The sequence below is a fragment of the Paracoccus pantotrophus genome (genome assembly GCF_008824185.1).
In the GTDB taxonomy this organism is placed as follows: domain Bacteria; phylum Pseudomonadota; class Alphaproteobacteria; order Rhodobacterales; family Rhodobacteraceae; genus Paracoccus; species Paracoccus pantotrophus.
Window position 1 is genome coordinate 1,082,826 of the sequence record NZ_CP044423.1, and the last position, 56,130, is coordinate 1,138,955.

A 56,130-nucleotide genomic window follows, 5' to 3' on the forward strand; every position below is an offset into this window, starting at 1 on the left:
TGGCGCCGGCCCAACTGCCGGTCATGTGGCCGGGGTCGATGTCGCCCGATTGCAGGATCTTCAGCGCCGCCATCAGCTGGCTGCGGAAGAAATCACCGCGATAGCCCTCATAGCCCAGGGTGGCCAGGCTTTCGATCAGCGGCAGGTCGCCGCGCCGCTCGCCATAGGTCGATTCCATGCCCCAGACCGCGGCAACGACCTCCTTGTCCACGCCATAGGTCGCCTCGACCCGCGTGAGCACGCCGCCATATTGCGCCAGCGCCGCCCGGCCGTTGGCCTGACGCTTTTCCGAAACCGCGTTCTCCAGGTATTCCCACAGCGATTTCTTGAACTCCGCCTGGTTCTGCGAGCGGCGCAGCGCCTCGGGGTTATAGGTCACGTCGCGGAAGGCGAATTCCAGCGTGCTGTCGCTGATGCCCTGGCCGCGGGCGCTGGCCTTGAAGCCTTCGACCCAGTTGCGCAGCCCGGCGACCTTTTCGGCCGGCGGGTTCTGGTAGCGGCCCCATTTGATCTCCTGGCTCTGCTGGGGAACCCCCGCGCCGGGGTATTGGCCGGCGCACCCCCCAAGCAGCAGAGCCATGGCCGTGAGCGTCGCCGAAAGTCGCAATGAAAGCCGCATTCCTGTCCCCTTGGTCAAGCCTTTTGCCGCAGCCTAGCGTCCGATGTCCCGCGCCGAAAGCCGGAAAACCGGCGCCGGCAAGAGGCCGCCCTTCCCGAAAGGGCATCGGGCCCCTGCCGGTGGCGGGGCATCATCCGGCCGGCAGCGGGGTCCAGATCACCTCGTCGATGCGCGGTGCGCCGGTGGCCAGCATCACCAGCCGGTCGAACCCCAGCGCGCAGCCCGAGGCCGGCGGCATGAAGGCCAGCGCGCGCAGGAAATCCTCGTCCAGCGGATAGCGTTCGTCATGGACCCGCGCCTTTTCCGCCATCTCCAGCTCGAAGCGGCGGCGCTGCTCGGCCGGGTCGGTGAGTTCGCCGAAACCGTTGGCCAGCTCGACGCCGCAGGCGTAAAGCTCGAACCGCTCGGCCTCGCGCGGCTCGTCCGCGGCGCGCCGCGCCAGCGCCGCCTCGGGCGCGGGGTAGCGGTCCAGGATCAGCGGCCGGCCATGGCCCAGATGCGGCTCGACCCGCTCCACCAGCACGCGCGACAGGATATCGGACCAGCCGTCGTCCGCCGCCAGGCGGATCCCCCGCGCCTCGGCCTGGGCGCGCAGGGCCGCGGCATCGGTCTCGGCCCCGTCGCAGGTCGAAAGCAGGTCGATGCCGGCATAGTCGCGGAAGGCCTCGGCCACGCTCATCACCTCGGGCGTGGCATAGGGGTCGCATTCGGCGCCGCGAAAGCGCAGCATCTCGGCGCCCGCGCATTCCGCCGCATGGCGCAGATATTGCGCGCAATCGTCGAAAAGCGCGCGGTAATCCTCGCCCGCCCGATACCATTCCAGCATGCAGAACTCGGGGCTGTGCAGCGGCCCGCGCTCGCGGTTGCGCCAGACATGGCCGAAGGCGAAGATGCGCTCCTCGCCCGCGGCCAGCAGTTTCTTCATGGCAAATTCGGGGCTGGTATGCAGATACATCCGCCGCGGCACGCCGTCATTGCCGATCTGGTCGGTGGCGAAGGCGTGCAGATGCGCCTCGTTGCCCGGGCTGACCGCCAGGGCCAGCGGATCGACCTCGACGAAGCCCTGCGCGCCCAGCCAGTCGCGGATCGCGGCCTGGATGCGGTTTCGCGCCAGCAGCAGCGGCCGGCGCCCGGCATGGCGGTCACGGTCCCACCAGGGGCTTTCATCGGCGGGTTTCATGCGCGCACCTCCTGCATCTGTGTCGTTTTTCCCTTGCGGCTGGCGCAAAGCTGCGAAAAACGCTATGGGATGTCATCCTGCCGGACTTGGTATCCGGCATCCCGGAATTTGAAAAGCAGGCAAGGGAAACCGCCTTGAAAGTCATCGCCTCCAGCCTTCGCAAAGGCAATGTCGTCGAGATCGACGGCAAGCTCCATGTCGTCCTGACGGCGACCAATTTCCACCCCGGCAAGGGCACCCCGACGACCCAGGTCGAGCTGCGCCGCATCTCGGACGGCAACAAGGTCTCGGAACGCTGGAAGACCACCGAACAGGTCGAGCGTGCCCATGTCGACGAGCGCGCCTATAACTTCCTTTACGAGGACGGCGAGGGCTTTCACTTCATGGAGCCGGAAAGCTATGAGCAGGTCGTGGTCTCGCCCGAGGTGGTCGGCGACGACAAGGTGTTCCTGGAGGACGGCATCAGCGTCTTCCTGCAGGTCCATAACGGCGTCGCCATCGCCATCGAGCTGCCGCAGAAGGTGACGGTCGAGGTGGTCGAGACCGAACCGGTGGTCAAGGGCCAGACCGCCTCGTCCAGCTACAAGCCGGCGATGGCGCATAACGGCGTGCGCATCATGGTGCCGCCGCATATCGGCGTGGGCACCAAGGTCGTCATCAACACCGCCGACCTGACCTATGTCGAGCGCGCCAAGAGCTGATCGCTGAAGCTTTCGGGGGCGGGGCGTCCTCGCGCCCTGCCCCTTTGCGTTCCGCCGCATCATCCGCAGGCTCGCGGGATCATGCGGATCAATCGGCAGTCGCGGCCCCGATGGTCCCGCCCACCACGGCGCCGGCGGGACCGGCGATGACCGCCCCGCCCAGACCGCCCGTGGCGGCGCGTTCGGTGGGATTGTCGCCGCAACCGGCCAGAACAAGCAGCATGGCGGAAGCGGCAGTCGCAATCAGGCTACGCATCTTGCTGTCCTCCTTCAGGGCGGCGAAACGCCGCCCCTATCCGAGACAAGACGCGCAACCTCGCCCTATGGTTCCGGTCAGGGAAAGATCGGCGCCAGCATCAGCCCTTCCGTTTCGGGCAGGCCCAGCATCAGGTTGGCGTTCTGCACCGCCTGACCCGAAGAGCCCTTGCACAGGTTGTCCAGCGTCGAGACGACCAGCGCCCGCCCCGAGATCCGGTCGCCGGTCACGCCGATATGGCAGAAGTTCGAACCCTGCACATGCGCCATCGCCGGCAGTTGGCCAAAGGGCAGCACGACGATGAAAGGCTCGTCGGCATAGGCCTCGGCCAGCGCGGCATGCACCGCCTGCGGCTCGCCCTTGAGATAGCAGGACGCCAGGATGCCGCGGTTCACCGGCACCAGATGCGGGGTGAACTGGATGCGCACCTCGCGCCCGGCAATGGCCGAAAACTCCTGGTCGAACTCGCCCAGGTGGCGGTGCTTGCCGCCCTGGGAATAGCCCGCCACATCCTCTGAGCGTTCGGCGAAGAGCATGTTTTCCTTGAGCGAGCGCCCCGCCCCGGACACGCCGTTCTTGAGGTCGCAGATGATGTCGTCGAGGTCGATCAGCTCTGATGCGATCAGTGGCCGCAGCGCGAATTGCACGGTGGCGGCGTTGCAGCCGGTGCCGGCGACCAGCCGCGCGCCCTTGATCTGGTCGCGATAGAACTCGGTCAGGCCATAGACCGCCTGCGGCTGGATCTCGGGCGCGGCATGGTCGAGCCCGTACCATTTCCGGTAATCCGCCGGGTCGCGCAGCCGGAAATCGGCGCCCAGGTCGACGATCTTCACATCGCCCGGCAATTGCCCGACCAGCGGCTGGCTAAGGCCGTGCGGCAGGGCGCAGAACACCAGGTCGATGGCCGAGAAGTCGATCTCCTCCATCCTGACCAGCGCCGGCAGCCTGAGATGTCGCAGATGCGGGAAGACCTCGTCATAGCCCTGCCCCGCCTTGCGGTCGGCGGACAGCGCGGCGATCTGGATCCGGGGATGGGTGGCCAGGATGCGGACGAGTTCGGCACCCGTATAGCCCGAGGCCCCAAGGATGGCAGCTTTCAGCGTCATGTCTCGATCCCGAGGAAACGGCCGCATTCGGCGCGGCGCTGGTTGGTCCGGCCCCGCAAGGGGCCAGATCCGGCACTAGGCCCCGGTCCCCGGCATGTCAAGCCGCGGGCCGGGGCGGATCGGGCGGGCCGGCATCCATGCGGGCGGGCATCCATGCGGGCAGGTCTGGCCGCGGATGGCGCCGCCGCATGGGTATTGGGGGAACGAAGAAGCCGCCGGCCGCGCGGGGGCGGCCATGCCTTGCCGGACGGGGGCCGGCCTTGGGGCGGGGTGAATTCCAACATATTGTATTTGCTTTTGAAATTTCGAGCATCGATTGCTGCCCCGGCCGGCCGGCTTATTTTCCTGCGCAAGAATGCTGCATCTGCATCATTTTATTGCGAGACATGGCGGCGCGAATCCAATATTCGGGCGGCGGCCGCCAAGGCCCTGGATAACGGAGGAAGTGATGAGCGCGACCCCTGATCGCAAGAGCCAGCTTGGCCCCGGTGACATCCGCGCCCGCAAGGGCGGCGAGCCGGTGGTCTGCCTGACCGCCTATACCACCCCCATGGCCCGGCTGGTCGATGCGCATTGCGACATCGCGCTGGTCGGCGACAGCCTGGGCATGGTCCTGCACGGCCTGCCCTCGACCATCGGCGTGACCATGGAGATGATGATCCTGCACGGCAAGGCGGTGGCGCGGGGCTGCTCGCGCGCCTGCCTGGTGGTGGACATGCCCTTCGGCAGCTACGAGGAAGGGTGCGAACAGGCCATGCGCAACGCGGCACGGCTGATGGCCGAGACCGGCTGCCAGGCGGTCAAGCTGGAGGGCGGGCGGCACATGGCCGAGACGGTGGCCTTCCTGGTCGCGCGCGGCATTCCGGTCATGGGCCATGTCGGGCTGACGCCGCAAGCGGTCAATGTGCTGGGCGGCTACAAGGTGCAGGGCCGCGGCCGGGACGAGGCCGACCGCATCGCCCAGGACGCCGCCGCGCTGACCGACGCCGGCGCCTTTGCCGTGGTGCTGGAAAAGCTGCCCGCGGCGCTGGGGGCGCGCATCACGCAGGAGATCGCCGTGCCGACCATCGGCATCGGGGCGGGTCTCGATTGCGACGGGCAGGTGCTGGTGGTGGACGACATGCTGGGCCTGTTCGCGGATTTCCGGCCGAAATTCGTCAAGCGCTATGCCGAACTGGGCCGCGATGCCGATGCCGCCATCGCCGGCTATGCCGCCGAGGTCCGCGCCCGGCGCTTTCCCGGCCCCGAACATGTCTTCGGCGAGGGCAAGCCCGCATGAGCGCGCCCATCGTCCGGCCGCTGGCCGAGCTGCGCGCGCTGGTGCGCGGCTGGAAATCCCGCGGCGAAAGCATCGGCGTGGTGCCGACCATGGGCGCGCTGCACGAAGGGCACCTGAGCCTGGTCCGGGCCGCCAGGGCCAGTTGCGACCGGGTGATCGTGACCCTGTTCGTCAACCCGCGCCAGTTCAACAATGCCGAGGATTTCGCCCGCTATCCCCGCACCGAACATGCCGATGCGGAACTGCTGGCGCCCCTGGGCGTCGATGCGCTGTTCGTGCCCGATGGCGACGAGGTCTATCCGCCCGACCACGCCACGGTGGTCTCGGTCTCGGGCGTGACGGCCCCGCTGGAAGGGGCGCATCGTCCGGGCCATTTCGACGGCGTGGCCACGGTGGTGACGCTGCTGTTCAACATGACCCAGGCCGACCGGGCGTTTTTCGGCGAGAAGGACTGGCAGCAGCTGCAGCTGGTACGCCGGCTGGTGCAGGATCTGAAGCTGCCGGTCGAGATCGTGCCCTGCCCCTGCGTGCGGGCCGGGGACGGGCTGGCGCTGTCCTCGCGCAACCAGCGCCTGACGGCCGAGGGGCGCGCGCGCGCCGCCGCGCTGCCGCAGGCGCTGTTCGAGGCGGCGCGGCGAATCGAAGCCGGCGAACCCGCCGAGGCCGCTCTGGCCGCGGCGCAGGCCGGGCTGGAGGCGGCGGGCGTGGGTCCGGTCGAATATCTGGAACTGCGCGACGGCGAAACCCTGGGCAAGCCGCAGCCGGGCCGGCCGGCGCGGCTGCTGGTCGCGGCCTGGCTCGACGGGGTGCGGCTGATCGACAACCTGGCGGTCACGCTGCCCTGAGCGCATTCATCGGGCCAGGACAGCACCGGGGGCGCCTGCCTCATGAGTATCTGCAAAACGGTGAAAGCGGCGCGCCCTGGGAATGGGGCGCTGCCGCGTCGAGATGCAATTCGGCCCGGAAGCCGGGACGGGCGTTGCGCATCCGCAGTTCCCCCTGCGCGGCATCGACGATCTCGGCGACCACGGCCAGGCCGATACCCTGCCCCTCACCGCTGGGATCGAGGCTGAGGCCGCGCTGGGGGAGCCGTTCCAGATCCGTCTCGGGAATGCCCGGCCCGTCGTCCCGGACAGCGACGAGGATGCGGCCGGCCTTGCGGCGGGCCGAGACGCGAACGGTGCGCATGGCGCATGGCGTTTTCCAGCAACGCGCCGAGCGCCTCTGTCAGTTCGTCGGGGTCGATGCGGGCGGCAAGGCCGGGGGGGCGCCGAAAACTGCCAGTCGATGCCGGCGCCCAGCGGCGTGCGGCGCAGCACGCCGATCAGCCGGGTCGCGATCCGCCCCGGCTCGGCGCTTTGTGCATCGCGGCCGGACCGGAGGCAGGCGCGGGCCAGTTCGCGATCGACATGGCGCCGACCTGGCGTAGCGGACGCGGGCCGACGGTGATCTGCAGCCAGTTGGCCAGCAGCGGCTCGCCGCGCGGGCCGGGAAGCGTGCGCACCGCGGTTTCGCCAGCCGTCTCGACCAGGAAGCCCGCCGCCTTCAGCCCCGTTCCAGATCGGCGCGATCCGGGGCTCATCCTCGACGATCAAGGTGCGCATCAGTCCCCGTCCTCCTCGTCCAGGGCCAGGATCCGCCCCGAGGCCGCGTCGATCTCGACCTCGATCAGGCGGCCGACGGGGGTCGCCAGCTCGACCTCATAGATCATCATGCCGTCCTCGTCGTCCAGGTCCACCTCGATCACCCGTCCGGGCTGGGTTTCGTGCAGCCGTGCCAGCACCTCGGCAAGGGGCAGGATCCGGCCACGCTCGACCGCCTCGCGCGCCTGTTCGAAATCCGGCTTGGCGATGGCCTGGCCGGCCGCCAGAAAGGGCGGCAGCAGCGACAGAAGGAGAATTGCGGCAAGCCGTCTCATGCCGCCCCTGTTCGTCCGGGAACTGACGGGCGGCTGACAAAGCCGGCGCGGGGCCCTGCCGCCGCGCGCGGCGTGCCGAAACGGCAACAGCCCGGCCCGGCGGCCTTCCGCCCAGGCGGGGCGTTCCTGACGACGGCCTGACAGGCCGGATCAGAGGGCAGTCAGCAAGCCTGCGGCATTGCGGCCCCGTTATCCCGCGGACGGGCAACCGCCACCTTACCATGAAAGGGCCAAGAGATGCTGCGCAAGAGCGGGACGAGCTTCGCCGAGACGCTGAACGGCACGCCATCCGGCGACGGGCTGTCGAAGATGGCTGGCCAGGACCGGCTATTCGGCTTTGGCGGCAACGACCGGCCGGAGGGCAGGCGCGGCAACGACGTCCTGACCGGCGGCGCGGCGGCCAATGTCTTCGAGTTCGGGCGCGGCATCACCGCCGATTTCCAGAACGGCATGGACCGGCTGGACTTCGACGAATTCAGCCGTGCGCAGGTGCAGGCCGTCATCAACAGTGCCCGGCAGGCCGGCGACGACCTGGTGCTGCGGCTATCCGCCGATACCATCGTCACCATCCAGGACGTGCAGAAGGCGCAGCTCGACCTGGGCGACTTCGCCTTCTGATCGGAAACAGCGCCACCGGCAGGATGCCGCCGCATGTGCCGGCGGCGGCGCTTTCCCTGCTTGCGGGCTATGCCGGCGGGCATTTTCCCGCCAGTATCGGGGGCGGGCGATCCCGGCTCCCGGACGCGGCGGCCTCTTCCCCCGCCAGCCAAGGCGGGTTTCGCCCCGCAAGCGCATCCCGCAGATCGGCCCGCAAGGAGGAAATGCCATGACCACCGCACCCGACCACGTGCTGACGCTCGAGCGCGTCCTGGATGCGCCCGTCGACCGGCTCTGGCGCTGCTGGACCCAGCCGGACCTGCTGAAGCAATGGTTCTGCCCGAAGCCCTGGCATGTCTCCGAGGCGCGCATCGACCTGCGACCGGGCGGGGCCTTCTTCACCGTCATGAACGGCCCCGACGGCGAGCGGTTCGAGAATATCGGCGTGTTCCTGGAGATCGAGCCGCAGCGCCGGCTGGTCTCGACCGACGCCTTCCGGCCGGGCTGGCTGCCGACCGCGCGGGCCTTCATGGTCTCGCATGTGCATTTCGAACCGCGGGGCCAGCGGACGCATTACCGCGCCCAGGCCATGCACTGGAACGAGGAAACGCTCAGGCAGCACGAGCAGATGGGCTTTCACGAAGGCTGGAACATGGCCGCCGACCAGCTCGAGGCCCTGGCGAAAAGCCTGTAGGGCCCGGCCGGCCGGCCTTTCACTCCGCCGCGTCTCACTCCGCCGCGTCGATCTTCAGCACGCCGCGGCGGATCTGGTCCGCCTCGATCGATTCGAACAGGGCGCGGAAATTGCCCTCGCCGAAACCGTCATCGCCCTTGCGCTGGATGAACTCGAAGAAGATCGGCCCGATCACGGTCCTCGAGAAGATCTGCAGCAGCACCCGCGTCATGCCGCCGCCGACGACGCCCTCGCCGTCGATCAGGATGCCGTGCTTTCTCATGCGCTCGACGGGTTCCTGATGGCCCTTAACCCGGTCGTGCGACATCTCGTAATAGGTGTCGGGCGGGCCGGGCATGAACTTCATCCCCGCCTCGGCGATGCGGTCGGTGGCAGCATAGATGTCCTCGGTGGCGATGGCGATGTGCTGGATGCCCTCGCCCTTGTAGGCGCGCAGGTATTCCTCGATCTGGCTGTGATCGTCGGTCGATTCGTTGATCGGGATGCGGATCTTGCCGTCGGGCGAGGTCAGCGCCCGGCTGACCAGCCCGGTCTGCTTGCCCTTGATGTCGAAGAACCGGATCTCGCGGAAATTGAACGTGTCGTGGTAGAACTTGTACCAGGTGTCCATGTTGCCGCGCACGACGTTATGCGTCAGGTGGTCGAGATAGTAGAAGCCGAACCCCTCGGGGCGCGGGTCGGGCTCGCCCAGCCAGTCGTAATCGGCCGCATAGGCGCTGCCGGCATCGCCGTAGCGGTCGATGAAGTACAGAAGCGAGCCGCCGATGCCGTAGACCGCCGGCGCCTCGATGGATTTTCCGCTGCCGGTATATTCCCTGGCGCCCAGGTCCAGCGCCCGCCGCAAGGCGTGTTGGGCATCGACCACGCGCCAGGCCATGGCCGGGGCGCAGGGGCCGTGTTCGCGCACGAAACCGGCGGCATGGCTGTCCGGGTCGGCATTCAGCAGATAATTGATGTCGCCCTGGCGATAGAGCGTGATGTCCTTGCGCCTGTGCCGCGCCACCGGCGCGAAACCCATCTGGCGAAAGATGCGGTCCAGGGTCTCGGGCTGCGGATGGGCGAATTCGACGAATTCAAACCCGTCCGTCCCGGCGGGATTTTCGGCGCTGATCGTGGCTTTCGGGGCGTCATGCGGGAACGGTCCCATGGCGTCTCCTCCCTAGTGTTCGCGTGTCCTGAAACCATGATCGCGCGAATGCGATGCAAACCGGGCGCAAACTGTGCCATGATCGGGACACAAAGGCACGAAACGCGCATGGATGAGACGATTTATGCCAGAAACACGCATGGACGGATTCGACATCGCCATTCTCGACGCCCTGCAGCGCGACGGGGCGATGACCAATGCCGCGCTGGCCGAACTGGTGAACCTGTCGGCCTCGCAATGTTCGCGCCGGCGGGCGGCGCTGGAGGAGGCGGGCGTGATCGAGGGCTATGCCGCGCGGCTGAACCCGCAGAAACTGGGCTTTGGCCTGCGCGCCATCATCCGGGTGAACCTGCGCAGCCATGGCCAGGGCAAGGAGGACGATTTCGCCCGCTTCGTCGCCGCGCATCCGCAGATCCGCTCGGCCTTTTCGGTCTCGGGCGATGCCGATTACATCCTCGACGTACGGCTGCGTGATCTGGAGGCGTTTTCGGACTTCATCCATCGCCACCTGCTGCCGCAACCGCAGGTGGCCCAGGTGCGTTCCGAAATCGTGCTCAGGACGCTCAAGGACGACCGCAGCCTGGTGCTGCCCTGAGCCATGCGGCAAGGCCCGCTCTTGCCAAGACCGGCCAGGGGGTCGATAAACCGCCCTTCCCTTTCGCCGCAAGAGGCCGCCTTGTCCCAGCGCCCGATCACCACCGTTCCCGCCCTGGTCGAGGCCGGCCTGGCCGATGCCGCGCAGGCCGAGGCACTGGACGCGGTGGCGGCCGAGTTCCGCATCCGCATCTCGCCCGCCATGCGCCAGGCCATGCGGGCGCCCGGCGACGGCGTCGCCGCGCAATTCCTGCCCGATGCGCGCGAATTGCGGATCCGCCCCGAGGAACTGGCCGATCCGATCGGGGACGACGCGCACAGCCCGACGCCCGGCCTGACCCATCGCTATCCCGACCGGGTGATCCTGCATGTCACCAGGACATGCGAGGTCTATTGCCGCTTCTGTTTTCGCCGCGAGGTGGTGGGCGAGGAGGGCACCCTGCCCGAGCCCCAGCTGGCGGCGGCGCTGGACTATATCGCCCGCACCCCGGCGATCCGCGAGGTGATCCTGACCGGCGGCGACCCGATGGTGCTGTCAGCGCGCCGCATCGCGGCACTGATGGCGCGGCTGGAGGCGATCGCCCATGTCGATGTCGTACGCTTCCATACCCGCGTGCCGGTGGTGGCCCCCGGCCGCATCGACGCGGCCATGCTGGCGGCGCTGCGGCCGGCGCGGCTGGCGGTCTGGGTGGTGATCCACACCAATCACGCGCAGGAACTGACCGAGGCCGCCCGCGCCGCGCTGGCGCGGCTGGCCGATGCGGGCATCCCGCTGTTGTCGCAGACCGTGCTGCTTCGGGGAGTGAATGCCGATCCCGAGGTGCTGGCCGAGCTGTTCCGGGCGCTGATCCGCAACCGGGTCAAGCCCTATTACCTGCATCATTGCGACCTGGCGCGCGGCACCGGCCATTTCCGCACCTCCATCGCCGAGGGACAGGCGATCATGGCGGCCCTGCGCGGGCGGCTGTCGGGGACATGCCTGCCGACCTATGTGCTGGACCTGCCGGGCGGGCACGGCAAGGTGCCGCTGGGCCCCGACCACGTCCGGCCGACCGCGCCCGGCCGCTATGCGATCCGCGACTGGCGGGGACGGCTGCACGAATATCGCGATCCGGAAGGCGGCGACGCTTGCGACTGACCGCAGGGGCGGCCCCGGCGCCAGGGAACCCGTCCGGCCCCGCGCATGTTTCCCCTGCGAACAGCCGAAGGACCGGCCCCATGCGCAAATCGCTTCTTTCCCTGATCCTCTGTACCGCGCTGATGCCCGCCGCAGCCGGGGCACAGGATTACGAACCCCCGCTGGCCGACGAGCCGCCGCCGCAGGGCCTGCCTGCACCCGACGAATCCGACACGCTGGAGCGCGGGCTGGAAAACTTCATGCGCAACCTTCTGGAACAGGCCGAGCCGCATCTGGACCGGCTGGGCCGCGACCTGGGCGATACGCTGGGCGCGGTCGCGCCGGTGCTGCAGGACATCGGCAAGCTGATGGACGACGTGCGCAACTACCAGGCACCCGAGCGGCTGGAGAATGGCGACATCCTGATCCGCCGCCGCGCCGACGCGCCGCCGCCCCCGCCGGTGGGCGATGCGCTGCGCGACATGCTGCGCCCCGCGCCCGAGGACGACCCGCGCCTGGCCCCGCCGCCCGAGGCGACGCCGCCACTGCCCGGACGCGACCCCGAAAGCGAGATCGAGCTTTAGGGCGCGAAGCTTTCCACCCAGTCGATCAACCGCGGCAGGCAATGGCCGTGCAGGTCATAGCCCTGCCGGATGGTGTCGCGCGCCGCCGCCCGCAGGCGCGGCGCCTCGGGGTCGCCGGCCAGGCCGCGGATCAGCGCCGCCTCCAGCGCGGGCTGGTCGAAAAACGGCACCAGCCGGCCGTTCTCGCCGTCGCGGATCAGCTCGCGCACCGGCTCGGTATCGGAACCGACGACATAGCAGCCCGCCGCCATCGCCTCGGTCAGCGACCAGCTGAGCACGAAGGGATAGGTCAGGTAGCAATGCACCCGGCTGACCTGCAGCAGCGCCAGATAGTGCGAATAAGGCACCCGGCCCAGGAAATGGATGCGCGCCAGGTCCAGCCGGCCGTCGAGTTCGGCCAGCAGCTTTTCGCGCCAGCTTGGCGTGTCCTTGGGCAGGCCGCCATAGCTGGCCCCATCGGCGCCGACCAGCACCACCTGCGCATTCGGCCGCGTCCGCAGCACCTCGGGCAACGCGCGCATGAAGCGGTGAAAGCCGCGATAGGGCTCGAGCGAGCGCGAGACATAGGTCAGAACCTCGTCCCCCGCCCGCAGCTTGCGGCCGTCGGGCAGCGCAAGCTCGGCCTGCGGATCAGGGCGGACCTTCTGCGTGTCGATGCCGTCGTGGATCACCGTCAGCTTGCCGCGCAATTCCGGCGGAAAGGATTTCGCCTGGTATTGCGTCGGCGACAGCCCGGCATCGGCCTGCACCAGCCCCTGGATCAGATGCGCCGAGCGCGCGACGGTGCCGACCCGCGCCTCGTCGCTGCCGGGGCTGATCTCGGGGTCGAAGCCGACGTCATGGCCGCGGGTGCGATACATCAGCTCGGCATAGACCAGCAACTTCGCCTCGGGCCAGATCTCGCGCAGAAACAGCGTCTCGCCCCAGCCGCTATGGCCGAAGATCAGGTCGGGCGCATAGCCGTGCCGGTCGCGCAAGGCCCGGCAGCCGCGGGCCGCGACCCAGCCGCGCTCGGCCATCTCGCCGTAGGTCCGGCCCAGCATGGGCGGCAGGTCCAGCGCGCCCGGTGTCTTGTAGCGCAGCACGCGGACCGGAGAGGCGCGCTGGTTCTTCTCGTCCGTCAGCGCCATGACGTGATGGCCGCGCGCGGCCAGGGCCGGCGCCAGATGCAGGAACTGGCCGGGGAAATTCTGGTGAATAAAAAGGATTTTCAACTGGTTGCCTTAAGATCTTCACTTGTTACCGCAAGAAATGCCGCCTGGATCAACTGGCGGGTATAATCGCTTTCGGGACGCTCGAAGACCGCGTCGGTCGAGCCTTGCTCGACCACTTCTCCGGCGCGCATGACCATGATCTGATGCGACATGGCGCGCACGACGCGCAGGTCATGGCTGATGAAAAGATAGGCCAGCCCAAGCTTGCGCTGCAAGCGCCGCAAAAGCTCGACGATCTGCACCTGCACGGTCATGTCCAGCGCGCTGGTCGGCTCGTCCAGAACCACCAGCTTGGGGTTCAGGATCATGGCGCGGGCGATGGCGATGCGCTGGCGCTGGCCGCCGCTGAACTCATGCGGATAGCGATGCAGGGTGGCGGGATCCAGCCCGACCTCGCGCATCATCGCCTCGACCATCTCGCGGCGGTTGCGGCCCGGCTCGATGCCATGCACGCCCAGGCCCTCGGCGATGATCTGCTCGACCGTCATGCGCGGCGACAGGCTGCCGAAGGGATCCTGGAACACGATCTGCATGTCGCGGCGCAAGCCGCGCAGCGCCCGGCCCGGCACCCTGGAAATGTCGCGGCCCATGTAGAGGATCGGCCCGTCGCTTTCGATCAGCCGCATGATCGCCAGCGCCAGGGTGGTCTTGCCCGAACCGGATTCGCCGACGATGCCCAGCGTCTCGCCGGCCCGGACCGAGAGGGTGGCGCCGTTCACCGCCTTCACATGGCCGATGGTGCGGCGCAGGAAGCCGCGCTGGATCGGGAACCAGACCTTCAGATCGCGGGTCGAGACCACCTCGGGCGGGTCGCCGGCCAGCGGTTCGGCCCGGCCCTTGGGCTCGGCCGCCAGCAGCATGCGGGTATATTCGTGCTGCGGATGGGCAAAGATCTGCTCGACCGGGCCCTGTTCGACGATCTCGCCGCCCTTCATCACGCAGACCCGGTCGGCGATGCGGCGCACCAGGCCCAGGTCGTGGCTGATGAACAGCATCGACAGCCCCTCGGCGGCCTTCAGTTCCGCCAGCAGCTCCATGATCTGCGCCTGGATGGTCACGTCCAGCGCCGTCGTCGGCTCGTCGGCGATCAGCAGCTCCGGCCCGTTCGCCAGCGCCATGGCAATCATCACCCGCTGGCGCTGGCCGCCCGACAGCTGGTGCGGGTAATCGGCCAGCCGCGTTTCCGGGTCGCGGATGCCGACGCGGGTCAAAAGCTCGATGATCCGCGCCCGCGCCGCCGCGCCGCGCAGGCCCTGGTGCAGCGCCAGGCTTTCGGCCAGCTGCCGCTCCAGCGTGTGCAGCGGGTTCAGCGAGGTCATCGGTTCCTGGAAGATGAAGCTAATGTCATTGCCGCGCACCCGGCGCAATTCCGCCTCGGCGGCACCCAGCAGTTCCCGCCCGTCATAGCGGACCGAGCCCGCGACCTCGGCCGCCTCGCCCAGCAGCCGCACGGTCGACAAAGCCGTGACCGACTTGCCCGAGCCGGATTCGCCGACCAGCGCCACCGTCTCGCCCTTGGCCACGGTGAAGCTGACGCCCTTGACGGCGGGCACCAATTGCCCGTCCTGCCGGAACCCCACCCGCAGGTCGCTGACTTCCAGAACCGGCGTCATCGAAAGGTCTTTCTTGGGTCGAAGGCGTCGCGCACGCCTTCGAAGATGAACACCAGCAGCGACAGCATGATGGCGAAGCTGAAGAAGGCGGTGAAGCCCAGCCAGGGCGCCTGCAAGTTCTGCTTGGCCTGCAGGGCCAACTCCCCCAGCGAGGGGGCCGAGCTGGGCAGGCCGTAGCCCAGATAATCCAGCGCCGCCAGCGACGAGATGGTGCCGGTGACGACGAAGGGCAGCATGGTCAGCGTCGCCACCATGGCATTGGGCAGGATGTGGCGGAACATGATCGTGCGGTCATTGACGCCAAGCGCGCGGGCGGCGCGGACATATTCGAAGTTGCGCGCCCGCAGGAACTCGGCCCGCACCACGCCGACCAGCGCCGGCCAGCCGAACAGGATCGAGACGAAGACCAAGAGCCAGAAACTTCGCCCCAGAATCGCGAACAGGATGATAATCACGTAAAGCGAAGGGGTTGAACCCCATATCTCAAGCAATCTCTGAAAGACCAGATCGGTGCGACCGCCGAAATAGCCCTGCACCGCCCCCGCCGCGATGCCCAGAAGCGAGGCGACCACGGTCACGATCAGCGTGAACAGGATCGACAGGCGAAAGCCGTAGATCACCCGCGCCAGCACATCGCGCGCCGTGTCGTCGGTGCCCAGCCAATGCGCCGCATCGGGCGCGCTGGGGGCGGTGCCGACATTGTTGATGGTGCGATAGTGATAGGGGATCGGCGGCCAGAGCATCCAGCCCCGCTCGACCGCCTCGCCCGCGACCTGGCCGGTCTCGCGCGCCTCCTGCTCGGTCGCCTCGGGGTCGTCCCAGCATTCCTCACGCCCGCCGGTGCGGATCAGGCATTGCACGCCGGGATCGGTATAGATCGCCTCGGTGCCGAAATCGCCGCCGAAGGCGGTCTCGGGATAGAAGCGATAGACGGGGAAATGCAGCTCGCCCCTGTAGCTGACCAGGATCGGCTTGTCGTTGGCGATCAGTTCCGCGAACAGCGAGGCGACGAACAGGATGGTGAAGACCACCAGCGACCAGAAGGCGCGCTTGTTGCGGCGGAAATTGCGCAGCCGGCGGCGGTTCAGCTCGGTCATCGCCATCAGCCGGCCCTCCGCTCGAAATCGATGCGCGGGTCGACCAGCACATACATCAGGTCCGAGAGGATCCCGACCAGCAGGCCCAGCAGGCCGAAGACGTAAAGCGTGCCGAAGATCACCGGGTAGTCGCGCTGCACCGCCGCCTCGAAGCCCAGTCGGCCGAGGCCATCGAGCGAGAAGATGGTCTCGATCAGGATCGAGGAGCCGAAGAACACGCCCAGGAACATCGACGGAAACCCGGCGATCACGATCAGCATGGCGTTGCGGAAGACATGGCCGTAAAGCACCCGGCCCTCGGTCAGGCCCTTGGCGCGGGCGGTCATGACATATTGCTTGTTGATCTCGTCCAGGAAGCTGTTCTTGGTCAAGAGCGTCAGCGTGGCGAAGCTGGAGATGGTGGTGGCCGTCACCGGCAGGGCGATGTGCCACAGATAGTCCTTGACCTTGCCCCAGAGGCTCAGATCAGCCCAGTTGTCCGAGGTCAGGCCGCGCAGCGGAAAGATCTGCCAATAGCTGCCGCCCGCGAACAGCACCATCAAGAGGACCGCGAACAGGAAGGCCGGGATGGCATAGCCGACGATGATCGCGCCCGAGGTCCAGGTGTCGAAGGGCGTGCCGTTCCTGACCGCCTTGCGGATGCCCAGCGGTATCGAGATCAGATAGGCGATCAGGGTCGACCACAGGCCCAGCGTGATCGAGACCGGCATCTTTTCCAGCACCAGGTCGATGACCGAGATCGAGCGGAAGAAGCTGGTGCCGAAATCGAAGCGGACGTAATTGCCCAGCATGATCAGGAAACGCTCGGCCGCACCGATCTTTTCCTTGCTGCAATCGGGGGATTTCAGGTCCGGCTCGCCCTGGTGGCCCGGCATGCAGGCGATGCGGGCAAAGCCCATCTGCACCTCAAGCTGGTCCAGCAATTCGGGCGGGATGCCGCGGGCGCCGGCATATTCGGTGCTCTGCGGCGACTCGCCCGCGCCGCCGGTAATGTTGCGCAGCGCGTCGCCCTCGCCCTGGACGCGGGCGATGATCTGCTCGATCGGGCCGCCGGGAACGAATTGCGTCAGCGTGAAGTTGACCAGCATGATGCCGATCAGCGTGGGTATGATCAGCAGCAAGCGCCGCAGGATATAGGCTGCCATCCGTCCCCTTGCTCCGCCTTGATCCGCGCCGGCCCCGCAGGGTCTAGCGCAGCGCGCCGGATTGTTTCAGCTTTGCCGCCTTATCCGCGTCATACCACCAGAAATCAAGCTCACCCAGCGCATAGGGCGGCAGGGTCTCGGGATGGCCGAAGATGTCGTAATAGGCAACGGTATACTGGGCCTTGAACCATTGCGGCACCCAGAAGCGCAGCGCCCGCAGGCTGCGGTCCAGCGCATGGGCCACGGTGATCATCTCTTCCTCGGTCTTTGCCTCGATGCCCAGCTGGATCAGCCGGTCGATGGCCGGATTGGCCAGGCCCATCGGGTTGAACACGTCGCCGACATTTTCCGAGCCGAAGGTCTGCTCGGTATCGCCGGTCAGGAAATAGCCCTGGGAGACATGATCCGTCACGATGTCGAAATCATGGCTGCGGGTGCGCGCGGTCAACTGGGCGTCGTCCACCCGCAGGTTCACCGCGTCGATGCCGATGGCCCGCAGGTTCTGCACGAAGGGGTTGATCACCCGGTCGAAGGTGGCGCTGTCGTTCAGGAACTCGACCCGCAGCACCTCGCCCTGGGCATTGCGGCGCATGCCGTCCGCGCCCGGCTTCCAGCCCGCCTCGTCCAGCAGCTGCGCCGCGCGGCGCATGTTGCGCCGGTCGAGCTGGGTCTTGCCCGAAACGGGCTGAAGCACCGCGTCGTCGGTCAGCACGCCCGGCGGCAGATCCTTGGCCAGGGGCTCCAGCAGCGCCAGCTCGGCCGGCGTGGGCTTGCCCTCGGCCATCAGCGGGCTGTTTTCCCAGGGCGAGTTCACCCGCGCGTAAAGCCCATAGAACAGCGTCTCGTTCGACCATTCGAAGTTGAACATCAGCCCGATGGCCTCGCGCACGCGGATGTCCTGGAACTTGGGACGGCGCAGGTTGAAGACCCAGCCCTGGCCGTTGGCGATGCTGCCGTCGGGCAGCGCCTCCTTTTTCACCGCGCCGGATTGCACGGCAGGGAAATCATAGCGCGTCGCCCAGTGGATCGAGCTTGCCTCGTTGCGGAAGGTATAGACGCCGGCCTTGAAGGCCTCGAAGGCGCTGTCGTAATCGCCGAAATACTCGACGCGGATGCGGTCGAAATTGTGCCGGCCGATGTTGATCGGCAGATCCTTGCCCCAATAGTCGGGATTGCGCCGCAGGGTGATCGAGCGGCCGGCATCGGCCCGGTCGAACATGTAAGGCCCCGAGCCGACGAAGGGGATGTTGCTCGACTGTTCGATGTCGCGCTTGTTCTTGCGGAAATCCTCGCGCGAGAAGACGATCTGGCCGCCGACCGACTGGATCACGTCCCGGCGCGGATAATCCGGCCGGAAGATGAACTTGATGGTGCGGTCGTCGATCACCTCGGCCTTGGCGACGATCTTGGAAATGATCGTGCGATACGAGGACAGGCCCTTGTCGCGCAGCAGTTCAAAGGAAAACAGCACGTCATGCGCGGTCAGCGGCGTGCCGTCCGAGAATTTCGCCTCGGGGCGCAGGTGGAAGATCACCCAGTCGCGGCTTTCGGGATATTCGATGGTCTCGCAGAGCAGGCAATAGGCGGTGCCGATCTCGTCGGCGACGCCTTCCATCAGCGGCTCCAGCATGGCGTTGGACAGCATGGCCGCGCGGCCGCGGTGGGTATAGGGGTTGTAGCTGTCGAAGCCGCCGCTGAACCATTCCGAAATCTCGCCGCCCTTGGGCGCATCGGGGTTCACATAGCGCAGATGCGGGAAATCGGCTGGCAGTTCGGGTTCGCCGAAGACCGCGATGCCATGCGACACGATGGTCCGGGGCTCCTGCGGCTCCTGCGCCAAGACCAGGCCGGGCAGAAGCGCCGTGAAGGCAAGCATCGGGGCATGTCGCAGGAAACGCATCGTCATCGGGTCTTGTCGATCCTTGTTCTGGTTCTGGCCTTGTTCTGGTTCTGGCCTTGCTCGAGGGCGGCGGCGCGCCCGCGGCAAGGCTAGCAGCCCTCGGGCCCGGTTCAACATGCAAATGCGTGATCCGCCGCGCGGGGCCGGGCCGCGGCAACGAAAAAGGGCGCCCCCAAGGGACGCCCCATGCCTGCCGCGCGGGCCGCGCCGCTTACTGCTGGCCCTGCAGATAGGCGATCAGGTTGGCGCGATCCTCGATCTTGGGCAGGCCGGCGAAGGACATCTTGGTGCCCTTGATCACGGTCTTGGGATTGGCGAGGAACTCTTGCAGCGCCTCGGGCGTCCAGTCGCCGCCATGCGCCTTCATCGGGTCGGAATAGTTGAAGCCATCGACGCCGGCGACCGCGCGGCCGACGACGCCGTTCAGATGCGGGCCGACGCCATCGTTGCCGTCCAGCTTGTGACAGGCCTTGCACTTGCCGAACACCTTCTCGCCCGCGGCCGCATCGGCCGAAGCCAGGACGGTGGCGAAATCCGGGCCTTCATCGGCCGCGGCGTCGTCGGCCCCGCCGGCATCCTCGACCGGGATGGTGTATGCCTGGGCGTGTTCCTCGCCCTCGGCGCCATGGCCCGAGACGCCGACGTGAAAGATGCCCGATGCCGCCCAGCTCATCAACAGCAGGAACAGAAGCGAGCCGATTAGCGCACCGGCTGCCTTGGTGACGGTCATGGTATCGAACATGTCTGCGGATCCCCTGGGCTGTCCGTGGATTTGGCCGTATCTACCCGCTTTTGTTCCACCGGTTCAAGGTGTAGTTGTCGCTGGCAAAGCACAAAACGGACCAGGAGGCCAGCCCGGCACGAGGGCAAGGCCCAGGCCGCCACCCCGAGCCAAGGTGTGATCCATGACCGACGCCCCCACCCAGAACGTGATCGCATTCCAGGGCGAACCCGGCGCCTACAGCCACCAGGCCTGCCGCTTCTATCGCCCGCAGATGGAGGCGCTGCCCTGCCGCACCTTCGAGGACACGATCGAGGCGGTGCGGGCCGGCAAGGCCGAGCTGGCGATGCTGCCGGTCGAGAACTCGACCTATGGCCGGGTGGCGGACATCCACCACCTGCTGCCCGAAACCGGGCTGCACATCATCGACGAGGGCTTCGTGCGGGTGCGCATCAGCCTGCTGGCGGTGCCCGGCACCAAGCTGTCGCAGATCAGCGAGGCAATGAGCCACCCGGTGCTGCTGGGTCAATGCCGCGGCTTCTTGCGCCGCCACGCCATCCGCAGCATCGTCGGCGCCGACACGGCCGGCTCGGCGCTGGAGGTCGCGCGCCGGGCCGAGCCGTCGCTGGCCGCGCTGGCCGCGCCGCTGGCGGGCGAGATCTACGGGCTCGAGGAACTCGCCTCGGGCATCGAGGACCGGCAGAACAACACCACCCGCTTCCTGGTCATGGCGCGCCAGCCCGATTTCAGCCGCCGCACCAATGCCCAGGGCGGCACGACGATGATGACCAGCTTCGTCTTCCGGGTGCGCAACATCCCGGCGGCGCTCTACAAGGCGCTTGGCGGCTTTGCCACCAACGGCGTCAACATGACCAAGCTGGAAAGCTACATGGTGGACGGCGTCTTCACCGCGACGCAGTTCTATGCCGACATCGAGGGCCATCCCGAGGATCCGCACGTCGCCCGCGCGCTGGAGGAACTGGACTATTTCACTTCCAGCCTGAACATCCTGGGCGTCTATCCGGCCGATCCGCTGCGCGCCGCGCAGTCGCAGGCGGCCGCGTGATAGGCAGGCCGGCCGTTAGGCAGCCTGCGCGCCCGAGGCCAGGTCGGCGATGAACTCGCCGATCCGCCGGCCGAATTTGCGGTCCAGCTGCGCCTTGCCCAGCTTGGCAGTCTGCAACATCAGCCGCGCCTTCATGCTGCGCGGACGCGCCTCGGTCTCGAAGATCATCCGCGACTTCGTCCGGGTCAGCGCCACCACGGACATGCGGATGACCAGGTCGAACTGGTCGGATGTGCCGTTGAGGACCAGCAACTCGGGCGCGTCCAGCCGCGCCACCTCGGCCGTGACTTCGCGATGGCGGCCGCGCCAGTCGAAGCCGATCAGCCAGCGCATTCCCACCCCAGGGGCGGCCAGGTCGTCGAGCCGGCGCACCGTCGCCCCGCGCCGCACCAGCATCCGCTCGATGGCGTGAAAATTGCTGGCTGCACGGAACAGGGCCTCCGCGGCCAGGTCGACATCCCGTCGGGTCGAAAACTTCATTGCTGATCCAGTCAAATCAAAGAAACCAGGCACCGCCCCGGTCATCCCATGTTGTGCCGGGGCATGCAAGTCGCCGCCCGCAAGGGCCAACAGGCCGCAGGCATGAAATACAATCCAAGGTTGCAATATGTATCAATAGACTGCATTCATGCGTCATGACTTGCATATGCTCCGTTCCCAAATCGCATTCTGGCGTCAAGTCCATTGCAGTTCGCGTCTTGGCGACGACCGATCTGCACATGCATATGCTGGGTTACGACTATTTCGCCGACCGCCCCTCGGGGCGGCTGGGGCTGTCGCGGGCAGCAGCCCTGATCGCCCGAGCACGCCAGACGGCACGCAATTGCCTGCTGTTCGACAATGGCGACGGGCTGCAAGGCAGCCCGATGGGCGACTACCTGGCCGAGATGGACGACATCGGCGCCCGCCAGCCGCATCCGGCCATCGCGGCGATGAACGCGCTCGGCTATGACGCGGCGACCATCGGCAACCACGATTTCAGCTTCGGCCTGGGCTTTCTGCGCCGCACGCTGGAGGGCGCCGAGTTTCCCGTCGTCTCGACCAACCTGCGCCCGCACCATCCCCTGCCGGTGCAGGCCCATGCCCTGCTGACGCGGCAGTTCCACGACGACCAGGGCCGGACGCATGCGCTGCGCATCGGCGTGCTGGGCTTTCTGCCGCCGCAGACCGTGGAATGGGAACGCGGGCTGAAGGCCGAGATCGAGGTTCAGGACATCCTGCTGGCCGCCCGCACCGGCATCGCGGCCCTGCGCGAACAGGGCGCGGAACTGATCGTGGCGCTGGCGCATAGCGGCATCGGCGCGCTCGCCCCGGCGCCGATGATGGAGAACGCGGCCACCGCGCTGGCCGCCCTGCCCGGCATCGACGTGGTGATCGCCGGCCATACGCATCGGGTGTTCCCCTCGGCCGACCACCCGCAGGGGCCGGGGATCGACGCCCGCCGCGGCACGCTGGCCGGCAAGCCCGCGGTCATGCCCGGTTTCTGGGGCTCGCATCTGGGGGTGATCGACCTGCGGCTGGAGCCGCTGGCCCAGGGCTGGCGCATCGCCGATTTCACCTGCCGCGCCGAGCCGGTCGGCGCCGACGAGGATCACCCCGCCGTCACCGGCCCGGCCCTGTCCGCCCATCGCCAGACCCTGCGGCATTTCCGCCGCCGGATCGGCCGCACCGAGCGGCCGCTGAGCAGCTATTTCTCGCTGATCGGCGAGGATCCCGGCCTGCGGCTGGTGGCCATGGCGCAACGCTGGCACGTGCGGCGCGCCCTGCGCGGCACGCGCTGGCAGGATCTGCCGATCCTGTCGGCGGTCGCACCGTTCCGCGCCGGCGGCCGCGGCGGGCCGCAGCATTACACCGACGTCCCGGCCGGGCGGCTGACGCTGCGCAACATCGCCGATCTCTATCTGTTTCCGAACCGGATCTGCGCCATCCGCCTGACCGGGGCCGAGCTGTGCGAATGGCTGGAACGCTCCGCCAGCATGTTCCTGCGCATCGAGCCGGGCAAGCCGGACCAGCCGCTGATCGACCCCGAGTTTCCCAGCTACAATTTCGACATCATCGACGGGCTGGGCTGGCAGATCGACCTGAGCCGCCCGCCGCGCTACGCGCCCGACGGAAAGCTGGCCCATCCCGATTCGCACCGCATCTGCGCTCTGACCCACCGCATGCGCCCGGTCGCGCCGGACCAGCCCTTCATCTTGGTGACGAACAGCTACCGGCTGTCGGACAGCGGGCTTTTCGCCCCGGTGGCGGCGGGACGGCCGGTGCTGCTGGACAGCTCCTGCCCCACCCGCGAGGTGCTGCGCCGCTACGTGGCGCAACGCCGGGTGCTGGCCCCCAACCCCCGCGCCGGCTGGAGCTTTCGCCCCCTGCCCGGCACCTCGGTCCTGTTCGAGACCGGGCCTGCGGCGGCGGGGCATCTCGACGGGCTTTCCACCCCGGTCGAGCCGGCCGGAATCGCCCCCGACGGCTTCCTGCGCCTGCGCCTGCACCTGTAGGCGGCCAAGCCGCTTGCATCCCGCCGCGCGCGCGCCTATCTAGGCGGCGAGAGGTTGGCGCGGGCAGGCGCCTCGCCAACCCGGTCAGGTCCGGAAGGAAGCAGCCGTAACGAGTCCCGCTTGGGTCGCTGTCCAGCCTCTCACCCAGATTTCCCGACGATGGCAAGGATCGTGCCCGCATATCCGCGGTCGACCGGCACCGATGCCGGGCTATCGGCGGCCGAAAAGCTGCGCCAGGTCATAGGAATCACGTGCGCCGATATTGGCCGCATCCTTGTCCAGGAATCGCTCGGCGGCCTCGACCCCGGCATCATGCATGCGCTGCAACAGGCCGGGATTCGGCAGCAGCTTGGTCCGGGCGCTCAGCGAGTTCATCAGATCCTCGTCCATGATCGCATGCAGCAGCACGTTCTTCATCGGCCGCCCGGTCAGCCGCTCCTCGGCATGCAGCCGCTTGACGAAATTGATCGCCCGCAGCTCGGCCAGAAGCGCCGCGTTGAAGCTGATCTCATTCACCCGGTCCTGGATCGCGGCCGGGGTCTTGGGGATCGCCTCGCGCAGCATCGGGTTGATGTTGACGATGACGATGTCGCGCGGCAGGTCGCCGCGATACAGCGGGAACAGCGCCGGGTTGCCGGAATAGCCGCCGTCCCAATAGGCCTCGCGCCTTCCGGTCAGCGGATCGTCGATCTCGACGGCGCGGAACAGCTCGGGCAGGCAGGCCGAGGCCAGCACCGTCTCGACCGTCACCTCGGCCCCGCCAAAGACCCGCACCAGCCCGGTGCGCACATTGGTCGCAGTAACGAAAAGCGCCGGCCCCTCCTCGCGCCCCAACCGGGGATGCGGCATCTCGCGCAGGATGGCGGCCAGCGGGTTGGTATAGAACGGCCCCGAATCATAGGGGCTGAACACTCGCGTCAGCGATTCCATCCATGCCACGGGCGAGAAAAGCTCGGTCAGCCGCTGCCAGGCGCGCGGCACCGGGAACATGGAATGCAGCCAGCGCACCACCGAATTGTCGCTGACCTGCCCCACCTGCGACCAGATATGGGCCAGGTTCTGCCGCGCCGCCTCGCGCCCGCGCCGGCCCGGCCCGCAGGACAGGCCCGCCGCCAGGGCCGCCCCGTTCAGCGCCCCGGCCGAGGTGCCGCTGATGCCGCGGATCTCGATGTCCGGCTCGTCCAGCAACCGGTCCAGCACGCCCCAGGCGAATGCGCCATGCGCACCGCCGCCCTGCAGCGCCAGATTGATCCGCTTCACGTCCATGCCGCGCCCCTGTCGATCCAGACCGCCCGCAGGCTAACCCGGCGCCACGCGACACAAAACCCCGCACCCCGCGCCCGGCCTCTGCGCATTTCTTCGTTCCCCAAATACCCATGCGGCCGTGTCAGCGTCGCCCGTGCATGGGTATTTGAGGAACAGAGAAGACGCTCGTACAGCGCCCCGCACCCGCGCGGCGCCTGTTTCACCGTTTCCCCAATACTCATGCGGCCGCGCAACGGGCGCGGCGGATCAGTCCTCGGCCTGCGCCTCGGCCCGGCTCTTGCCCGCCACGTCCAGCGCCAGCGTCGCGGCCATGAAGGCATCCAGGTCGCCGTCCAGCACGCCCTGCGTGTCCGAGGTCTCGTGCCCGGTGCGCAGATCCTTCACCATCTGATAGGGATGCAGCACGTATGAGCGGATCTGGTTGCCCCAGCCGGCATCGCCCTTGGCCTCGTGCTGGGCGTTGATCGCGGCATTGCGCTTGTCCAGTTCCAGCTGATACAGCCGCGCCTTCAGCGCCGCCATGGCGTTGGCGCGGTTCTGGTGCTGCGATTTTTCCGAGCTGGTCACGACGATGCCGGTCGGCAAGTGGGTGATGCGCACCGCCGAATCGGTGGTGTTGACGTGCTGCCCCCCCGCGCCGGACGACCGATAGGTGTCGATCCTGATCTCATTGTCGGGGATGGTGATCTCGATATTGTCATCCACCACCGGATAGACCCAGACCGAGGAAAACGAGGTATGCCGCCGCGCCGCCGAATCATAGGGCGAGATGCGCACCAGCCGATGCACGCCCGATTCCGACTTCAGCCAGCCATAGGCGTTCGGCCCCGAGATCTTGTAGGCGGCGGAACGGATGCCCGCCTCCTCGCCCGGCGTCTCGGACAGAAGCTCGACATTATAGCCCTTCTTCTCGGCCCAGCGGACATACATGCGCGCGAGCATGCTGGCCCAGTCGGCGCTTTCCGTGCCGCCGGCGCCGGCATTGATCTCCAGGAAGGTGTCGTTGCCGTCGGCTTCGCCGTTCAGCAGCGCCTCCAGTTCCTTCTGCGCCGCGAGTTCGGCCAGCGACTTCAGCGCGCCCTCGGCATCGGCGACGATCTCGGCATCGCCCTCGGCCTCGCCCAGTTCGATCAGCTCGGCATTGTCCTTGAGCTCGGTGTCGATGCGGCGATAGGTCTCGACCGCGTCGGACAGCATCTGCCGGTCGCGCATCAATTTCTGGGCGCGGGCCGGGTCGGACCAGATGTCGCCCGCCTCGATCATGGCGTTCAGCTCTTCCAGCCGGTGCGGCGCGGTTTCCCAGTCCATGCGCTGGCCGAGCAGTTTCAGCGATTTGCGGATCGCCTCGATGGTGGCTTGGGTTTCGGCGCGCATGGGCACTCTCTGGGTTCGGATTTCGGTCAGGGCAGGACAAATAGCGCGGGCGGCGGGCGGCGGCAAGCACCCGCCCGGCAAAGCGCCTTCAATACAGCCCGCCCGAGGACAGGGTGCCGAAATCGGCCTTTTTCGGGATCACCTTCTTCTTGCCGGTCGAGGTCGTCACCGCCTGGCCGCCGTCGCGGCCCTGGGTGAACAGCGGCAAGGTGCCCGGATCGGCGCGGCCGAAGCCACCGTCGACCAGCACCAGCCCGGTCAGATCCTGGCCGTCGCGGAAATATTCGGCGATGACGTTGTCGCCCTTGGCATCCGGGCCCAGGATCGCGCCGCTGAAGCGGTCGATATTGACGAAATGCCCGCCCGGCGGAACCTTGAAGGCGGTGCCGCCGAATTCCTTGACCGCCTCCTGCATGAACTCGTTGAAGACCGGCACGCAAAGCGTTCCGCCATAGGCGTTGGCGCCCAGCGTGCGCGGCTGGTCATAGCCCAGGTAGCAGCCGGCAACGATGTTCGAGGTAAAGCCGATGAACCACACGTCCTTGGCATCGTTGGTTGTGCCGGTCTTGCCGGCGACCGGCACCGGCAGGTTCACCCCGCGCCCCGAGCCGCGTTTCACCACGCCCTCAAGCATCGAGGTCAGCTGATAGGCGGTGATCGCGTCCATCACCCGCTCGCGGTTCGAACGGATCTCGGGCGCGGCGCCGGCGGGCAGGGTCGGCTGGCCGCAGGTCACGCAGTCGCGGCGGTCGTGGCGATAGATGGTGCGGCCGCGGCGGTCCTGCACGCGGTCGACCAGCGTGGGTTCCACCCGCTCGCCGCCATTGGCGAACATGGCATAGGCGGCGACCATCTTGAACAGCGTCGTTTCCTGTGCGCCGAGGCTGTTCGCCAGGAAATGGCCGAGATGGTCGTAGACGCCGAATTTCTCGGCATATTTCGCCACCGTATCCATGCCGATGCCCTGGGCGATGCGGATGGTCATCAGGTTGCGGGACTGCTCGATCCCGGTGCGCATCGGTGTCGGGCCGTAGAACTTGCCGCTGGCGTTCTTGGGCGTCCACAGCCCCTGCGGCGTGTTCACGGTGATCGGCTCGTCAACCACGATGGTCGCCGGGTTGAAGCCCGAATCCAGTGCCGCCGCATAGACGAAGGGCTTGAAGCTGGAGCCCGGCTGGCGCTGCGCCTGGGTGGCGCGGTTGAAGACCGAGCTTTGATAGGAAAAGCCGCCCTGCATGGCGATGACCCGGCCGGTGTTCACGTCCATGGCCATGAAGCCGCCCTGCACCTCGGGCACCTGGCGCAGGGTCCAGCGGATGAAGCTGCCGTCGCTGTCGCTGGTCATGCGACGCACCAGCACCACGTCGCCCACATCCAGCAGGTCCGAGGCCACCTGGGCCTTGGGCGCCAGCGTGCCGTCGGCGCGCCGCTTCCTGGCCCATTGCACGTCCTTGGCCGGGATTGTCGCCGTACCTTCCTGGTCCTCGATGCCGATGGTGGCGTCGCTCTCTCCCAGCGCCAGCACCACGGCCGGGAACCAGCCCTCGATGTCGCGCGGCACGGCGGCATCGGAGAGCGCGGCGCGCCATGCCTGCTCGTCGCCCAGCTGCTCGGCCGGGATCGTAAGCCGGGTGCCGCGCCAGACGCCGCGACCGCGGTCGTATTTCTCCAGCGCCTGCTGCAGCGCATGCGCGGCGACCTGTTGCAGCTTGGGATCGACCGTCGCCCGGATCGCCAGCCCGCCGCCGAAGAACTCCTCGGCGCCGAATTGCGCCGAAAGCTGGCGGCGGATCTCGTCGGTGAAATAGTCGCGCGGCGGCAATTGCTGCTGGAAGGCGGGGAAATCGCCGTTCTGCACCGAACGCAGCGACTGCCTGGCCTCGGCCTCGTAGGTGGCCTGGTCGATATAGCCGTTCTGCCACATCTCGCGCAGCACATAGTCGCGCCGCTCGGTCAGCGCCTCTCTGGCGCGGACCGGGTGATAGCGGCCCGGCGCCTTGGGCATGGCGGCCAGCGTCGCCGCCTCATGCGGCGCGAGTTCGGTCAGCGGCTTGTTGAAATAGCTTTGCGCCGCCGCGGCCACGCCGAAGCTGTTCTGGCCCAGGAAGATCTCGTTGAGGTAAAGCTCAAGGATCTGGTCCTTGCTCAGCGTCGATTCCAGCCGGGTGGCCAGGATCAGCTCCTTGATCTTGCGCTCGATGCTGCGGTCGCTGGACAGCAGGAAGTTCTTCATCACCTGCTGGGTGATGGTCGAGGCGCCGCGCAGGTTGCGCCCGCCCGAACTGATCGCATCCAGCGCCGCCTTGCCCATGCCCATCGGGTCGAAGCCGTGATGGCTGTAGAAATGCTTGTCCTCGGCGCTGATGAAGGCCTGCTTCACCAGCGGCGGGATCTCGTCGATGGGCACGAAGATGCGGCGTTCCTCGGCGAACTCGTCGATCAGCCGCCCTTCGGCGGAATAGATCCGGCTGATGGTCTTGGGCGCGTATTGCGCCAATTGTTCATGGCTGGGCAGGTCGCGCGAATACATCCAGAACACCGCCCCGACCGTCAGGGCGATGAAGAAGACCGCGGTCACGAGCCAGGAAAAGATCGCACCGATGAAAGACAGCAGGAAGCGCAGCAATGGGCAAGCCTCTGGGGATAACCTGCGCCTCTATAGACAGCGAGGCCGCGCCCGTCAAAGCAACCTTGCGCTACTTGCGCAGCAGGGCGGCGCGGGCGGCATCGTCCTGCGCCCAAAGCCCGATGGCCTGCGCCAGCGCCTGGGCGGTCTGCGCGCGCCATTCGGGGTCGAACAGGTTGGCGCGGTCGCCCGGATCGGTCAGGAAGCCCAGCTCGACCAGCACCGAGGGGATGTCGGGCGATTTCAGCACCGAAAATGCCGCGCCGCGCACCGGCCGGCGATGCATGGCGATGCCCGCCCGGTTCAGTTCGGAGACTGCGAATTTGGCAAAGGCTTCCGAGCGCGGATGCGTCTCGGTCCGCGCCAGGTCCATCAGCACGTCGGCGACCTGGTCGTCGGTCCCCGACAGGTCCAGCCCGGCCAGCAGGTCGGCCCGGTCGTGGCGCATCGCCAGTTCGCGCGTGGCGCGGTCGTCGGCCTGCGGATTCCAGACATAGATCGACAGCCCCGCCGCCTCGCCCGCCGGCAACGCATCGGCATGCAGCGAGATGAACAGGTCCGCCCGCTCGGCGCGGGCAATGGTCATGCGCTGTTCCAGCGGAATGAAGCTGTCGTCCTTGCGGGTGGCGATGACCTCGAAACCGGCGGCGGTCAGGATCTCGGTCAACTCGCGGGCAAAGCCCAGCATCAGCGCCGCCTCGCTGATCGCGCCGACCTGGGCGCCGGGGTCGTGGCCGCCATGGCCGGGATCCAGCGCCACGCGCAGGGGCCGCGTGCCCGCGCGTCGCGGCGGCAACGAGGCCACGGCCGCCGGCTGCGGCAAGTCCCACAGCGCCGAAAGCGCATTGCCGCGGGTGGCGAAATCCTCGGGCTTGACCGGCTCCATGCGCAGCCTGACCAGCGCCCCCTTGGCACCGCCCTCGGCCGGACCTTGCACCGCCAGCCGCAGGGCATAGGGTCCGGGCAGCTCCATCACCAGCCGCGACCAGCCGGCACGAAAGCGGCCCCAGCGCAGCGCCGGCACCAGTTCGCGGCCAGGCATTGCGTCGGCATCGGCGCCGGAAAAATCGATCTCGCGGAAATCCACCACCAGCCGCGGCGGCCCGTCGAGGAAATAGACCCGGTAGGGCACCGGCCGGCTGATCGTCAGCCGCAGTTCCATCGGCCGCGGCTTGCCGCGGTCGCGCCCCTCGGCCATCAGAGAGGATTGCGCCAGATCGACCGTCGCAGGTGCCGGGCGCGCGCCGTCATCGGCCAGCGCAGGCAGCGCCAGCCAGACCAGCAACAAGGCCCAGAGCCATCTCATCGTGCGGCCATGAAGGCCGCCAGCCGGTCCAGCCCCTCGGCGATCTCGGCCGGCCCCGCGGCATAGCTGAAGCGCAGGGTCCGCGCGCCGCGACGCGGATCGAAATCCAGCCCCGGCGTTACCGCCACGCCCGCTTTTTCAAGGATTTCCGCGGCGAAGCTCAGGCTGTCCGTGGTCAGGTCCGACACGTCGGCATAGATGTAGAAGGCGCCCTCGGGCGGGGCGATGCGGTCGAATCCCATCTTCGGCAGCCGGTCCAGCATCAGCCGGCGGTTCTCGGCATAGACGGCCAGGTTCGCCTCGGCCTCCTCCACGCAATCCAGCGCCGCCAGCGCCGCGACCTGGCTGGCATGCGGCGGGCAGATGAACATGTTCTGCGCGATGCGCTCGACGGTGCGGATCATGCTGTCCGGCACCACCATCCAGCCGACGCGCCAGCCGGTCATGCTGAAATATTTCGAGAAGCTGTTGATGACGAATACCTCGTCCGTGACCTCCAGCGCGGAATGGAAGCCGGCGCCGTAATCGAGCCCGTGATAGATCTCGTCCGAGATCACGCTCATGCCCAGTTCCGCCGCCCGCGCGGTCAGCGCCGCCAGTTCCTCGCGCCGCAGCACCGTACCGGATGGGTTGCCCGGCGAGGCCAGGATCAGCCCCTGCGCATCCGCCGGCAGGTCGTCGGGACGCGGCTGATAGCGGTCCTCGGCCCGGGTCTGGATGCCCACCGGCTCCAGCGACATGGCGCGCAGGATCTGGCGATAGCTGGGATAGCCCGGCTCGCCCAAGGCCACCCGCTCACCCGCATCGAAAAGCGCCGAGAAGGCCAGGATGAAGGCGCCCGAGGAGCCCGGCGTCACCACCACACGGGCCGGGTCGAGGTCGAGCCCGTACCAGCGCCGGTAAAGCCCGGCGATGCCCCGGCGCAGTTCCGGCAGCCCGAGCGCCACCGTATAGCCCAGCGGCCGGTCCAGCGCCGCCGCCAGCGCCCGGCGCGCCCCCTCGGGCGCGGGGGTCGAGGGCTGGCCGACCTCCATGTGGATGATGCGGCGGCCTCCGGCCTCGGCCTTGCGGGCGGCCTCCATCACATCCATGACGATGAAGGGATCCACCTGCCCGCGACGGGATTGTCTCATGTCAGCCTGCCTCGTGGTTTTTGCCGGGTATCGGGCCTGCGGACGGCCCGGTCAAGCCCGCGTGATGCCCCGGCCGGCCGCTTGCAACACCGCGCGCAAGCGGTCAAGTTGCCGGGAACCGGAGAGGATTGTTCCATGAAAGCCCTTGTGACCGCCGCGCTGATCAGCGCCACCGCCCTGCCCGCCCTGGCCTTCGACCCGGCCAATATGACCGAGGCCGAGAAGGCCGCCTTCGGCGAGGCGGTGCGCGACTACCTGATGGCCAATCCGGACGTGCTGATCGAATCGATCAACGTGCTGGAGGAACGCCGCCTTGCCGACGAGGCCAGGAACGACGAACTGCTGGTCGAGAACAATCGCACGGCGATCTTCGACGACGGCCACAGCTGGGTCGGCGGCAATCCCGAGGGCGACGTGACCCTGGTCGAGTTCGTCGATTACCGCTGCGGCGTCTGCAAGCGGGTCAGCCCGGACGTGGAAAAGCTGATCTCGGCCGATGGCAACATCCGCTGGATCGTCAAGGAATTCCCGATCCTGACCCAGGAAAGCGACATGGCCGCGCGCTTTGCCGTCGCGGTGCAGCAGGAGGCGGGGCCCGATGCCTACAAGCAGGCGCATGACGCGCTGATGGAATCGCGCGGGCCGGTGAACCTGGAAAGCCTGACCAAGCTGGCCGGAGACCTGGAGCTGGACAGCCAGGCGGTGCTGAACCGGATGAACACCGAGGAGGTCTCGGCCGTGCTGCGCAAGAACCACCAGCTGGCCGAGCAGATGCGGATCATGGGCACCCCCACCTTCATCATCGGCGGCGAGATGCTGCGCGGCATGCCCACCGAGGGGCTGGAGGGCGCGATTGCCCGCGCACGCGCGGCCAAGGCCGAGGGCTGAGGCTGCGCCGCCTGGGCGGGTTGCGCGGGCGGAATGGGTATTTGAGGAACGAAGAAGCACGGGGCGGCTCGCGAGGGCCGCCCTTTCGCCTATTCGGCGGCGGCTTGCGCGGCCTCGAGTTCGGCGGCGCGTTTCTCGACCAGTTCGACGATATGGTCGACCATCTGCTCGTTGGTCATCTTGTGGTCCTGCTTGCCGGCCAGATAGACCATGCCGGAACCCGCGCCGCCGCCGGTGAAGCCGATATCGGTCATCAGCGCCTCGCCCGGCCCGTTCACCACGCAGCCGATGATCGACAGGCTCATCGGCGTCTTGATATGTTCGAGGCGCTTTTCCAGGGTCTCGACCGTCCTGATCACGTCGAAGCCCTGGCGCGCGCAGCTGGGGCAGGAGATGATCTGCACGCCACGGGTGCGCAGGCCCAGGGATTTCAGGATCTCGAACCCGACCTTGACCTCCTCGACCGGATCGGCCGAGAGGCTGACCCGGATGGTGTCGCCGATGCCCATCCACAGAAGGTTGCCCAGGCCGATGGCGGATTTCACCGTGCCCGACACCAGCCCGCCCGCCTCGGTGATGCCCAGGTGGATCGGCGCGTCGGTCGCCTCGGCCAGCTGCTGATAGGCGGCGGCGGCGAGGAAGACATCGCTGGCCTTCACGCTGATCTTGAATTCGTGGAAATCGTTGTCCTGCAGGATCCTGATGTGGTCGAGGCCGGATTCCACCATCGCATCCGGGCAGGGCTCGCCGTATTTTTCCAGCAGGTGCCGTTCCAGGCTGCCGGCATTCACGCCGATGCGGATCGAGCAGCCATGGTCGCGGGCGGCCTTGATCACCTCGCGCACGCGGGCAGCGTCGCCGATATTGCCGGGATTGATGCGCAGGCAGGCGGCGCCGGCCTCGGCGGCCTCGATGGCGCGGCGGTAGTGGAAATGGATATCGGCCACGATCGGCACCGGGCTTTCGCGGCAGATCTCGCGCAGGGCGCGGGTCGAGGCTTCGTCGGGGGTCGAGACGCGGACGATGTCGGCGCCGACGTCGGCGGCGCGGATGATCTGGTCCAGCGTCGCGCGCACGTCCGAGGTGTCGGTATTGGTCATGGTCTGCACGCTGATCGGCGCGTCGCCCCCGACCGGCACGTTGCCGACCATGATCCGGCGCGACTTGCGCCGGTCGATATTGCGCCAGGGGCGGATCGGATTATGCGACATGGCTGGTGCCTTTTCCTGCGCCAGGGGCGGCTTCACCCGTCAGAAATAGGCCGATCCGGCCAGACGGGCAAGCCATCCGGTCCCGGTCAGGCGCGCGATGCCGCATCCGTGACCCCGGATTCATGCTCCGGCGGCCATGACCCGGCGCCCGGTCAATCCTGCGCGGGGGCCTGTTCCGGCGGCTCGGCCGATGCCAGGGCGACCATTTCGGCCAGCTGCGGATCCTTGCTGAGATCGGCAAAGGCATATTGCGCCGTCAGCGCCGTCGGCGAAAGCTCGACATTCTTGACCACCTTGGCGCCGGGTGCGGCCGGGCCGTAGGTGCGGCCGTTGACCGCGAAATAGACCGCGCCGGAATTACCGGCGCGCAGCACCGGCGGCGCCTCGAGCTTGGGCAGGGCGAAACGCTCGCCCGCGTCCATGGTCTTTTCCAGCAGCACCGTGCCGTCGGCCGAGGTGACGCGCACCCAGGCGGGACGGGCGGCAAGGATCTCGATCTCGGGCGCATCGGGGGCAACGGTGCGCACAGCCGCCTGTTCGGGCGGCATCTGCGGGCCATAGACCCGGTCGTGGACCGCGGCGCTGCGGGTCGCAGGCACGGCGCCTTCCGGCTTGGGCGTGGAGGTGTCCAGCCGCGGGTCGATGGCGGCGATGGGCCCGTCGCGGGCGACCAGCACGGGCAGTTCCAGCGCCTGCGGCCGGTAGGTACGGTCCAGCCCCTCGGGGCGCGGCAGGTTGACCTGGGCCGATTCGACGGTTTCGGGCTCGGCCGCCTCCTGCACCGGGTCCAGCGCGGCGATCACGCCGGGCGCCTGCTCGCCGGGGGTCAGGTTGACCTTCTGCACCTCTTGCAGCACGGCCCAGCCGCCATAGCCCAACCCGCAGGCCAGCACGACCATGACCAGCAGCGAGCCGATGGCCCGCGGCTCGATCGAGCTCCAGATGCTTTCCTGCCGGGGCAGGAAGATCGGATGCGGATTGGCCAGCGCCTCGGCCGGGTCCGAGGGGCGGCGCTGCGGCTTCGGCCCGGCGGCGGCGGGGGCCATGCCATGCGTGGGCTGGAAACCCGATTCCTGGCAGAAGCGGCGGAAGGTCCAATCGGCATCCATGCCGAGATAGCGGGCATAAGAACGCACGTAGCCGGCGATGAAGCTCGGCGTGTCGAAGGCGGAAATGTCGCAATTCTCGATGGCGGCGACATAGGAGGCGCGAATGCGCAATTCGCGCTGGACATCCAGCAGCGACTTGCCCAGCGTGGCCCGTTCGCCCCGCATCAGATCTCCGAGACGAATGTCAGGATCGTCGAAACCGGGCGGCAAGGCCGCCGGCTCCTCATGGCCATTGGACGGGGGGTTCCCCCTTAGCCCGATCATTGCGCCTGCCCCATACTTTGCTGCTCGTCCCCGCGAATCGGAAGACTCTCAGAACTTGATTAAAGCAAGGTTATCACGGGCGCGAGAGGTCTTCACCCCGAAACCGTCTCAGGCAGCCGAAGTTGAACGGTTCAGTTTGCACTGCGACCAGAGGCTGTCCATGGCCTTCACCAGGTGGTCGATCTGCTTGGGGTCATGCACCGGCGAGGGCGTGAAGCGCAGCCGTTCCGTGCCGCGCGGCACGGTCGGGAAGTTGATCGGCTGCACATAGATGCCGAAATCGGCCAGCAGCATGTCGGACAGCGCCTTGCAATGCACCGGGTTGCCGACATGCACCGGCACGATATGGCTGCCATGGTCCATGATCGGCATGCCCAGCCCGCGCAGCCGCATCTTCAGGATGCGGGCGTTCAGCTGCTGCTGGTCGCGCAGCAACTGCCCCTCGGCCGTCTTGAGGAAGGCGATCGAGGCCGCGGCGCCCGCCGCCACCGCCGGCGGCAGCGAAGTGGTGAAGATGAAGCCCGGCGCATAGGAGCGGATCGCGTCCACCATCTTGGCCGAGGCGGCAATATAACCGCCGAAGACGCCGAAAGCCTTTCCCAGCGTGCCGTTGAAGATGTCAATGCGATGGCTCAGCCCGTCGCGCTCGGCCACGCCGCCGCCGCGGGGGCCATACATGCCGACGGCATGGACCTCGTCCAGATAGGTCAGGGCGTTGAACTCGTCCGCGAGGTCGCAGATCGCGGCGATGGGGCCGAAATCGCCATCCATGGAATAGATCGACTCGAAGGCGATCAGCTTGGGCGCCTCGGGATCGTCGGCCTCCAGCAGCTCGCGCAGATGCGCCACGTCGTTGTGGCGGAAGATGCGCTTGGCGCCATCGAAACGCTTGATCCCCTCGATCATCGAGGCGTGGTTCAGCTCGTCCGAATAGATGATGAGGCCGGGAAACAGCTTGCGCAGGGTCGAGAGCGTCGCGTCATTGGCGGTATAGGCGCTGGAAAAGACCAGCGCGGCCTCTTTCCCGTGCAGATCGGCCAGTTCCCCTTCCAGGCGCTTGTGATAGACGGTGGTGCCCGAGATGTTGCGCGTGCCGCCGGAACCCGCCCCCGTGGCATCCAGCGCCTCGTGCATCGCCGCCAGCACCACCGGATGCTGGCCCATGCCCAGGTAGTCGTTCCCGCACCATACGGTGATCTGGGTCTCGGTCCCGTCGGGACGGGTCCAGACCGCCTGCGGATAGGCCCCCTTGCGGCGCTCGATGTCGATGAAGGTGCGATAACGACCCTCTTCGTGCAGCTTGCCGATGGCCTGATCGAGGGCGGCTGAATAGTCCATCACGGATCCCTTGCCTTGCTTGAACTTGCTCGCTTGGGGGATCATGCTGCGATCCCGCGGGTCATACCTTGATACGCATCAAGCCAGAGAAAATACAGCGTAAAAATGTCGCACCCATACCAAGATGACAGGCATTTTCTCTGATAAAATCAATCAGGAAAGGCGAAGGATGACGGACAATTCCAGAATCGGCGAAGTACTTTCAACGCTGGACGCGGGGCTGCCCCAGGCGCTCGACCGGCTGATGGAATTTCTTCGCATTCCCTCGGTCTCGACCGACCCGGCCTATGCGGCCGAGGTGCGGCGGGCGGCGGAGTGGCTTTGCGCCGAACTGACCTCGCTGGGCTTCCAGGCCGCGTTGCGCGACACGCCCGGCCATCCGATGGTGGTCGCGCATTCGCCCAAGGGCACGCGGCGGCCCTTGCTGTTCTATGGCCATTACGACGTGCAGCCGGTCGATCCGCTGGAACTGTGGCACCATCCCCCCTTCGAGCCCCGCATCGAGCATACGCCCCAGGGCAGGGTGATCCGCGGCCGCGGCGCCTCGGACGACAAGGGCCAGCTGATGACCTTCATCGAGGCGTTCCGGGCCTGGAAGGCCGTGCATGGCAGCCTGCCCTCGGACCTGGTGCTGCTGTTCGAGGGCGAGGAGGAATCCGGCTCGCCCAGCCTGCGCCCCTTCCTGCGCGAGAATGCCGGGGAATTGCGCGCCGGCATCGCCATGATCTGCGACACCGGGCTTTATGCCGACGGCCGCCCGGCCATCACCACCCAGCTGCGCGGGCTTTGCGGCGAGGAGATCGTGATCCGCGCCGCGGACCGCGACCTGCATTCCGGCAGCTTCGGCGGGCTGGCGGCGAACCCGGTCCAGATCCTTGTCAACGCGCTTGCGACGGTCAAGGACGCCAGCGGCCGCGTCACCCTGCCCGGCTTCTACGAGGGCGTCGAGGAACTGTCCCCGGAACTGCGCGCCGACTGGGACGCGCTCGGCTTCGACCCGGCCGAGTTCCTGGCGCGCGTCGGGCTGAAGCATCCGGTCGGCGAGACGGGCCGCACCGGGCTGGAGATGGTCTGGAACCGCCCCACCTTCGAGATCAACGGCATCACCGGCGGCTATACCAGCGAGGGTTTCAAGACCGTCCTGCCGGCCGAGGCCCGCGCCAAGGTCAGCTTCCGCCTGACCGGCACCCAGGATCCCGACCGCATCCGCGAGACCTTCCGCGCCCATGTCCGCGCCCATGTGCCCGAGGATTGCACCGTCGAGTTCCATGGCCATGGAGCAAGCCCGGCCAGCCGCATGGACATCTCGGACCCGGCCTTCGCCGCGGCCAAGGCGGCGCTGAGCCAGGAATGGGGCCGCGAGGCCGCCTATATCGGCGCCGGCGGCTCGATCCCCATCGCCGGGGATTTCAAGGAGATCCTGGGCATGGACTCCATGCTGATCGGCTTTGCCCGCGACGACGACCGCATCCATTCCCCGAACGAGAAATACGACCTCGACAGCTTTGCCAGGGGCGCGCGCAGCTGGGCGCGCATCCTGGCCGCCCTGGGCTGAGAGGAGACCGGGGACGGCGGCCCGGCCGGGTCGCCTCCCTCGGCGCGGCGGCAGCGGCGAAAAAGGGGCCGAGACCGGATCCTTGGCTTGCGCCCGTGACCCAGATCAATTCATGGGGGCAAGCGCCGTGATAGGGCGCGGGCAGCATTGAAAGGACAGGCATCCAACATGACCACGGCTGCATTCGTTTCGACGGTTCTGGCGCTGCTGCTGGCGCCGGGGCCGACGAATACGTTGATGGGAATCGCGGGGGCGCAGCGTGGCCTGGCCCGCGTCGCGCGCCTGCTGCCGGCAGAGCTGGCAGGCTACCTGACCGCCATCCTGCCGCTGGCCTTCCTGGGCGCGGGGCTGCTTGAACAGATGCCGGCCCTGGCGGTCGGGCTGAAACTGGCGGCGGCCGGCTGGATCATGGTTCTGGCGACGGCCCTGTGGCGGGCGCCGGGCAGCGATGGAGAAAGCCGGGACATCGGCGCCCGGCGGATCTATGTGACCACCGTCCTGAACCCCAAGGCGCTGATCCTTGGCCTTGTCCTGCTGCCCGCGCCGCAGGATCCGGCTTTCGCGACGCGGCTGGGGATGTTCTGCCTGATGGTGATCGGCGCGGCCCTGGCCTGGGGCTGCGCCGGGATCCTGGCGCAGGCGGGAAACGGCGGCCGGGAACGGCTGCAGGGCGTCCAGCGCGTCGCCTCGGTCTGGCTTGCATTCGTCTCGATTTCGCTGGTGTTCGGCCTCATCCGCGTCTGATGCCCGGCGGTGCTGTCCCGCGGGGCTCCGCCTCGGCTCCGGGGCGGCAGGCAGCCTCGGCGCGGACCCGCATCCCGGCATGAAAAGGGGCGCCCCCGCGGGCGCCCCGATCATCCCGGCGGGCCGTCCTTCAGGCGGCGCGGGCGGTCAGCACGGTCTCGACCTTCTTCTGGGCGCCGGCCTCGTCCATGCCGGAAACGGCGGCGACCTCGCGGGTCAGGCGGTCCAGCGCGGCCTCGTAAAGCTGGCGCTCGGAATAGGACTGTTCGCGCTGGTCGTCGGTGCGATGCAGGTCGCGCACCACCTCGGCGATCGACATCAGATCGCCCGAATTGATCTTCTGCTCATATTCCTGGGCGCGGCGCGACCACATCGCCCGCTTGACGCGGGCCTTGCCCTTCAGCGTGTCCAGCGCCCGCTCGACCAGGTCCGGGGTCGAGAGGCCGCGCATGCCGATCTCGGTCGCGCGGGCGGTGGGCACGCGCAGGGTCATTTTGTCCTTCTCGAACGAGATCACGAACATCTCGAGGCGCAGCCCCGCCACCTCCTGCTCTTCGATCGACACGATGCGGCCCACGCCATGCGTGGGATAGACGACAAAGTCATCGGGGCGAAATTCGGTCTTCTTGGCTTTCGACATTGGGCATCCTTCGCAGTTGCGCCGCCGCGCGACACAAAAACCCCCAAGGAGGGACGATCCCCCCCTTACGGGCCAACATTGTTGTTCTTGCACTTCTGACCGGGCAGTCGATCAGGACAGGCAGCAACGCCGGCCAGGCCACAAAAGCAGCCCGACCGGCGCGAGATGGCTGCACCATAGCACAAAAATCGCGCCGGTTCAAAGGTTCCCTGAAAGGCGGCACCGGCCCCGTTTGGCGAAAGAAAATCGTTTAAACTCAACACCAGGAAAACGCCTCACCGAACAGAGCCGATGCATGGTCAGGGCGAATCGACGCCCTCGCCACGGACACGATCTAGCGGCCGCGCCCCCGGCCCGCCAGCGATGCGGCAGTCAAATCCCACATATGAGACGGGACATGATGCGCGGCAGGCACAGTCGTTAGCATTTCAAACAAGATCGGGGACCACCAGCGGAACCGGAGGTCTCAATCCCCTTCACCGGGCGCTTCCGAGAAATATTTCTCCAGCTTGCCGGGCATGCCGTCCATCTCCTGATAGCCGGGCATCGGATCCTTCTTGCGCGTGATCACCGGCCAGGATTCGGCATATTTGCGGTTGAACTCGACCCATGTCTCCATGTCGGGCTCGGTATCGGGGCGAATCGCGTCAGCCGGGCATTCCGGTTCGCAGACGCCGCAGTCGATGCATTCGTCGGGATGGATGACCAGCGTGTTCTCGCCTTCATAAAAACAGTCCACGGGGCACACCTCGACGCAGTCGGTGTATTTGCACATGATGCAGTTTTCAGTGACGACATAGGTCATGGCGAGATATTCCTGTTTCCTGATCGGCTAGTTACGCCCGCCGCCGCCATCAATCAAGGCCACCGCCGGCGAAAAGACGAGGATATGGCCGAGCCCCGTCCGGGATGGGATGGCGTTCTGTCGCAGGGGCGCGGACCGGAACCCGGTTCTTTGCCCCGCCTTGCCTAGAGTTCCTCGTAAAGCGTCGCCGCCTCGCTGGCCGGGCCGCGCCGCGCGCCCAGAAGCAGGATCCGCAGCACCCGCACCCGGCCATGGGCCGAAACGGTGACGGTATCGCCGCCCCGCACCGCCTGCGCCGGCTTGCTGCAAGGCTGGCCGTTCAGCCGGATGCCCCCGGCGCCGATCGCATCGGCGGCCAGGGTGCGGGTCTTGAACAGCCGCGCGTGATGCAGCCAGCGGTCGAGCCTGATGCTTTCGCCGCCTTCCCCGATCACGTCTTGTTCTTGAGCGCGGCGAGAACGGCGAAGGGGCTGTCCGGGTCGGCCTGTTTCTCGGCCCGCGGCGGGCGGGCCTCGAAGCTCTTGGGACCGTCATGGCGCGGCTTGCCCTTGGGTTTGCCCTTCGGCCCGCGTTCGGGTCGGTCGCCGCGTTCACCACGCGGCTTGCCTTCGAAGGGCTTGCCCTCGCGCCGGTTCTCCTGTCCGGCCTCGCGCTCGCGGCGCGGGCCACGTTCGCCTTGCGGACGCCCCTGGCCCTGACCCTGGCGCTCGCCGCGCTCGGGCCGGCGATGGCCGCCGCGGGGGCGCGGCGCCCAGGTGAAGGTATAGAACACCTCGGTCTCGGGCGCCGGTTCGCCGGCTTCGTCCCCTGCCCCGGCCGGATCCCCGGCTTCGGCCTGAGCCTCCGCCTCGGCGGCCTTGCGAGCGGCCTGCTCGGCCTCCCATTTGGCGCGGGTTTCGGCGGCAAGCACGCTTTCTTCCTCGGTCAGCGGATGCTCGTGATCGGCCTCCTCCGGCGCCGGCGCCGCGGCAGGAGCCGTTTCGACGCGGACCTTGGGTCTCTCGCCCTTTTCGGCGCGATAACCCAGGCCCTGCATCAGCCCGGCGAATTGTTCCAGCGTCATGCCGGTGATCGACAGCATGTCCGGCGTCGCCTCGAAGCCGCCACGGCTGTCCTGGCCGCGCAGCATGTCCGCCAGCCGTTCCAGCATGTCGATGCGGATCGCGCGTTCACCCGCCGGGTGATAGCCCGAGAGCGTGTAATAGCCCTTGGGCACGTCGGGCAGGTTCGGGATCGTCACCAGGCCGGGGGGCGGGCTTTCGGGAAATTCCGACAGGCCCTGGTCCAGCCCCCAAAGCACCAGCCGCAGCCGGGTCGGCGCCGGCTTCAGCAGCGCCGGCTGGAAGATGGTGAACTGGCCGAAGCGCACGCCATGCTTGCGCAAGAGGCCGCGCGCATCCTGGTCCAGTTCCTTGACCTCGGCGGCGACGCCCTCGCGCGGCAGCACGCCCAGCGCCTCGACCAGGCGGAAGGCGAAGCCGCGGGCCAGCCCGGCCAGCGTCTCGTCGTTTTTCAGCGCCAAGAGCGGCTCGAACAGGGTGGCGATCTTGCGGTCGATGAAATGCTGCAGCCGGCGGCGCACCTTCTCGGCGATCTCGGGGCCCGCCTCCTCATCGACGAAGGCCTCGACGCCGGGCTTCAGCGCCTCGGCGCCCTTGACCAGCTTGCCCACCGCCGAGGCGCCCCACATCAGGCCGCCCTGTTCGGTGAAGTCCAACTCGGTATCCGGCGCGTTGTAGAAGCGGTCGGCGCGCAGATGGAACTCGGGGCGCAGCGCCTCATAGGCGGCGCGTTGCAGCATCCGCGCCTCGTCCCCGGTTGCGCTCGGATCGGCGTGGAAGCGGAAGCCTTCCAGACGGCCGGCGAACTCGCCCTCGACCGTCACTTCGCCCTTGTCATTCACCTCGGCCAAAAGGCTCTCCTTCTGCTTGAGCCGGCGCAGCAGCACGGACGTGCGCCGGTCCACGAATCTTTGCGTCAGAGCCGCGTGCAACGCGTCCGACAACCGATCTTCTACCGCGCGCGTCTCGGCACGCCAATGACTTTCGTCCGACACCCAGCCGGATCGTTGGGCAACATAGGTCCAGGTGCGTATATATGCCAATCGTTTCGACAATGTGTCGATGTCGCCCTGAATCCGGTCAATGCGGCGGATCTGCCCCTCCAGCCAGTCGCCGGGCAGCTTGCCTTCGCGCAGAAAGCCGAAGATCCGCGCCAGCAGCGTCGAATGCTCGGCCGCCGAGATCGAGCGGAAATCCGGGATCCGGCAGACGTCCCAGAGCAGCCGCACCTCGCGCGGATGCGTCACCTGGTCGCGGATCTCGGGCATCGCCGACAGCGCCTTGAGCGCGCGGATGTCGTCCGCCTCGCGCCCGCGCGCCAGCCATTCCGATTGCGGCTGCGTCTCCAGTCCTTGCAGCAGCCGCTCGACCGTGCCGAATTCCAGCGCGGCATTGCGCCACATCAGCCGGCTGATCGGCTGGAAGCGGTGGTTCTCGATCGCCTCGACCAGCCCCTCGTCCAGGGGGCTCGCATCGCCGGTGACGCCGAATGTGCCCGGCTCGGTATGCCGCCCGGCGCGGCCGGCGATCTGGCCCAGCTCGTGCGGAAACAGCGGCCGATAGCGGCGGCCGTCGAATTTCTCGGTGGCGGAAAAGGCGATGTGGCGGATGTCGAGGTTCAGCCCCATGCCGATGGCGTCGGTGGCGACCAGGTAATCGACCTCGCCCTGCTGATACATGGCGACCTGGGCATTGCGGGTGCGCGGGCTCAGCGCCCCCATGACCACGGCGCAGCCGCCCTTCTGGCGACGGATCAGCTCGGCCGTGGCATAGACCTCCTCGACCGAGAAGCAGACGATGGCCGAACGCGGCGGCATGCGGCTGATCTTCTTCGAACCGGCCCAGGAAAGCGTCGAGAATCGCTCGCGCCGCATGAACTGCGCCTGCGGCACCAAGGCGGCGATGGCCGGGCGCATGGTGTCGCTGCCCAGCAGCAGGGTTTCATGCAGGCCGCGCATGTTCAGCAGCCGGTCGGTGAAGACATGGCCGCGTTCCGGGTCGGCGCAAAGCTGGATTTCGTCGATGGCGACGAAATCGGCCCCGACCTCGGGCATGGCCTCGGTGGTGGCGACCCAGTATTGCACGCGCTCGGGCACGATCCGCTCCTCGCCCGTGACCAGCGCCACGACCGAGGGGCCGCGCGCCTTGACGATGCGGTCATAGACCTCGCGCGCCAGCAGCCGCAGCGGCAGGCCGATGACCCCGGTGCGATGCGCCAGCATCCGGTCGATGGCGTAATGCGTCTTGCCGGTATTGGTCGGGCCAAGGACGGCCGTGACCCGCGATCTGTCATTCATCAGGCGTCGGTGCCCTGCAGTTTGCGTTCGAGGCGCTGGACGGCATCCTGCGCCTCCTGTTGATGGGGATGGATCTTCAGGCTCCGGCGAAAGGCCACCAGCGCGTCCCGGTCGTCGCCCAGTTCCTCGAGGATGGTGCCGAGCTGGGTCAGGGCGCCGAAATGGCGCGGCTCCAGCCGCAGCACCTGCCCCAGGTCGGCGATGGGCGGGCCGAAATCGCCGTCCAGATAGAAGGCGACCGAGCGCAGATACCAGCCGGCCGCGAAATCCGGCGCATGATCGGTCAGCGCGGTCAGGTGGCCGATGGCGGTGACGGTATCGCCCGCGTCCAGCGCCGCCTCGCCCCGCTTGTAGAGCAGGTCCATCGCCGCCGAGCCGGAACGCGACCAGATGCGCAGGATGTCGGTCTCGGCCCGCGCCCAGGTCTCGCCGCCCGGCTGGGCCAGCTCGGCGAACAGCAGGTCCAGGTCTTCGCGCTCGCGCAGCCGCGCCTCGGCGGTCGGCTCGGAGGCGGCGGCGGGTTCGGAAAGCGGGCTTTCGGGCAGCGCATCGCTTTCGGCTTGCGGCGGATCCTCTGGCAGCGGCAGATCCTGCACCGGCATCGCATCGGGCGCGGCGGCGCCGTCCTGCCGCGCATGGCCGGCCCCGGCCCCCGCCAGCCCCAGGAAAAGTGCTGCCGCGACGGCATGATGGAAATGGGGGACTGGCAAAAGCATATTCCCCATGTAACTTTCCCCATCGTCTAATTCCAGACACGAGAACAGGAGATCGAGAATGAGCAAAGTGGTCGAGGCAGCCGTGGCCGCTCTGGACGAAAAGGCCAAGGGCTTCGACGGCACCGCCAAATTCGTCATCGAGGGCGAGGGATCGGTCTATATCGACGCCGACGGCGCCCGCGCCGCCGATGACGAGGCCGAGGTGACGCTGACCGCCAGCCGCGAGACCTTCGAGGGCCTGCTGTCGGGCGACGTGAACCCGACCACCGCCTTCATGACCGGCAAGCTGCGGGTCGACGGCTCGATGGGCACGGCGATGAAGCTGGGCGCGCTGCTGTCCTGAGCGATGAGGCCGGCGCCCTTCAACACCTTGCCCGGCGATCCGCTGCCCACGGCCCGCGCCTTCTGGCTGCGGGCCGAGGACGGGGTGCGCCTGCGGGCGGCGCATTGGCCGGCGGGCGGCGCCTCGGGAACGGTGCTGCTGTTTCCGGGCCGCACCGAATACCTGGAGAAATATGCCGAGGTCGCGGCCGAGCTGAACGCCGCCGGGCTGGACGTGCTGGCGCTGGACTGGCGCGGACAGGGCATGTCCGACCGGTTGCAGGACAATGCCCGGCCCGGCCATATCGGCGATTTCGCCGATTACCAGCGCGACGTGGTCGAACTGGTGGTCGCGGCGCAGGAACTGGACCTGCCGCGGCCCTGGCACCTGCTGGCGCATTCCATGGGCGGCACCATCGGCCTTGCCGCGCTTGGTGCGGGCCTGCCGGTGCAAAGCGTGGTGTTCTCGGCGCCGATGTGGGGCATCAACCTGCGCCGCGTGCCCGAGGCGCTGGCGCTGGCGCTGGCCGGCACGCTGAGCCGGCTTGGCCGCGGCGGCCATCCCGCGCCGCGCACCGGGGGCGAGGACAGCTTCGTGCTGCTGGATCCGTTCCACGACAACCTGCTGACCCATGACGGCCGGCGCTGGGGCCGGCTGGTGGCCGAGGCCGCGGCCTGGCCCGACATCTCGGTCGGCGGCGCCAGCAACGACTGGCTGCGCGCGGCGCTGCTGGAATGCCGGCGCCTGGCCGCGCTGCCCCCGCCCGCGCTGCCGGCGCTGATCGTGCTGGGGGATTGCGAGCGGGTCGTCTCGGCCCAGGCCATCCGCAGCCGCGCCGCCGCCTGGCCCGGCGCCCGGCTGCTGGAACTGGCCGATTGCCGGCACGAGCCGATGATGGAGCGCGACCCGGTCCGCAGCCGCTTCCTGGACGCCGCCATCGCCCATTTCGGCGCCGCCACCACGCCCTGAATCGCGCCTTGAATCGGGCCGACGCCCCTGCCCCGGCACATCGCATGGCTTGCAGCCAGACGGTTCAGAGGTCACATGTTGAGCACACGAAAGGAGCGATCATGACGATTTCTGCCCGCAGCCCCCTGGACCGCGTCCTGCCGCGAGACGAGAATGCCTTGCCTGTCCCGGCCCAAACCCCCGATCTGGGCGCGTTGCCGGAATGGGAACTGGGCGATCTCTATCCCGCACCCGATTCGCCGGAACTGGCCCGCGACATCGAGGCGGTCGAGCGGGCCTGCTGCATCTTCGCCCGCGACTACGACGGCAAGCTGGCCTCGCTCGACGCCGGCAAGATGCTGGAATGCATCGAACGCTACCAGGAGATCGACATCCTGGCCGGGCGGGTCATGTCCTATGCCGGGCTGCGCTATTACCAGAACACCACCGATTCGGCCCGCGCCAAGCAGATGGGCGACCTTCAGGACCGCATCACCGCGGCAACGACCAAGCTCGTATTCTTCAGCCTGGAGTTCAACCGCATCCCCGACGCGCGCTACGAGGAAATCTTCGCAGCCCCGAACGGTCCCGCCCGCTACAAGCCGGTCTTCGACCGCATGCGCGCCATGCGCCCCTACCAGCTCTCGAACGAGCTGGAACGCTTCCTGCACGACAATTCCGTGGTCGGCGCCGCCGCCTGGAACCGGCTCTTCGACGAGACCACGGCCGGCCTGACCTTCGACGTCGCGGGCGAGGAACTGGGGCTGGAGGCCACGCTGAACCTGCTGACCGACCACGACCGCGCCCGGCGCGAGGCCGGTGCCCGCGCCCTGGCCGAGGTCTTCGGCCGGAACGTCAAGCTCTTCTCCCGCATCCACAACACACTGGCCAAGGAAAAGGCCATCGAGGACAAGTGGCGCAAGATGCCGACGCCGCAGACCGCGCGCCACCTGTCGAACCATGTCGAGCCCGAAGTGGTCGAGGCGCTGCGCGACGCCGTCACCGCCGCCTATCCGCGCCTGTCGCATCGCTACTACCGGCTCAAGGCCCGCTGGCTCGGCCTCGACAAGCTGCAGGTCTGGGACCGCAACGCGCCGCTGCCCAGCGAAAGCCCGCGCCTGATCCCCTGGGCCGAGGCGCAGGCGACGGTGCTGGACGCCTATGCCGGCTTCTCGCCGAGGCTGGCGGAACTGGCGCAGCCCTTCTTCGACAAGGGCTGGATCGACGCGGCGGTGAAGCCCGGCAAGGCGCCGGGCGCCTTCGCCCATCCGACCGTGACGACGGTGCATCCCTATGTGCTGCTGAACTACCTGGGCAAGCCGCGCGACGTGATGACGCTGGCGCATGAACTGGGCCATGGCGTGCACCAGCGGCTGGCAGCGGCGCAGGGCGAATTGCTGGCCGCGACGCCGCTGACCCTGGCCGAAACGGCCAGCGTCTTCGGCGAGATGCTGACCTTCCGCGCGCTCTTGGCAAAAACTGCCGACAAGGCGCAGCGCAAGGCGTTGCTGGCCGGCAAGGTCGAGGACATGATCAACACGGTGGTGCGCCAGATCGCCTTCTACGATTTCGAATGCAAGCTGCACGCCGCCCGCGCCAAGGGCGAGTTGACCCCCGAGGACATCAACGCGCTCTGGATGTCGGTGCAGGCGGAATCGCTGGGCGACGCCTTCGAATTCATGCCGGGCTACGAGACCTTCTGGACCTATGTGCCGCATTTCGTGCATTCGCCCTTCTACGTCTATGCCTATGCCTTCGGCGACGGGCTGGTGAATGCGCTTTATGCCGCCTATGAGGACGGGCTGCCCGATTTCCAGGCAAAATATTTCGACATGCTGGCGGCCGGCGGTTCGCGCCACCACAAGGAGCTTCTGGCGCCCTTCGGCCTTGATGCGTCCGATCCCGCCTTCTGGGACAAGGGCCTGTCGATGATCGAGGGCTTCATCGAGGAGCTCGAGGCCATGGAGGACTGAACCCTCGCGGCGCCGGGGGCGCTTCGCCCCCCGGACCCCCAGAGGATATTTGGACAAGAAAGAACAGCAGGGCTTCTTCCGCCGTTCTTCCTTGTCAAAATATCCCGGGGGAATCCCGGAGGGATGGGGGCAGAGCCCCCGCTTCCTCCCGGCCTTGGCCAGGGCAGTTTTCCGTCGCCTGCGGCATGGGCCTGTCCTATGCTGCCGGGAAACCGGAAAGGGGGCGGCATGATCCGCATGATCCGACGCATCATCCTTTGGCTTTCGGTGCTCGCGGTTCTGGCCGCCGCCGTGGTGGCGATCTGGGGACCGGGATTCGTCGAGCGGCGGCTGAACCCCGTGACCATGCCGGCCGAAGGCTGGCCGGTCTCGCCCCAGGCCGAGGCATTGCATCAGAGACTGGTGATCGGGGACTGGCATTCGGACGCGCTGCTTTGGGACCGCGACCTGCTCAGGCATGCCGAGCGCGGCCATACCGACATCCCCCGGCTGGTGCAGGGCAATGTCGCGGTGCAGGTCTTTACCACCGTCACCAAGAGCCCGCGCGGCCAGAACTATGGCCGCAACTCGGCCGAGGCGCCGGACAATATCACCCCGCTCTTCATCGGCCAGCTGCGCCCCCTGCCCAGCTGGTTCAGCCTCAAGGAGCGCGCGCTGGTCCAGGCCGCCGCCCTGCGCCACGCCGCCCAACGCGCGCCGGACCAGCTCATGCTGATCCGCTCGGCCGAGGATTTGCAGACCCTGCTGGAAGCACGGCAGAACGGCGCGCAGACGGTGGGCGCCATCCTGGGCGCAGAAGGGGCACATCCGCTGGAGGGACAGATCGGCAATCTCCAGGTGCTTTACGGTGCCGGCTTCCGCCTGCTGGGCCTGACGCATTTCTTCGACAACGAGTTGGGCGGCAGCCTGCATGGCGAAGGCGGCAGCGGCGCCGGGCTCAGCCCCTTCGGCCGGCAAGTGGTCGAGGAGATGATGGCCAAGCGCATGATCATCGACCTGGCCCATGCCAGCCCGCAGATGGTGCGCGACGTGCTGGCCATCCCCGGCACCCGGCCGATCCTGTCCCATACCGGCATCCACGGCCATTGCCCCAGCCCGCGCAACCTCGATGACGCGCTGCTGAGGGCCATCGCCGACAAGGGCGGGCTGATCGGCATCGGTTATTGGGCCGACGTGGTCTGCGGCAAGACCCCGGCCGACATCGCCGGCAGCATCCAGGCCGCCATCGCGCTTGTGGGGGAGGACCATGTCTCGCTCGGCTCGGATTACGACGGCTCGGTCGATGCGCCCTTCGACGCCGCCCATCTGGCTGCGCTGACCCAGGCGCTGCTGGATGCGGGCCTGAGCGACCAGCAGATTGCCAAGGTGATGGGCGGCAACATGATGCGCTATCTTGCCCAGATGCTCTGAACCCGCCTAAGCTGCCCGCGCATCAAGGAGAGGCCCATGCTGACCGTCTACGGCGTCACCCGCTCGCGCGCATCGCGCATCATCTGGCTGTGTCACGAACTGGGCCTGCCCTTCAAGCAGGTGCCGGTGATCCAGGCCTATCGCCTGCCCGACCCCGACGCACCGGACGCGCCGCTGAACACGCATTCGCCGGATTTCCTGAAGCTTTCGCCCGCCGGCGCCATCCCGGTGATCCAGGACGGCGACCTGGTGCTGTCGGAATCGCTGGCCTGCACGCTGCACCTGGCGCGCAAATACGGCCAGCCCTTCGGCCCCGCCGATGCCCTCGAGGATGCGCTGATGCTGCAATGGAGCTTCTACGCCGCCACCGCCATCGAGCAGGACGCGCTGGCCATCCTGTTCAACCACGGCAAGGGCCAGGCCCAGCCCGGCGCGGCCCAGGCCACGGTCGCCCATGCCGCCGAGCGGTTGGTCCGGCCCTTGCGCGTGCTGGAGGATCACATCGCCCGGCATGGCCACCTGGTCGGCGGCCGCTTCACCGTGGCCGACCTGAACCTGGCCGAGATCCTGCGCTATGCCCAGGGCTATGGGCCGCTGATGGAGCAATTCCCGGCCGTCGCGGCCTGGCTTGACGATTGCCAGGCCCGTCCCGCCTTTCGCAAGATGTGGCAAGAGCGGCTGGCAGAACCCGAATAAGCGATCGCAGGCCGGCATCCGCGCCGCGCCCTGGATAGGGCAAAATCATCCAGGCCGGCAGGCTGGGGGGGGCGGTCCCGCCTGTCCGAGCGCAGGATGTGTCCCGGCCGCCCTTTCGGCAACTCCCGACAGCGGGGGCAGCCTCTCGCGCCCGGTGACCGGGTGCGAAAGGCATCGGCAGGCCCGCGCCGCCCGGCGCGGATCGCGCGATTCGATACGACATCGGACACATGGCTTTTCCGGCCCGCGGCAGGATCGCCGGAGCCGGACCGAACCCGGCGGCCGGACCGCGCTGGGAACACTGCAACCGGCCACGCTGCCGGCTTCCTTGCGCCGCTTGCGCAAGGCCCTGGCCAGGATCGCGGAAATTCATTCCAAGCCTTGCCGATTGACGGATTGCCGACGGCCGGCGCAAATCGCCGGCCCGCCCGCAGGCGTTCATCCCGGAACCGGATCCATCACCTGCATTGCCCGTCGGTTGTCGGGATGCAGCGAGGAGCCCAGGATGTGTTCGGCCGAATGGATCACATGGCTGGCATGGCCGACGATCAGCGGGTCGGGCGCCGTCGCGATGGCCGGATCCTTGTCGGGATAGTCCAGCGTCGACAGGAAATGCCGCATGCAGTTCAGCCGCGCGCGTTTCTTGTCGTTCGACTTGACGATGGTCCAGGGCGCATCGGCGGTGTCGGTATAGAAGAACATCGCCTCCTTCGCCTCGGTGTAGTCCTCCCATTTGTCGAGGCTGGCCAGGTCGATGGGCGAGAGCTTCCAGCGTTTCAGCGGATCGGTCTCGCGCGCCTGGAAGCGCGCCCGCTGCTCGTCGCGGGTGACCGAGAACCAGTATTTGTAAAGCCGGATGCCCGAACGAACCAGCATGCGCTCGAATTCGGGGGCCTGGCGCATGAACTCCAGGTATTCCACTGGCGAGCAGAAGCCCATGACCCGTTCGACCCCGGCGCGGTTGTACCAGCTGCGGTCATAGAACACCATCTCGCCCGCGGTCGGCAGGTGTTGGATGTAGCGCTGAAAGAACCATTGCCCGCGCTCGATCTCCGAGGGCTTGTTCAGCGCCACCACCCGCGCGAAACGCGGGTTCAGATGCTCCATGAACCGCTTGATCGTGCCGCCCTTGCCGGCGGCATCGCGGCCCTCGAACAGGATGACGAATTTCTGCCCCGTCTCCTGCGCCCAGATCTGCACCTTCAGCAGTTCGGCCTGCAACCGGGCCTTTTCCCGCTCATAGGCGACGCGCCCCATCCGGCGCGGATAGGGATAGCGCCCGCTTTCGAAGGCCAACCGGATCGCATCCGGGTCGAGGCTGGGAAAGCTTTTCGGCCCCGTGGCCTCGGACGGAGGCGAAGGGGTGAAAGGCGGGGGGGGGCGGTGGCTCTGCCATTGCCGCGCCGGACCCCGCGAAACCGTTAACAGGCGGCGTGGCCGGGGACTCACTAGAAACCGGATGACCTTCCATTCGCCCCGACCACGCTGCAACTCGATAACAGCGTCGGATATGCCACCCTCGGCGAGCAGGCGATTTGACCTCGAACAAGAAAACCGCGCTTTTTCATGAAACCGTCGCAAATGCATCGTCGCATTGCTCCATCCCTTGCGGTCGGCGGCGGCTGATCCACTTTCCCTTGCCCCCGGCCCGTCGGGCATGAGATAACCCCGCCCCAGAAGAACAAGACGAGCAGGTGCGATGGCCGACGATCTCTTCCCCGCCGCGGATAAGGCTTCCGACAGCTATTCGGCATCCTCGATCGAGGTGCTCGAGGGGCTGGAGCCGGTGCGCAAGCGACCCGGCATGTATATCGGCGGCACCGACGAGCGCGCGCTGCATCACCTGGTGGCCGAGATCCTCGACAACTCGATGGACGAGGCAGTCGCCGGCCATGCCAGCCGCATCGAGGTCGAGCTCTTGGCCGATTTCAGCGTGGTGATCCGCGACAACGGCCGCGGCATTCCCATCGACCCGCATCCGAAATTCCCCGGCAAATCGGCGCTGGAAGTGATCCTGTGCACGCTGCATGCCGGCGGCAAGTTCTCGGGCGACGCCTATCAGACCTCGGGCGGCTTGCACGGCGTCGGTGCCTCGGTGGTCAACGCGCTTTCCGACAGCATGGTGGTGCAGGTCGCCCGCAACCGCGAGCTTTACGAGCAGCGTTTCTCGCGCGGCCTGCCGCTGGGCCCGGTCGAGAAGGTCGGCGCCGCCCCGAACCGGCGCGGCACCACCGTCACCTTCCACGCCGACGAGCAGATCTTCGGCCATCACCGCTTCAAGCCGGCGCGGCTGCTACGCATGGTCAAGTCCAAGGCCTATCTGTTCTCGGGCGTCGAGATCCGCTGGAAATCCGAGATCGACGACGGCGAGACGCCGCTGGAAGCCACCTTCCACTTTCCCGGCGGGCTGGCCGATTACCTGGGCGAGGTGCTGGGCAAGGCCTCGACCTATGCTGACCGCCCCTTTGCCGGCAGCGTCGATTTCAAGGAAAAGTTCAACACGCCCGGCAAGGTCGATTGGGCGATCAACTGGACGCCGTCGCGCGACGGCTTCATCCAGTCCTATTGCAATACCGTGCCCACGCCCGAGGGCGGCACGCATGAGGCCGGCTTCTGGTCGGCGATCCTGCGCGGCATCCGCGCCTATGGCGAGCGGGTCAGCAACAAGAAGGCGGCGCAGATCACCCGCGACGACCTGCTGGCCGGCGGCTGCGCGCTGGTCTCCTGCTTCATCCGCGAGCCGGAATTCGTCGGCCAGACCAAGGACCGCCTGGCCACCACCGAGGCGCAGCGGCTGGTCGAGGGCGCGGTGCGCGACCATTTCGACAACTGGCTGGCGGCGGATACGAAATCGGCCGGCGCCATCCTGGACTTCCTGGTGCTGCGCGCCGAGGAGCGGCTGCGGCGCCGGCAGGAAAAGGAAACCGCCCGGAAGTCGGCCACCAAGAAGCTGCGCCTGCCCGGCAAGCTGGTCGATTGCTCGGCCACCAATCGCGAGGGCACCGAGCTTTTCATCGTCGAGGGCGATTCGGCGGGCGGCAGTGCCAAGATGGCGCGCGAGCGCACCACCCAGGCGCTTTTGCCCCTGCGCGGCAAGATCCTGAACGTGCTGGGTGCGGCCTCGTCCAAGCTGGGCTCGAACCAGGAGATCGCCGATCTCTGCCAGGCGCTGGGCGTCGGCATGGGCTCGCGCTTCAACATCGACGACCTGCGCTATGACAAGATCATCATCATGACCGATGCCGATGTCGACGGCGCCCATATCGCGTCGCTGCTGATGACCTTCTTCTTCACGCAGATGCGGCCGCTGATCGACAAGGGGCATCTCTACCTGGCCTGCCCGCCGCTTTACCGGCTGACGCAGGGCGCCCATCGCGTCTATGTCGCCGACGATGCCGAGAAGGAGGCGATGCTGGCCAAGGGCCTGGGCGGCAAGGGCAAGATCGACGTGCAACGCTTCAAGGGCCTGGGCGAGATGGACGCCAAGGACTTGAAGGACACCACGATGAACCCCAGGACGCGCAAGCTGATCCGCGTCTCGATCGACGAGGAAGAGGGCGGCGAAACCGGCGACCTGGTCGAGCGGCTGATGGGCAAGAAGCCCGAGCTGCGCTTCCAGTTCATCCAGGAGAATGCCCAGTTCGCCGATACCGAGGAACTGGACGTGTGATCCTGGCCGCACCGCTGGCGATCTATGTCCTGGCGGCGCTGGCCGAGATCGCCGGCTGCTTCGCCTTCTGGGCCTGGCTGCGGCTTGGCAAATCGCCCCTCTGGCTGATTCCGGGGATGGTCTCGCTGGCAGTTTTCGCCTGGCTCCTGACGCGGGTGGATGCGGATTTCGCCGGCCGCGCCTATGCGGCCTATGGCGGGATCTATGTCACGGCCTCGCTGGGCTGGCTTTGGCTGACCGAAGGCCAGGTGCCGACGCGCTGGGATCTGCTCGGCGGCGGGCTTTGCGTGCTGGGGGCGATGGTGATCCTGACCGGGTCGCGCGCGTAGAGGATCGTTACGAGCGGCAAGGCTGGGATCGCTTTGTCGCCATGCGGACATTCCTGCCGTTGCACGGGAAGATGCCGTTACGGCCTTGAGAGAAGCATACGGATGCCCGCAACCCCGAAGATCGCGGCAAGCACTCCCTCGATCCACCGGCGCGAGTGTTGATAGGCGCACCCCATGATGCGGGTTGAGAACGCGATAGCATAGCCGACATTGACTGCAATAGCCATGATTGCGCAGCCCCCCATCATGATCAGGATGGTGTGAGAGGGAGCATCAGGACGCACCCCCAAGGACATGATCGCTATCCATCCCAGGACAGCCTTTGGGTTGGAGAGGTGAAGCAACACACCCTTACGATAGAGCGCCCAATTGCCTGCACATGGGACGGAAGCCACTTGACTGGCATGACTTGCCAACGCTGATCGTGCGGATTTCCACGCCAAATAAAGCAGATATAGGCCACCAGCGACCTTAATCGTAAACATGGCACCAGCGTAGGCGGTAAGCGCCGTTGAGATGCCACTCGCCGCAAGAATTGCCCAGAAAATGCTGCCCGTCACCACCCCGAGAGCCAGTGCAACCGCGCGCAAACGGCCTTGCTGCATAGCGACCCCCATGATTGACATGGTGCTCGGTCCGGGGCTGGCAATCGCGATCAGGTAGACAGCGAAGACAGGTAGAAGGTTAGAGATTTGCTCGGTCAACATAGAACACCTGTCGCTAGCTGCAGCTCTACCGAACACCGTAACCGTTTTTTCGCCGTAATAAGAGCTTCCCGCATCGTCTAGGCGAACGCCTGGTTAGGGCTCAAAACCGCATCCCCAGCGAAAAGCTTACCCCCTCGCTGCCAATGCCGAAGCTCGCAGCGCCGAACGAAACCCCCAGCAGCGCGCCGCTGAACACCTGCGCCGGTGTGTGTTCGCCGGCATGGACCCGGCTCCAGCCCGTCAGCCCGGCGGCGCCATAGGCGGCACCGCCGGCCAATGGCCTGTCCTCGAAGCATTTTCCGGCCAGGTCCGAGGCGCCGAAGAAGGCCGCCGCCGTATGGCCCGAAGGGAAGCCCTTGCTCTCGCCCGAAGGGCGGCGCGAGATCGGGGCGCCGTCGAAGAATTCCTTCATTCCCCAGACCAGCGCCGCCTGCAAAACGCCGCGCACCGCGAAATCCTCCAGCCGGTCCTGGTCGGCAGCGCAGACCGCCGCCGCCAGCGGCAGGCCGTATTTCATCGCCGTGCCGAATTGCTCGAACGGGTCGGCATCAGCCTGGGCGGGCAGCAGGCAGAGCAGCCCGAGCAGGGCTGCGCTACGCCTGCGCACGCGGCGCGCGGACTTAGTCGCAAGCCCAGCCTCCGCCGGGCCTGGAGCCGTGGTCACCATGCTGCGGCCAGGCACCGCGCATCCCCCGGCCATGCACCGCCGGCCGGCATCTGCGCTCATGCCGCACCGCCCTCGTCCAGCCGGATCACCCGGTCCATCCGTGCCGCCAGATCCATGTTATGGGTGGCGATCAACGCCGCGAGCCCGGTCTCGCGCACCAGCGCCATCAGCACGTCGAAGACCTTGTCCGAAGTCGCCGGGTCCAGGTTCCCCGTCGGCTCGTCCGCCAGCAACAGCGAGGGCTGGTTGGCCAGCGCCCGGCAGAAGGCGACGCGCTGCTGCTCGCCTCCCGACAGCTGCGCCGGGCGGTGGTCGGCGCGGTGCGACAGCCCCACGCGGCCCAGCAGGTCCAGCGCCCGCGCATGCGCTGCCGTCGGCGAAATACCATTGGCGAGCTGCGGCAGCACGATGTTCTCCGCCGCCGAGAACTCGGGCAGCAGGTGGTGGAACTGATAGACGAAGCCCAGCTCCTCGCGCCGCGCCTCGGTCCGGGCCCGGTCGCTTTGCCCGGCCATGTCGCGGCCGTTCAGCAGCACCCGGCCCGAATCGGCCGTGTCCAGAAGGCCGGCGATATGCAGCAGCGTCGATTTCCCGGCGCCCGAGGGCGCGACCAGCGCCACGACCTCGCCCCGCGCGATCCGCAGCGACAGCCCGTCCAGCACCGGCACCGGCGCGGGGCCGCCGATTCCGTAAGTCTTGGAAATCCCTTCCAGAACCAGGATGTCACTCATAGCGCAGCGCCTCCACCGGGTTCATGCGCGCGGCGCGGCGCGCAGGAAAGATGGTCACGACGAAGGACAGCGCCAGCGACAGCGCCGCGGCGCGGAAGATGTCCCAGGCCCGCAGGTCCGCCGTCAGGTGATAGATGCCGCGCACCTCGGGCTGCCAGGCATTGCCGCCGGTCAGCGCGTTCAGCGCCGCCATGATGTGATCGACATTGAGCGAAAGGGCCACCCCCAGAGCCACGCCGGCAATGGTGCCGATCACCCCGGTAAAGGCCCCGCAGAGGAAAAAGACCCGCAGGACCGAGCCCTCGGTCAGGCCCATGGTGCGCAGGATGCCGATGTCGCGGCCCTTGTTCTTGACCAGCATGATCAGCCCCGAGGTGATGTTCATCGAGGCGATCAGCACCAAGATCGACAGGATGATAAACATCACGTCATCCTCCATGTCGAGCGCGGCCAGGAACGACCCCGAAGCGTCGCGCCATGTCCAGACCTGCGCCCGCTCGCCCGCAGCCTGCAAGAGCGGCATGGTCCAGTCGTCGATGCGCTCGGCATCGGCGACATAGACCCCGATCTCGTCGGCCTGCCCCTCGCGGTTGAAGAAGGCCTGCGCCTCGGCCATGGGCATGTAGATGCGGGCCTTGTCCACGTCGTAGCGCCCGGCCGAGAAGATATAGACCACCTCGAAGGATTCGACCCTGGGGGTGGTGCCGAAGGGGGTCTTGGCGCCCTCGGGGGCGACCAGTTGCAGCCGGTCGCCGACGCCCAGGCCCAGGTCGCGCGCCATGCCGATGCCGATGGCGATGCCGCGGTCGAAATCGTCAAGATTCCCCAGCGCGCTCTGGGGATCGGCGATGCCCGACATGCCCCGGAGCGCATCCAACGTGATGCCGTAGACATCGCCCAGCGAGGCCGCATCGCCCTGCCGCGCCATGACCTGCGCGCGGACCGCCGGAACAGCGCGGGTCACGCCGGGGATCTGCATGATCCTGGCGGCGAGCGCATCGTAATCCTCGACCCGGCCGGGGGTGACATAGGTCTCCTCGGTCAGCTCGTTATAGATCTGGGTGGGGGCGTAATAGACCGTGCTATGGGCATTGGCGCCCAGGATGGTGTCGACGAACTCGGCCCGGAAGCCCGCGCGCACCGCCAGGGTGGCGATCAGCGCCATCACCCCCAGGGTGATGCCGATCAGGCTGATCCAGGTCATCACGCTGACCCCGCCTTCGGCCCGGCGCGCGCGCAGGTAGCGCCAGGCGATCATGAACTCGTAACGCGAAAACGGGGCGGGGCTGGCCATCGCTCAC

General features: G+C 67.6%; 53 protein-coding genes and 1 other RNA gene (1 of these 54 cut by a window edge). 21 read left to right on the forward strand and 33 right to left on the reverse strand.

Annotated elements, in window-relative coordinates; all coding sequences use genetic code 11:
- Both ESD82_RS05225 and epmA read right to left on the reverse strand, forming a co-directional pair.
- Positions 1–619, reverse strand: partial view of a lytic murein transglycosylase gene (locus ESD82_RS05225; protein ID WP_147428825.1) — the start only. Its footprint begins 656 nt before the window's first position; only the first 619 of its 1,275 coding nucleotides appear in the window; it begins with the start codon at positions 617–619; the stop codon falls past the left edge of the window.
- A gap of 130 nt (positions 620–749) precedes the next feature.
- Entirely contained in the window at positions 750–1,799 is a 1,050-nt protein-coding gene (gene epmA / locus ESD82_RS05230; protein WP_147428824.1) for an EF-P lysine aminoacylase EpmA, read from the reverse strand.
- Positions 1,800–1,933: 134 nt separating this feature from the next.
- Between epmA and efp the strand changes: the two genes are divergently transcribed.
- A complete protein-coding gene (efp, locus tag ESD82_RS05235) occupies positions 1,934–2,500 on the forward strand; it encodes an elongation factor P (protein ID WP_024845844.1) in 567 nt (188 codons plus the stop codon).
- 88 nt (positions 2,501–2,588) lie between these two features.
- On the opposite strand, the gene ESD82_RS21725 is transcribed toward efp, so the two are convergent.
- Together ESD82_RS21725 and argC are read right to left on the reverse strand one after the other, a co-directional pair.
- Complete coding sequence (locus ESD82_RS21725) at positions 2,589–2,756, reverse strand: hypothetical protein (protein ID WP_167521697.1); 168 nt, start codon at positions 2,754–2,756, stop codon at positions 2,589–2,591.
- Positions 2,757–2,833: 77 nt separating this feature from the next.
- Entirely contained in the window at positions 2,834–3,862 is a 1,029-nt protein-coding gene (argC, locus tag ESD82_RS05240) for an N-acetyl-gamma-glutamyl-phosphate reductase (RefSeq protein ID WP_024845843.1), read from the reverse strand.
- Positions 3,863–4,310: 448 nt separating this feature from the next.
- On the opposite strand from argC, the gene panB reads away from it, so the two are divergent.
- Both panB and panC read left to right on the forward strand, forming a co-directional pair.
- Positions 4,311–5,141, forward strand: coding sequence for a 3-methyl-2-oxobutanoate hydroxymethyltransferase (gene panB, locus ESD82_RS05245; protein WP_147428823.1), 831 nt, complete (start codon positions 4,311–4,313; stop codon positions 5,139–5,141).
- A complete protein-coding gene (panC, locus tag ESD82_RS05250; RefSeq protein ID WP_024845841.1) occupies positions 5,138–5,986 on the forward strand; it encodes a pantoate--beta-alanine ligase in 849 nt (282 codons plus the stop codon). Before panB ends, panC begins: the two co-directional genes overlap by 4 nt.
- 40 nt (positions 5,987–6,026) lie before the next feature.
- Here panC and ESD82_RS22090 read toward each other — a convergent pair whose 3' ends face one another.
- The 3 genes from ESD82_RS22090 to ESD82_RS05260 form a co-directional block, all read right to left on the reverse strand.
- The gene (locus ESD82_RS22090; protein WP_244314459.1) at positions 6,027–6,329 is read right to left on the reverse strand and encodes an ATP-binding protein; all 303 of its coding nucleotides are present in this window, start codon (positions 6,327–6,329) and stop codon (positions 6,027–6,029) included.
- 136 nt (positions 6,330–6,465) lie between these two features.
- The gene (locus ESD82_RS22095) at positions 6,466–6,723 is read right to left on the reverse strand and encodes a hypothetical protein (protein WP_244314460.1); all 258 of its coding nucleotides are present in this window, start codon (positions 6,721–6,723) and stop codon (positions 6,466–6,468) included.
- A 21-nt stretch (positions 6,724–6,744) separates the two neighbouring features.
- Positions 6,745–7,059 (reverse strand): PepSY domain-containing protein, encoded by a 315-nt coding sequence (locus ESD82_RS05260; RefSeq protein ID WP_147428822.1) that lies wholly within the window; start codon positions 7,057–7,059, stop codon positions 6,745–6,747.
- A 237-nt stretch (positions 7,060–7,296) separates the two neighbouring features.
- Here ESD82_RS05260 and ESD82_RS05265 point away from each other — a divergent pair, with 237 nt between their 5' ends.
- Positions 7,297–7,677 (forward strand): calcium-binding protein, encoded by a 381-nt coding sequence (locus ESD82_RS05265; protein WP_167521698.1) that lies wholly within the window; start codon positions 7,297–7,299, stop codon positions 7,675–7,677.
- A gap of 208 nt (positions 7,678–7,885) precedes the next feature.
- A complete protein-coding gene (locus ESD82_RS05270; RefSeq protein WP_024845836.1) occupies positions 7,886–8,350 on the forward strand; it encodes an SRPBCC family protein in 465 nt (154 codons plus the stop codon).
- Positions 8,351–8,384: 34 nt separating this feature from the next.
- On the opposite strand, the gene hppD is transcribed toward ESD82_RS05270, so the two are convergent.
- Positions 8,385–9,497, reverse strand: coding sequence for a 4-hydroxyphenylpyruvate dioxygenase (gene hppD / locus ESD82_RS05275; RefSeq protein ID WP_147428821.1), 1,113 nt, complete (start codon positions 9,495–9,497; stop codon positions 8,385–8,387).
- 139 nt (positions 9,498–9,636) lie between these two features.
- Between hppD and ESD82_RS05280 the strand changes: the two genes are divergently transcribed.
- From ESD82_RS05280 to ESD82_RS05290, 3 genes are all read left to right on the forward strand, one after another.
- Positions 9,637–10,092: an Lrp/AsnC family transcriptional regulator gene (locus ESD82_RS05280; RefSeq protein ID WP_231486861.1), complete on the forward strand. Its 456-nt coding sequence runs from the start codon at positions 9,637–9,639 to the stop codon at positions 10,090–10,092.
- Between the two features lie 81 nt (positions 10,093–10,173).
- Entirely contained in the window at positions 10,174–11,229 is a 1,056-nt protein-coding gene (locus tag ESD82_RS05285) for a lysine-2,3-aminomutase-like protein (RefSeq protein ID WP_147428820.1), read from the forward strand.
- A gap of 80 nt (positions 11,230–11,309) precedes the next feature.
- Complete coding sequence (locus ESD82_RS05290; RefSeq protein ID WP_024845209.1) at positions 11,310–11,792, forward strand: hypothetical protein; 483 nt, start codon at positions 11,310–11,312, stop codon at positions 11,790–11,792.
- On the opposite strand, the gene ESD82_RS05295 is transcribed toward ESD82_RS05290, so the two are convergent.
- The 6 genes from ESD82_RS05295 to ESD82_RS05320 form a co-directional block, all read right to left on the reverse strand.
- Positions 11,789–13,006 (reverse strand): glycosyltransferase, encoded by a 1,218-nt coding sequence (locus ESD82_RS05295; RefSeq protein WP_147428819.1) that lies wholly within the window; start codon positions 13,004–13,006, stop codon positions 11,789–11,791. The two genes, ESD82_RS05290 and ESD82_RS05295, sit on opposite strands and share 4 nt — an antisense overlap.
- Positions 13,003–14,619: an ABC transporter ATP-binding protein gene (locus ESD82_RS05300; protein WP_147428818.1), complete on the reverse strand. Its 1,617-nt coding sequence runs from the start codon at positions 14,617–14,619 to the stop codon at positions 13,003–13,005. The genes ESD82_RS05295 and ESD82_RS05300 overlap by 4 nt, the downstream gene beginning before the upstream one ends.
- The gene (locus ESD82_RS05305) at positions 14,616–15,722 is read right to left on the reverse strand and encodes an ABC transporter permease (protein WP_024845206.1); all 1,107 of its coding nucleotides are present in this window, start codon (positions 15,720–15,722) and stop codon (positions 14,616–14,618) included. Before ESD82_RS05305 ends, ESD82_RS05300 begins: the two co-directional genes overlap by 4 nt.
- Positions 15,722–16,861 carry a microcin C ABC transporter permease YejB gene (locus ESD82_RS05310; protein WP_024845205.1) on the reverse strand — a complete coding sequence of 380 codons (1,140 nt, stop codon included), beginning with the start codon at positions 16,859–16,861 and terminating at the stop codon, positions 15,722–15,724. Before ESD82_RS05310 ends, ESD82_RS05305 begins: the two co-directional genes overlap by 1 nt.
- Before the next feature lie 43 nt (positions 16,862–16,904).
- Positions 16,905–18,767 (reverse strand): extracellular solute-binding protein, encoded by a 1,863-nt coding sequence (locus ESD82_RS05315; RefSeq protein ID WP_147428817.1) that lies wholly within the window; start codon positions 18,765–18,767, stop codon positions 16,905–16,907.
- Between the two features lie 205 nt (positions 18,768–18,972).
- Positions 18,973–19,503: a c-type cytochrome gene (locus tag ESD82_RS05320; protein ID WP_024845203.1), complete on the reverse strand. Its 531-nt coding sequence runs from the start codon at positions 19,501–19,503 to the stop codon at positions 18,973–18,975.
- Between the two features lie 163 nt (positions 19,504–19,666).
- On the opposite strand from ESD82_RS05320, the gene ESD82_RS05325 reads away from it, so the two are divergent.
- Positions 19,667–20,548, forward strand: a complete 882-nt coding sequence (locus tag ESD82_RS05325; RefSeq protein WP_147428816.1) for a prephenate dehydratase — start codon at positions 19,667–19,669, stop codon at positions 20,546–20,548.
- A 15-nt stretch (positions 20,549–20,563) separates the two neighbouring features.
- Here ESD82_RS05325 and ESD82_RS05330 read toward each other — a convergent pair whose 3' ends face one another.
- Positions 20,564–21,028 (reverse strand): hypothetical protein, encoded by a 465-nt coding sequence (locus ESD82_RS05330; protein ID WP_147428815.1) that lies wholly within the window; start codon positions 21,026–21,028, stop codon positions 20,564–20,566.
- A 239-nt stretch (positions 21,029–21,267) separates the two neighbouring features.
- On the opposite strand from ESD82_RS05330, the gene ESD82_RS05335 reads away from it, so the two are divergent.
- Both ESD82_RS05335 and ffs read left to right on the forward strand, forming a co-directional pair.
- Positions 21,268–23,043: a bifunctional 2',3'-cyclic-nucleotide 2'-phosphodiesterase/3'-nucleotidase gene (locus tag ESD82_RS05335; protein ID WP_244314461.1), complete on the forward strand. Its 1,776-nt coding sequence runs from the start codon at positions 21,268–21,270 to the stop codon at positions 23,041–23,043.
- 48 nt (positions 23,044–23,091) lie between these two features.
- An RNA gene (gene ffs / locus ESD82_RS05340) (signal recognition particle sRNA small type) lies at positions 23,092–23,188 on the forward strand.
- A 65-nt stretch (positions 23,189–23,253) separates the two neighbouring features.
- On the opposite strand, the gene ESD82_RS05345 is transcribed toward ffs, so the two are convergent.
- From ESD82_RS05345 to ESD82_RS05365, 5 genes are all read right to left on the reverse strand, one after another.
- A complete protein-coding gene (locus ESD82_RS05345; protein WP_024845199.1) occupies positions 23,254–24,309 on the reverse strand; it encodes a patatin-like phospholipase family protein in 1,056 nt (351 codons plus the stop codon).
- Positions 24,310–24,555: 246 nt separating this feature from the next.
- Positions 24,556–25,683 carry a peptide chain release factor 2 gene (gene prfB, locus ESD82_RS05350; protein ID WP_024845198.1) on the reverse strand — a complete coding sequence of 376 codons (1,128 nt, stop codon included), beginning with the start codon at positions 25,681–25,683 and terminating at the stop codon, positions 24,556–24,558.
- An 88-nt stretch (positions 25,684–25,771) separates the two neighbouring features.
- Positions 25,772–28,309 carry a penicillin-binding protein 1A gene (locus ESD82_RS05355; RefSeq protein ID WP_147428813.1) on the reverse strand — a complete coding sequence of 846 codons (2,538 nt, stop codon included), beginning with the start codon at positions 28,307–28,309 and terminating at the stop codon, positions 25,772–25,774.
- A gap of 70 nt (positions 28,310–28,379) precedes the next feature.
- Entirely contained in the window at positions 28,380–29,615 is a 1,236-nt protein-coding gene (locus tag ESD82_RS05360) for an N-acetylmuramoyl-L-alanine amidase (protein ID WP_147428812.1), read from the reverse strand.
- The gene (locus ESD82_RS05365; RefSeq protein ID WP_024845195.1) at positions 29,612–30,748 is read right to left on the reverse strand and encodes a pyridoxal phosphate-dependent aminotransferase; all 1,137 of its coding nucleotides are present in this window, start codon (positions 30,746–30,748) and stop codon (positions 29,612–29,614) included. The genes ESD82_RS05360 and ESD82_RS05365 overlap by 4 nt, the downstream gene beginning before the upstream one ends.
- A gap of 135 nt (positions 30,749–30,883) precedes the next feature.
- Here ESD82_RS05365 and ESD82_RS05370 point away from each other — a divergent pair, with 135 nt between their 5' ends.
- Entirely contained in the window at positions 30,884–31,636 is a 753-nt protein-coding gene (locus tag ESD82_RS05370; RefSeq protein ID WP_074990313.1) for a DsbA family protein, read from the forward strand.
- A gap of 89 nt (positions 31,637–31,725) precedes the next feature.
- Here ESD82_RS05370 and ispG read toward each other — a convergent pair whose 3' ends face one another.
- From ispG to hemA, 3 genes are all read right to left on the reverse strand, one after another.
- Positions 31,726–32,847 (reverse strand): flavodoxin-dependent (E)-4-hydroxy-3-methylbut-2-enyl-diphosphate synthase, encoded by a 1,122-nt coding sequence (gene ispG, locus ESD82_RS05375; RefSeq protein WP_024845193.1) that lies wholly within the window; start codon positions 32,845–32,847, stop codon positions 31,726–31,728.
- 152 nt (positions 32,848–32,999) lie between these two features.
- Positions 33,000–34,220 (reverse strand): helix-turn-helix domain-containing protein, encoded by a 1,221-nt coding sequence (locus tag ESD82_RS05380; protein ID WP_024845192.1) that lies wholly within the window; start codon positions 34,218–34,220, stop codon positions 33,000–33,002.
- Between the two features lie 108 nt (positions 34,221–34,328).
- Positions 34,329–35,558 (reverse strand): 5-aminolevulinate synthase, encoded by a 1,230-nt coding sequence (hemA, locus tag ESD82_RS05385; RefSeq protein ID WP_024845191.1) that lies wholly within the window; start codon positions 35,556–35,558, stop codon positions 34,329–34,331.
- A 169-nt stretch (positions 35,559–35,727) separates the two neighbouring features.
- Between hemA and ESD82_RS05390 the strand changes: the two genes are divergently transcribed.
- Positions 35,728–37,113 carry a M20/M25/M40 family metallo-hydrolase gene (locus tag ESD82_RS05390; RefSeq protein WP_147428811.1) on the forward strand — a complete coding sequence of 462 codons (1,386 nt, stop codon included), beginning with the start codon at positions 35,728–35,730 and terminating at the stop codon, positions 37,111–37,113.
- 168 nt (positions 37,114–37,281) lie between these two features.
- A complete protein-coding gene (locus tag ESD82_RS05395) occupies positions 37,282–37,857 on the forward strand; it encodes a LysE family translocator (RefSeq protein WP_147428810.1) in 576 nt (191 codons plus the stop codon).
- A gap of 130 nt (positions 37,858–37,987) precedes the next feature.
- Here ESD82_RS05395 and ESD82_RS05400 read toward each other — a convergent pair whose 3' ends face one another.
- The 5 genes from ESD82_RS05400 to ESD82_RS05420 form a co-directional block, all read right to left on the reverse strand.
- Positions 37,988–38,497, reverse strand: a complete 510-nt coding sequence (locus ESD82_RS05400) for a CarD family transcriptional regulator (protein ID WP_024845188.1) — start codon at positions 38,495–38,497, stop codon at positions 37,988–37,990.
- Positions 38,498–38,963: 466 nt separating this feature from the next.
- Positions 38,964–39,302 (reverse strand): ferredoxin FdxA, encoded by a 339-nt coding sequence (gene fdxA, locus ESD82_RS05405; RefSeq protein ID WP_024845187.1) that lies wholly within the window; start codon positions 39,300–39,302, stop codon positions 38,964–38,966.
- 164 nt (positions 39,303–39,466) lie between these two features.
- A complete protein-coding gene (locus tag ESD82_RS05410; protein WP_024845186.1) occupies positions 39,467–39,736 on the reverse strand; it encodes an RNA-binding S4 domain-containing protein in 270 nt (89 codons plus the stop codon).
- Positions 39,733–42,660, reverse strand: coding sequence for a helicase-related protein (locus tag ESD82_RS05415; protein ID WP_028709881.1), 2,928 nt, complete (start codon positions 42,658–42,660; stop codon positions 39,733–39,735). Before ESD82_RS05415 ends, ESD82_RS05410 begins: the two co-directional genes overlap by 4 nt.
- Positions 42,660–43,385, reverse strand: coding sequence for an outer membrane protein assembly factor BamD (locus ESD82_RS05420; protein WP_244314462.1), 726 nt, complete (start codon positions 43,383–43,385; stop codon positions 42,660–42,662). Before ESD82_RS05420 ends, ESD82_RS05415 begins: the two co-directional genes overlap by 1 nt.
- A 49-nt stretch (positions 43,386–43,434) precedes the next feature.
- On the opposite strand from ESD82_RS05420, the gene ESD82_RS05425 reads away from it, so the two are divergent.
- The 5 genes from ESD82_RS05425 to ESD82_RS05445 all read left to right on the forward strand — a co-directional run bounded on the left by ESD82_RS05425 (position 43,435) and on the right by ESD82_RS05445 (position 48,725).
- Positions 43,435–43,719, forward strand: coding sequence for an SCP2 sterol-binding domain-containing protein (locus ESD82_RS05425; protein WP_024845183.1), 285 nt, complete (start codon positions 43,435–43,437; stop codon positions 43,717–43,719).
- A 3-nt stretch (positions 43,720–43,722) separates the two neighbouring features.
- Positions 43,723–44,667, forward strand: coding sequence for an alpha/beta fold hydrolase (locus ESD82_RS05430; protein WP_147428809.1), 945 nt, complete (start codon positions 43,723–43,725; stop codon positions 44,665–44,667).
- 101 nt (positions 44,668–44,768) lie between these two features.
- Positions 44,769–46,619: a M3 family oligoendopeptidase gene (locus tag ESD82_RS05435; RefSeq protein WP_024845181.1), complete on the forward strand. Its 1,851-nt coding sequence runs from the start codon at positions 44,769–44,771 to the stop codon at positions 46,617–46,619.
- A gap of 228 nt (positions 46,620–46,847) precedes the next feature.
- A complete protein-coding gene (locus ESD82_RS05440) occupies positions 46,848–48,029 on the forward strand; it encodes a dipeptidase (RefSeq protein ID WP_024845180.1) in 1,182 nt (393 codons plus the stop codon).
- Positions 48,030–48,065: 36 nt separating this feature from the next.
- A complete protein-coding gene (locus tag ESD82_RS05445) occupies positions 48,066–48,725 on the forward strand; it encodes a glutathione S-transferase family protein (RefSeq protein ID WP_024845179.1) in 660 nt (219 codons plus the stop codon).
- A gap of 438 nt (positions 48,726–49,163) precedes the next feature.
- Here the strand turns inward: ESD82_RS05445 and ppk2 are convergent, their stop codons facing one another.
- Complete coding sequence (gene ppk2 / locus ESD82_RS05450; RefSeq protein WP_407672803.1) at positions 49,164–50,153, reverse strand: polyphosphate kinase 2; 990 nt, start codon at positions 50,151–50,153, stop codon at positions 49,164–49,166.
- Positions 50,154–50,424: 271 nt separating this feature from the next.
- Here ppk2 and parE point away from each other — a divergent pair, with 271 nt between their 5' ends.
- On the forward strand, positions 50,425–52,395 hold the full coding sequence (gene parE, locus ESD82_RS05455; protein WP_024843233.1) for a DNA topoisomerase IV subunit B: 1,971 nt from the start codon (positions 50,425–50,427) through the stop codon (positions 52,393–52,395).
- On the forward strand, positions 52,392–52,724 hold the full coding sequence (locus ESD82_RS05460; protein ID WP_147428808.1) for a YnfA family protein: 333 nt from the start codon (positions 52,392–52,394) through the stop codon (positions 52,722–52,724). The genes parE and ESD82_RS05460 overlap by 4 nt, the downstream gene beginning before the upstream one ends.
- Before the next feature lie 77 nt (positions 52,725–52,801).
- Here the strand turns inward: ESD82_RS05460 and ESD82_RS05465 are convergent, their stop codons facing one another.
- The 4 genes from ESD82_RS05465 to ESD82_RS05480 all read right to left on the reverse strand — a co-directional run bounded on the left by ESD82_RS05465 (position 52,802) and on the right by ESD82_RS05480 (position 56,123).
- Positions 52,802–53,431 (reverse strand): LysE family translocator, encoded by a 630-nt coding sequence (locus tag ESD82_RS05465; RefSeq protein ID WP_147428807.1) that lies wholly within the window; start codon positions 53,429–53,431, stop codon positions 52,802–52,804.
- A gap of 100 nt (positions 53,432–53,531) precedes the next feature.
- Positions 53,532–54,038 carry a phosphatase PAP2 family protein gene (locus tag ESD82_RS05470; RefSeq protein WP_024843236.1) on the reverse strand — a complete coding sequence of 169 codons (507 nt, stop codon included), beginning with the start codon at positions 54,036–54,038 and terminating at the stop codon, positions 53,532–53,534.
- Between the two features lie 116 nt (positions 54,039–54,154).
- The gene (locus ESD82_RS05475; RefSeq protein ID WP_024843237.1) at positions 54,155–54,829 is read right to left on the reverse strand and encodes an ABC transporter ATP-binding protein; all 675 of its coding nucleotides are present in this window, start codon (positions 54,827–54,829) and stop codon (positions 54,155–54,157) included.
- A complete protein-coding gene (locus ESD82_RS05480; RefSeq protein WP_024843238.1) occupies positions 54,822–56,123 on the reverse strand; it encodes an ABC transporter permease in 1,302 nt (433 codons plus the stop codon). The genes ESD82_RS05475 and ESD82_RS05480 overlap by 8 nt, the downstream gene beginning before the upstream one ends.
- Between the last annotated feature and the right edge of the window lie 7 nt (positions 56,124–56,130).

Coding starts and splice junctions, on each gene's coding strand:
- epmA (WP_147428824.1), bottom strand. CDS start 1,799: ATGAAACCCGCCGATGAAAGCCCCTGGTGGGACCGTGACCGCCATGCC.
- ESD82_RS21725 (WP_167521697.1), bottom strand. CDS start 2,756: ATGCGTAGCCTGATTGCGACTGCCGCTTCCGCCATGCTGCTTGTTCTG.
- argC (WP_024845843.1), bottom strand. CDS start 3,862: ATGACGCTGAAAGCTGCCATCCTTGGGGCCTCGGGCTATACGGGTGCC.
- panB (WP_147428823.1), top strand. CDS start 4,311: ATGAGCGCGACCCCTGATCGCAAGAGCCAGCTTGGCCCCGGTGACATC.
- panC (WP_024845841.1), top strand. CDS start 5,138: ATGAGCGCGCCCATCGTCCGGCCGCTGGCCGAGCTGCGCGCGCTGGTG.
- ESD82_RS22090 (WP_244314459.1), bottom strand. CDS start 6,329: ATGCGCACCGTTCGCGTCTCGGCCCGCCGCAAGGCCGGCCGCATCCTC.
- ESD82_RS22095 (WP_244314460.1), bottom strand. CDS start 6,723: ATGAGCCCCGGATCGCGCCGATCTGGAACGGGGCTGAAGGCGGCGGGC.
- ESD82_RS05260 (WP_147428822.1), bottom strand. CDS start 7,059: ATGAGACGGCTTGCCGCAATTCTCCTTCTGTCGCTGCTGCCGCCCTTT.
- ESD82_RS05265 (WP_167521698.1), top strand. CDS start 7,297: ATGCTGCGCAAGAGCGGGACGAGCTTCGCCGAGACGCTGAACGGCACG.
- ESD82_RS05270 (WP_024845836.1), top strand. CDS start 7,886: ATGACCACCGCACCCGACCACGTGCTGACGCTCGAGCGCGTCCTGGAT.
- hppD (WP_147428821.1), bottom strand. CDS start 9,497: ATGGGACCGTTCCCGCATGACGCCCCGAAAGCCACGATCAGCGCCGAA.
- ESD82_RS05280 (WP_231486861.1), top strand. CDS start 9,637: ATGGACGGATTCGACATCGCCATTCTCGACGCCCTGCAGCGCGACGGG.
- ESD82_RS05290 (WP_024845209.1), top strand. CDS start 11,310: ATGCGCAAATCGCTTCTTTCCCTGATCCTCTGTACCGCGCTGATGCCC.
- ESD82_RS05300 (WP_147428818.1), bottom strand. CDS start 14,619: ATGACGCCGGTTCTGGAAGTCAGCGACCTGCGGGTGGGGTTCCGGCAG.
- ESD82_RS05305 (WP_024845206.1), bottom strand. CDS start 15,722: ATGGCGATGACCGAGCTGAACCGCCGCCGGCTGCGCAATTTCCGCCGC.
- ESD82_RS05310 (WP_024845205.1), bottom strand. CDS start 16,861: ATGGCAGCCTATATCCTGCGGCGCTTGCTGCTGATCATACCCACGCTG.
- ESD82_RS05315 (WP_147428817.1), bottom strand. CDS start 18,767: ATGACGATGCGTTTCCTGCGACATGCCCCGATGCTTGCCTTCACGGCG.
- ESD82_RS05320 (WP_024845203.1), bottom strand. CDS start 19,503: ATGTTCGATACCATGACCGTCACCAAGGCAGCCGGTGCGCTAATCGGC.
- ESD82_RS05325 (WP_147428816.1), top strand. CDS start 19,667: ATGACCGACGCCCCCACCCAGAACGTGATCGCATTCCAGGGCGAACCC.
- ESD82_RS05330 (WP_147428815.1), bottom strand. CDS start 21,028: ATGAAGTTTTCGACCCGACGGGATGTCGACCTGGCCGCGGAGGCCCTG.
- ESD82_RS05335 (WP_244314461.1), top strand. CDS start 21,268: ATGCATATGCTGGGTTACGACTATTTCGCCGACCGCCCCTCGGGGCGG.
- ESD82_RS05345 (WP_024845199.1), bottom strand. CDS start 24,309: ATGGACGTGAAGCGGATCAATCTGGCGCTGCAGGGCGGCGGTGCGCAT.
- prfB (WP_024845198.1), bottom strand. CDS start 25,683: ATGCGCGCCGAAACCCAAGCCACCATCGAGGCGATCCGCAAATCGCTG.
- ESD82_RS05360 (WP_147428812.1), bottom strand. CDS start 29,615: ATGAGATGGCTCTGGGCCTTGTTGCTGGTCTGGCTGGCGCTGCCTGCG.
- ESD82_RS05365 (WP_024845195.1), bottom strand. CDS start 30,748: ATGAGACAATCCCGTCGCGGGCAGGTGGATCCCTTCATCGTCATGGAT.
- ESD82_RS05370 (WP_074990313.1), top strand. CDS start 30,884: ATGAAAGCCCTTGTGACCGCCGCGCTGATCAGCGCCACCGCCCTGCCC.
- ispG (WP_024845193.1), bottom strand. CDS start 32,847: ATGTCGCATAATCCGATCCGCCCCTGGCGCAATATCGACCGGCGCAAG.
- ESD82_RS05380 (WP_024845192.1), bottom strand. CDS start 34,220: ATGATCGGGCTAAGGGGGAACCCCCCGTCCAATGGCCATGAGGAGCCG.
- hemA (WP_024845191.1), bottom strand. CDS start 35,558: ATGGACTATTCAGCCGCCCTCGATCAGGCCATCGGCAAGCTGCACGAA.
- ESD82_RS05390 (WP_147428811.1), top strand. CDS start 35,728: ATGACGGACAATTCCAGAATCGGCGAAGTACTTTCAACGCTGGACGCG.
- ESD82_RS05395 (WP_147428810.1), top strand. CDS start 37,282: ATGACCACGGCTGCATTCGTTTCGACGGTTCTGGCGCTGCTGCTGGCG.
- ESD82_RS05400 (WP_024845188.1), bottom strand. CDS start 38,497: ATGTCGAAAGCCAAGAAGACCGAATTTCGCCCCGATGACTTTGTCGTC.
- fdxA (WP_024845187.1), bottom strand. CDS start 39,302: ATGACCTATGTCGTCACTGAAAACTGCATCATGTGCAAATACACCGAC.
- ESD82_RS05415 (WP_028709881.1), bottom strand. CDS start 42,660: ATGAATGACAGATCGCGGGTCACGGCCGTCCTTGGCCCGACCAATACC.
- ESD82_RS05420 (WP_244314462.1), bottom strand. CDS start 43,385: ATGGGGAATATGCTTTTGCCAGTCCCCCATTTCCATCATGCCGTCGCG.
- ESD82_RS05425 (WP_024845183.1), top strand. CDS start 43,435: ATGAGCAAAGTGGTCGAGGCAGCCGTGGCCGCTCTGGACGAAAAGGCC.
- ESD82_RS05430 (WP_147428809.1), top strand. CDS start 43,723: ATGAGGCCGGCGCCCTTCAACACCTTGCCCGGCGATCCGCTGCCCACG.
- ESD82_RS05435 (WP_024845181.1), top strand. CDS start 44,769: ATGACGATTTCTGCCCGCAGCCCCCTGGACCGCGTCCTGCCGCGAGAC.
- ESD82_RS05440 (WP_024845180.1), top strand. CDS start 46,848: ATGATCCGCATGATCCGACGCATCATCCTTTGGCTTTCGGTGCTCGCG.
- ESD82_RS05445 (WP_024845179.1), top strand. CDS start 48,066: ATGCTGACCGTCTACGGCGTCACCCGCTCGCGCGCATCGCGCATCATC.
- parE (WP_024843233.1), top strand. CDS start 50,425: ATGGCCGACGATCTCTTCCCCGCCGCGGATAAGGCTTCCGACAGCTAT.
- ESD82_RS05465 (WP_147428807.1), bottom strand. CDS start 53,431: ATGTTGACCGAGCAAATCTCTAACCTTCTACCTGTCTTCGCTGTCTAC.
- ESD82_RS05475 (WP_024843237.1), bottom strand. CDS start 54,829: ATGAGTGACATCCTGGTTCTGGAAGGGATTTCCAAGACTTACGGAATC.
- ESD82_RS05480 (WP_024843238.1), bottom strand. CDS start 56,123: ATGGCCAGCCCCGCCCCGTTTTCGCGTTACGAGTTCATGATCGCCTGG.